Annotated in this window: 47 protein-coding genes and 1 pseudogene (1 of these 48 running past the window's edge); 23 read left to right on the top strand and 25 right to left on the bottom strand. The window is 61.4% G+C overall.

Translation table 11 applies throughout. The features are described 5' to 3' along the window. The 16 genes and pseudogenes from IPK09_15175 to IPK09_15100 all read right to left on the bottom strand — a co-directional run. A protein-coding gene (locus tag IPK09_15175; protein ID MBK7984940.1) for a molybdopterin molybdotransferase MoeA crosses the window boundary here: on the bottom strand, window positions 1-323 show its 5' portion. 940 nt of this gene lie to the left of the window's left edge; 323 of the gene's 1,263 nt are visible here — the first part of the coding sequence; it begins with the start codon at window positions 321-323; its stop codon lies off the left edge, out of view. A gap of 26 nt (window positions 324-349) precedes the next feature. Next, on the bottom strand, window positions 350-865 hold the full coding sequence (gene mobB, locus IPK09_15170; GenBank protein MBK7984939.1) for a molybdopterin-guanine dinucleotide biosynthesis protein B: 516 nt from the start codon (window positions 863-865) through the stop codon (window positions 350-352). Continuing rightward, window positions 862-1,203, bottom strand: coding sequence for a hypothetical protein (locus IPK09_15165; GenBank protein MBK7984938.1), 342 nt, complete (start codon window positions 1,201-1,203; stop codon window positions 862-864). The genes mobB and IPK09_15165 overlap by 4 nt, the downstream gene beginning before the upstream one ends. A 184-nt stretch (window positions 1,204-1,387) precedes the next feature. After that, a complete protein-coding gene (locus IPK09_15160; GenBank protein ID MBK7984937.1) occupies window positions 1,388-2,257 on the bottom strand; it encodes an alpha/beta hydrolase in 870 nt (289 codons plus the stop codon). A 193-nt stretch (window positions 2,258-2,450) separates the two neighbouring features. After that, window positions 2,451-2,771 (bottom strand): annotated as a pseudogene (locus IPK09_15155) (DUF5615 family PIN-like protein). Next, window positions 2,768-2,980, bottom strand: a complete 213-nt coding sequence (locus IPK09_15150) for a DUF433 domain-containing protein (GenBank protein MBK7984936.1) — start codon at window positions 2,978-2,980, stop codon at window positions 2,768-2,770. The pseudogene IPK09_15155 and the gene IPK09_15150 overlap by 4 nt, the downstream one beginning before the upstream one ends. A gap of 210 nt (window positions 2,981-3,190) precedes the next feature. Next, on the bottom strand, window positions 3,191-3,871 hold the full coding sequence (gene narI / locus IPK09_15145) for a respiratory nitrate reductase subunit gamma (GenBank protein MBK7984935.1): 681 nt from the start codon (window positions 3,869-3,871) through the stop codon (window positions 3,191-3,193). 18 nt (window positions 3,872-3,889) lie between these two features. Continuing rightward, a complete protein-coding gene (narJ, locus tag IPK09_15140; protein MBK7984934.1) occupies window positions 3,890-4,603 on the bottom strand; it encodes a nitrate reductase molybdenum cofactor assembly chaperone in 714 nt (237 codons plus the stop codon). Continuing rightward, window positions 4,600-6,150, bottom strand: coding sequence for a nitrate reductase subunit beta (gene narH, locus IPK09_15135; protein ID MBK7984933.1), 1,551 nt, complete (start codon window positions 6,148-6,150; stop codon window positions 4,600-4,602). Before narH ends, narJ begins: the two co-directional genes overlap by 4 nt. A 2-nt stretch (window positions 6,151-6,152) precedes the next feature. Next, window positions 6,153-9,914, bottom strand: a complete 3,762-nt coding sequence (locus IPK09_15130; protein MBK7984932.1) for a nitrate reductase subunit alpha — start codon at window positions 9,912-9,914, stop codon at window positions 6,153-6,155. A 21-nt stretch (window positions 9,915-9,935) separates the two neighbouring features. Then, entirely contained in the window at window positions 9,936-11,324 is a 1,389-nt protein-coding gene (locus IPK09_15125) for a NarK/NasA family nitrate transporter (protein ID MBK7984931.1), read from the bottom strand. A 45-nt stretch (window positions 11,325-11,369) separates the two neighbouring features. Beyond that, complete coding sequence (locus IPK09_15120; protein ID MBK7984930.1) at window positions 11,370-14,060, bottom strand: MFS transporter; 2,691 nt, start codon at window positions 14,058-14,060, stop codon at window positions 11,370-11,372. A gap of 154 nt (window positions 14,061-14,214) precedes the next feature. After that, complete coding sequence (locus tag IPK09_15115) at window positions 14,215-14,430, bottom strand: hypothetical protein (protein ID MBK7984929.1); 216 nt, start codon at window positions 14,428-14,430, stop codon at window positions 14,215-14,217. Between the two features lie 164 nt (window positions 14,431-14,594). Next, entirely contained in the window at window positions 14,595-14,768 is a 174-nt protein-coding gene (locus IPK09_15110; protein MBK7984928.1) for a hypothetical protein, read from the bottom strand. Between the two features lie 11 nt (window positions 14,769-14,779). After that, window positions 14,780-15,067 (bottom strand): hypothetical protein, encoded by a 288-nt coding sequence (locus IPK09_15105; GenBank protein MBK7984927.1) that lies wholly within the window; start codon window positions 15,065-15,067, stop codon window positions 14,780-14,782. Between the two features lie 122 nt (window positions 15,068-15,189). After that, window positions 15,190-16,341, bottom strand: a complete 1,152-nt coding sequence (locus IPK09_15100) for an HPP family protein (protein ID MBK7984926.1) — start codon at window positions 16,339-16,341, stop codon at window positions 15,190-15,192. Between the two features lie 233 nt (window positions 16,342-16,574). Here IPK09_15100 and IPK09_15095 point away from each other — a divergent pair, with 233 nt between their 5' ends. Beyond that, window positions 16,575-17,630 (top strand): NAD(P)-dependent alcohol dehydrogenase, encoded by a 1,056-nt coding sequence (locus IPK09_15095; protein ID MBK7984925.1) that lies wholly within the window; start codon window positions 16,575-16,577, stop codon window positions 17,628-17,630. 22 nt (window positions 17,631-17,652) lie between these two features. Next, entirely contained in the window at window positions 17,653-18,648 is a 996-nt protein-coding gene (locus tag IPK09_15090) for an aldo/keto reductase (protein ID MBK7984924.1), read from the top strand. Window positions 18,649-18,924: 276 nt separating this feature from the next. Here the strand turns inward: IPK09_15090 and IPK09_15085 are convergent, their stop codons facing one another. Further along, the gene (locus tag IPK09_15085) at window positions 18,925-20,751 is read right to left on the bottom strand and encodes a hypothetical protein (protein MBK7984923.1); all 1,827 of its coding nucleotides are present in this window, start codon (window positions 20,749-20,751) and stop codon (window positions 18,925-18,927) included. A gap of 189 nt (window positions 20,752-20,940) precedes the next feature. On the opposite strand from IPK09_15085, the gene IPK09_15080 reads away from it, so the two are divergent. The 4 genes from IPK09_15080 (at window position 20,941) to IPK09_15065 (ending at window position 23,906) form a co-directional block, all read left to right on the top strand. Next, window positions 20,941-21,141 carry a hypothetical protein gene (locus tag IPK09_15080; protein ID MBK7984922.1) on the top strand — a complete coding sequence of 67 codons (201 nt, stop codon included), beginning with the start codon at window positions 20,941-20,943 and terminating at the stop codon, window positions 21,139-21,141. Continuing rightward, window positions 21,138-21,941 (top strand): response regulator transcription factor, encoded by an 804-nt coding sequence (locus tag IPK09_15075; protein ID MBK7984921.1) that lies wholly within the window; start codon window positions 21,138-21,140, stop codon window positions 21,939-21,941. The genes IPK09_15080 and IPK09_15075 overlap by 4 nt, the downstream gene beginning before the upstream one ends. Window positions 21,942-22,399: 458 nt before the next feature. Continuing rightward, a complete protein-coding gene (locus IPK09_15070; protein MBK7984920.1) occupies window positions 22,400-23,509 on the top strand; it encodes a hypothetical protein in 1,110 nt (369 codons plus the stop codon). Between the two features lie 145 nt (window positions 23,510-23,654). Continuing rightward, window positions 23,655-23,906: a GlsB/YeaQ/YmgE family stress response membrane protein gene (locus tag IPK09_15065; GenBank protein MBK7984919.1), complete on the top strand. Its 252-nt coding sequence runs from the start codon at window positions 23,655-23,657 to the stop codon at window positions 23,904-23,906. Window positions 23,907-24,095: 189 nt separating this feature from the next. Here IPK09_15065 and IPK09_15060 read toward each other — a convergent pair whose 3' ends face one another. The 6 genes from IPK09_15060 to IPK09_15035 form a co-directional block, all read right to left on the bottom strand. Further along, window positions 24,096-25,988 carry an AI-2E family transporter gene (locus tag IPK09_15060; protein MBK7984918.1) on the bottom strand — a complete coding sequence of 631 codons (1,893 nt, stop codon included), beginning with the start codon at window positions 25,986-25,988 and terminating at the stop codon, window positions 24,096-24,098. A gap of 63 nt (window positions 25,989-26,051) precedes the next feature. After that, window positions 26,052-26,420 carry a response regulator gene (locus IPK09_15055; GenBank protein MBK7984917.1) on the bottom strand — a complete coding sequence of 123 codons (369 nt, stop codon included), beginning with the start codon at window positions 26,418-26,420 and terminating at the stop codon, window positions 26,052-26,054. Window positions 26,421-26,444: 24 nt separating this feature from the next. Beyond that, on the bottom strand, window positions 26,445-29,009 hold the full coding sequence (locus tag IPK09_15050) for a response regulator (GenBank protein MBK7984916.1): 2,565 nt from the start codon (window positions 29,007-29,009) through the stop codon (window positions 26,445-26,447). A gap of 254 nt (window positions 29,010-29,263) precedes the next feature. Beyond that, on the bottom strand, window positions 29,264-29,683 hold the full coding sequence (locus tag IPK09_15045; GenBank protein MBK7984915.1) for a hypothetical protein: 420 nt from the start codon (window positions 29,681-29,683) through the stop codon (window positions 29,264-29,266). Further along, on the bottom strand, window positions 29,683-30,108 hold the full coding sequence (locus tag IPK09_15040) for a phage holin family protein (protein MBK7984914.1): 426 nt from the start codon (window positions 30,106-30,108) through the stop codon (window positions 29,683-29,685). Before IPK09_15040 ends, IPK09_15045 begins: the two co-directional genes overlap by 1 nt. A 30-nt stretch (window positions 30,109-30,138) precedes the next feature. Then, window positions 30,139-30,492, bottom strand: coding sequence for a hypothetical protein (locus IPK09_15035; protein ID MBK7984913.1), 354 nt, complete (start codon window positions 30,490-30,492; stop codon window positions 30,139-30,141). A gap of 289 nt (window positions 30,493-30,781) precedes the next feature. Between IPK09_15035 and IPK09_15030 the strand changes: the two genes are divergently transcribed. Further along, window positions 30,782-32,404: an NAD(P)-binding protein gene (locus tag IPK09_15030; protein ID MBK7984912.1), complete on the top strand. Its 1,623-nt coding sequence runs from the start codon at window positions 30,782-30,784 to the stop codon at window positions 32,402-32,404. Between the two features lie 191 nt (window positions 32,405-32,595). Here IPK09_15030 and paaI read toward each other — a convergent pair whose 3' ends face one another. Both paaI and IPK09_15020 read right to left on the bottom strand, forming a co-directional pair. Then, window positions 32,596-32,988, bottom strand: a complete 393-nt coding sequence (gene paaI / locus IPK09_15025; GenBank protein ID MBK7984911.1) for a hydroxyphenylacetyl-CoA thioesterase PaaI — start codon at window positions 32,986-32,988, stop codon at window positions 32,596-32,598. A gap of 15 nt (window positions 32,989-33,003) precedes the next feature. Continuing rightward, entirely contained in the window at window positions 33,004-34,017 is a 1,014-nt protein-coding gene (locus IPK09_15020; GenBank protein ID MBK7984910.1) for a LacI family DNA-binding transcriptional regulator, read from the bottom strand. A gap of 382 nt (window positions 34,018-34,399) precedes the next feature. On the opposite strand from IPK09_15020, the gene IPK09_15015 reads away from it, so the two are divergent. The 16 genes from IPK09_15015 to IPK09_14940 all read left to right on the top strand — a co-directional run. After that, complete coding sequence (locus tag IPK09_15015) at window positions 34,400-34,669, top strand: hypothetical protein (GenBank protein MBK7984909.1); 270 nt, start codon at window positions 34,400-34,402, stop codon at window positions 34,667-34,669. 48 nt (window positions 34,670-34,717) lie between these two features. Continuing rightward, complete coding sequence (locus tag IPK09_15010) at window positions 34,718-36,160, top strand: extracellular solute-binding protein (GenBank protein MBK7984908.1); 1,443 nt, start codon at window positions 34,718-34,720, stop codon at window positions 36,158-36,160. 1 nt (window position 36,161) lies between these two features. Beyond that, on the top strand, window positions 36,162-37,727 hold the full coding sequence (locus IPK09_15005; protein MBK7984907.1) for a sugar ABC transporter ATP-binding protein: 1,566 nt from the start codon (window positions 36,162-36,164) through the stop codon (window positions 37,725-37,727). After that, a complete protein-coding gene (locus IPK09_15000; GenBank protein MBK7984906.1) occupies window positions 37,724-38,710 on the top strand; it encodes a ribose ABC transporter permease in 987 nt (328 codons plus the stop codon). Before IPK09_15005 ends, IPK09_15000 begins: the two co-directional genes overlap by 4 nt. Window positions 38,711-38,779: 69 nt before the next feature. Next, a complete protein-coding gene (locus IPK09_14995; protein ID MBK7984905.1) occupies window positions 38,780-39,718 on the top strand; it encodes an ABC transporter substrate-binding protein in 939 nt (312 codons plus the stop codon). Window positions 39,719-39,844: 126 nt separating this feature from the next. Then, window positions 39,845-40,894 (top strand): substrate-binding domain-containing protein, encoded by a 1,050-nt coding sequence (locus IPK09_14990; protein ID MBK7984904.1) that lies wholly within the window; start codon window positions 39,845-39,847, stop codon window positions 40,892-40,894. Between the two features lie 123 nt (window positions 40,895-41,017). Beyond that, entirely contained in the window at window positions 41,018-42,550 is a 1,533-nt protein-coding gene (locus IPK09_14985; protein ID MBK7984903.1) for a sugar ABC transporter ATP-binding protein, read from the top strand. A gap of 70 nt (window positions 42,551-42,620) precedes the next feature. Next, window positions 42,621-43,739: an inner-membrane translocator gene (locus IPK09_14980; protein ID MBK7984902.1), complete on the top strand. Its 1,119-nt coding sequence runs from the start codon at window positions 42,621-42,623 to the stop codon at window positions 43,737-43,739. Window positions 43,740-43,814: 75 nt separating this feature from the next. Beyond that, window positions 43,815-44,927 carry a substrate-binding domain-containing protein gene (locus IPK09_14975; protein MBK7984901.1) on the top strand — a complete coding sequence of 371 codons (1,113 nt, stop codon included), beginning with the start codon at window positions 43,815-43,817 and terminating at the stop codon, window positions 44,925-44,927. 460 nt (window positions 44,928-45,387) lie between these two features. Next, window positions 45,388-47,886, top strand: coding sequence for a phosphoenolpyruvate--protein phosphotransferase (gene ptsP, locus IPK09_14970; protein MBK7984900.1), 2,499 nt, complete (start codon window positions 45,388-45,390; stop codon window positions 47,884-47,886). After that, the gene (pfkB, locus tag IPK09_14965) at window positions 47,883-48,881 is read left to right on the top strand and encodes a 1-phosphofructokinase (GenBank protein MBK7984899.1); all 999 of its coding nucleotides are present in this window, start codon (window positions 47,883-47,885) and stop codon (window positions 48,879-48,881) included. Before ptsP (IPK09_14970) ends, pfkB begins: the two co-directional genes overlap by 4 nt. A gap of 12 nt (window positions 48,882-48,893) precedes the next feature. Continuing rightward, complete coding sequence (locus tag IPK09_14960) at window positions 48,894-50,669, top strand: PTS fructose-like transporter subunit IIB (GenBank protein MBK7984898.1); 1,776 nt, start codon at window positions 48,894-48,896, stop codon at window positions 50,667-50,669. A 177-nt stretch (window positions 50,670-50,846) separates the two neighbouring features. Continuing rightward, the gene (locus IPK09_14955; GenBank protein ID MBK7984897.1) at window positions 50,847-52,271 is read left to right on the top strand and encodes a glycoside hydrolase family 1 protein; all 1,425 of its coding nucleotides are present in this window, start codon (window positions 50,847-50,849) and stop codon (window positions 52,269-52,271) included. A 134-nt stretch (window positions 52,272-52,405) separates the two neighbouring features. After that, complete coding sequence (gene ptsP / locus IPK09_14950; GenBank protein MBK7984896.1) at window positions 52,406-54,952, top strand: phosphoenolpyruvate--protein phosphotransferase; 2,547 nt, start codon at window positions 52,406-52,408, stop codon at window positions 54,950-54,952. 21 nt (window positions 54,953-54,973) lie between these two features. After that, entirely contained in the window at window positions 54,974-56,752 is a 1,779-nt protein-coding gene (ptsG, locus tag IPK09_14945; protein MBK7984895.1) for a PTS glucose transporter subunit IIBC, read from the top strand. An 84-nt stretch (window positions 56,753-56,836) separates the two neighbouring features. Then, the coding region (locus IPK09_14940; GenBank protein ID MBK7984894.1) for a 2-hydroxyacid dehydrogenase at window positions 56,837-57,671 on the top strand (835 nt) is incomplete at its 3' end.

The raw sequence follows: 57,671 nt of genomic DNA, 5'->3' as shown, positions 1-57,671 counted from the left end.
ACGCCGCCCGTGGTGATGCGCACCGCCGCGCCGCGCGGGACCGCGCCCGCATACCGATGTCCCGCCAGCGCTTGGCCGATTACCGGCAGGCGGGTGATTCGATCGGATTTCAAATCCGCTTGATACAACGCGAAACCGTCCATGGCGGAATTATCGTGCGGCGGTACATCCAATCGGGCCGGAAAATCGGCGGCCAAAATCCGGCCGTACGACTCAAGCAGCGGTACCGTTTCCGTTTCTCGCACGGACTGAACGACCTCCAAAATCCGGGCAACCGCTTCGGATAGCGTCATCAACCGATCTTCGGCGCAGCAGTCGGGCATGGCGGACCTCATGATTAAAACACAGTTTAATTATGACCGACAGACCGCGCCACGAAATCGGCGATCCGGTCTACATCGCTCAAGGGTAGAACCGGCAACGCGGGCCGACCGTAGCGGATTGGATCGACCAGCGGCTCGCCAGCGACGGCGATGATGGTGGGATCATCGGGGAAACGCGGCGGTCGGTCGCCGACGCCGGAGCGCCAGACCTCGAGCTTGGGATGGACGCCGGTTTTCCAACCTTCCACCAGCACCAAATCCACCGGTCGCAAGTGCGTCAGCAGCTCGGTCAGATCCGGTTCGGCCTCCTCGCGCAATTCGTGCAGCAACGCCCAACGCCGGCCTGTCGCCAGCATCACTTCGCAAGCGCCGGCCTCGCGATGGCGAAACGTATCCTTGCCCGGAACGTCCAAATCGACATCGTGGTGGGCGTGCTTGAGGGTGGAGACGGTGAGGCCGAGCGCCCGCAAGCGCGGAATCAAGGCGACGATCAGCGTCGTTTTTCCGGAGCCGCTCCAGCCGGTGACGCCGAGAACCTTCATCCGCGCTCGCGCGCCAGCGGCGGTTGCGCGCCTGATAAATCGACGCCGCCGATGGTGGCGCGGCCGAGCAGTTTCGCCAGATATTGACTGACGGCTTTCGGTTGGCCGGGTTTGTCCTCGGCGTTTCCAACCTCGCGTTGGAGAAGCGCCGCGATCCGTTCCTCTCCGTCGCCGCCGGCGATTTCGAGTCGGTTTGCTTCCTGCAACAGCAATTCCTGGGCGACCAGGGACAATTTTGCGGCGTATTCGGCGATTTCCCGAGACGGCGCGGGATGGTGTTGCATCTCGGCTTGGATGGCGGCGTCGGTGATTTCGACGCCGTTGACGGTGATGGGCATTAGAAAGTTCTCTCGAATGAAAACAGATCAATAACTTGCTAAATAGCGTATCGGCCTTGGTACCAGCAAACCCCCTAATAAGGCTAACCCCATAAGGATAAAGGGCATCGCCGCCATAATTTTGGCTTCACGATAAAAATGCACGGAGATTCCTTTCGATTTAAACTTATGATTTAAATTCATTTTAATTCAAACCATGCAAGTGTTTTGCTAAAAAACCAGAGATTCTTGATCTATAAATTTCTGGCGAGAAGGCGTAAAGGTCAACATGCGCGGCACCTTCAACGATCCATAATTCCTTTGGGTCTTTGGCGGAATCAAAGAGGCTTTTTGTCTCGGTGATCGTAGTATGTAGATCGCGATCCCCAGAGGCGATCATGACCGGCGCGTGGAGAGAGGCTACCGCCGTCAATGGCTCAAGCTCACTTGGCCAAATACCCAGTCGCATCGGAAGTTGCCATGTGAGCAGAGGCGTGAAAACCCTAGCTACTCGACCGACAGCTAGCTCAAGCCGATTAGCCACCGCGTCCGTAATGGTAGAGTACATCGATTCCAGGACGATGGCGTCCAGAGGTTGCTCAGGCTTTGCCAGCACCAGAGAGGCAGCGCCCAGCGAAACGCCGATGACCGCTATTTTTTCCTGCGGACCGAGCTGGTTTAGCAGAAAACTTAAGGCTACTCGTACTGCTTCACCCTCATGCGCGCCAAACGTGATGCGCTCGCCGCTGCTTTCACCATGCGCCGGCAAATCAATGAGCAGGACCGAATAACCTTCTTTATGGAGAAATATCGCCCGATCCAACATCTGACGGCGATCGGCCCCAACGCCGTGGAGGAGGAGCACACCGCCGAATCCCGGATTACCGCGCCAAAACCAACCTACGAGGCATTCACTGGAGTTGGTGGGAATTCTCACGGTTTGGGCTTGCAGATCGGGCGGCGGCAGACCAATTGAGCGTAAGGCTGGACTGCTTAGCCTGTCACCAACGACATACGATGCTGAAAGGACGAGTACGATTCCAGTGATAGCGACTGTGATGAACGCGCGGCGCATTGATTAGAACCTAATCTGTAAGTACTTGATCGAAAGCTCAGACAACTTTAAAGTTTATAACTATTTGAAATTATTGAATCAAAATGCCGGATAACTTTAGATTACCTACTTATCTCAACTCTCCAAAGCATCGCGGGCTGTTGGGTGTGGCGAGCCTATTTAAGAAGGCTTTGGCCTAACAGTCTGCACCTCGTTAGATTCCCACTGTTGTAACTTCGCCTTTCGGCGCGAGCGGTACCATTTCGCAGAGTCTCGGAACCAGAGGCATCAAATCCACGAGGCGATTCGTACGGGCAACTAACACGATGACAGCAAGTGAAAAGTTTGGAATGGTCTGTTGAAAAGCGAGATTCCGATCGACGGTTATGAAAATATCGAAGTCACGCTCCGCCAGCTTCAAAAGCACACCATTTTTGATCGTCGCCCATCCCATTTCAGGCACCGTCTACACGACAAATTGCTGCAAATGTTTGGACAGGCGACGATCCACGCATTCGTCCAGCAGAATCCTCATACAGATTCGGCCATCGCTAACGATGCGGCGCGTTCTAGGAAATCCAATACTTGTTGGCGGGTAACCGTTGGAAAACCTTCTAGAAAGTCGTTAATGGACTCACCGCCTTCAAGATAGTCAAGCAATGTCTGGACAGGCACCCGCGTTCCCAAAAAACAGGGCGTACCCCCCATAATATCTGGCGAACAGGACACCACTTGATGATTCATTATCAACACCTTAGCAATGAGTTTGAGCAAGCCGTGGACGTCGAAACAGCGACTTCGGCCACCGTTGTTTCGGGTATTGGACACTGGCTTTCAATATCTTGTTCGCATACAGCTTCAAAAGCTACGGGTCCATACCTTACAAACGAAAAAGCGCGAGGGTAAAGCGGAAAACCCGCTGCCTCGCGCCTTCTTACGGCCCTGACTTTGCGATCAGCGCTGCCGCACCACCTGATACGCCCGCATGGGATACGTCACCGGCGCGCTCCAGATATGCACCAAACGGCTGAACGGGAACACCAGGAACACGGTGATGCCGAGGAAGATATGCAGCTTAAACAGCAACCCGACCTGGGAAATGAAAGTGACCGCTTCGGCCGGGTCGAAGCTGACGATGTTCCGGCCCCAGCCCATCAGATTCAGCATGTTATGGCCGTCCAGGTGCATCAGCGATACCGGGATGGTGATCAGGCCCAGAATCAACTGGGCGTAAAGCAGCAGCAGGATGAAGATGTCCATCCGGGTGCTGGTGGCGCGCACTCGCGGCTCGGTCAGCCGCCGTTTCAGCAGCATCGTCAGGCCGATAAAACACATGATGCCGGCGATGCTGCCCGCGACGATGGCGAGCATCTGCTTGGCTCCGGCGGAAACACCGAAAGCGTGGAACACTTCGGGTGGGGTCAGCAAACCGATGAAATGCCCGGCAAACAGCATCAAAATGCCAATATGAAATAGGTTGCTCGCCAGCCGCATGTTTTGTTTGCTGAGCATCTGGCTGGAATGGGCTTTCCAAGTAAATTGATCGCGGTCGAAGCGTACCAGACTGCCGAGCAGAAACACCGCCCCGGCCAGATACGGATAGACTCCAAACAGCAGAGTGTCCACGTAATTCATGATCGTTGCCTCTTTCGGTTACAGGGAACGGGCGGTCTGCGGGGCAGCGTTAGGTCGGGGCAGCCACTGCACCGGTTGCGTCGCGCTCGAATTGGCCCGGCCCGCGCCGCAATTTTCCTGATTGTCCAGGAAGGTGACCGCCTCCTCTTCCCAAATCTTGTCCATGTTGACGATGGCCTGATCCGGCCCCTCGGTCGCGGCCTGATGGCGGATTTCGGCGCTGTCATCCGGTTCGCCGACCAGCGCGGTCAGCGCGTCGAACACCGCGTGATAGTCGTTGCCGCGCTCGGCCAGCCGTGCGCCCAGCAGGGTGAGGACATGGGCGGTTTCAGCCAGCAAATCCAAGGCTTCCTCCACCGGCCGCTGCGCCAGATATTCCAGAAACAGCGGGATGTAGTCGGGCAACTCGCGGGCGTTCAGTTCAAAACCGTGTTTGCGATAGACCTCCAGCAGATTGACCATCGCCTGACCGCGATCCCGCGATTCACCGTGGATATGCTCGAACAGATGCAGCGACAGCGCCCGGCCTCGGTCGAAGGTCGCCACGTACTGTTCCTGCAATGCCATCAGTTCAGCGCGTGACAGCCGTTGGATCAGCGCCTGCAACACCGCGCGTTCGGCTTCCGGCAGCATTGCTTCTTGTTCCAGAGCCTCGGCCATCTCCGGCAGCGCCGCCTGGATGTCGCTTTGCGGGTAGGCCAGCAGCGCCGATAACACTTTCAGGGTTTTCATTTGCCGGTCGGCTCCACCTTGATCGGAATGGCGCGGCGGGTGGTGACTTTCTTGCCGCCGAACAGATTGGTCTTATCGGTACCCGGCGAGCAGCCGTTGCCGAAGCTAAAGCCGCAGCCGCCACGCTCGCCCAAAGCGTCATCGATGGCGCTGGCGTATTCGCGGTGGCTGGTGGGAATCACGAAGCGGTCTTCGTAATTGGCAATCGCCAGATAGCGATACATCGACTCCACCTGATCGATTCGCAGGTTGACCGCCTTCAGCACATCCTCGCGGATGTCGCCGTCCACGGTCTTGGCCCGCATGTAGGCGCGCATCGCCAACATTCGCTCCAACGCTCGCTTGACTGGGGCTTCATCGCCCGCCGTCAATAGATTCGCCAGATATTTCAACGGAATCCGCAACGAGCCGACATCGGGGATGATGCCGTTCATGCCGATTTGTCCCGACTCGGCGCGAGCCTGAATCGGCGATAGCGCGGGCACGTACCAGACCATCGGCAGGGTGCGGTATTCAGGATGCAGCGGGAAGGCGATCTTCCAATCAATCGCCATCTTGTAAATCGGCGATTGCTGCGCCGCCTCTAGCCACGCCTCGGGAATGCCGACCTTGCGGGCTTCGGCTTGCACCAGCGGATTGAACGGATCGAGGAAGACATCCAGTTGCGCTTGATACAGGCTCTTTTCGTCCAGCACGCTGGCGGCCTGTTCGATCTTGTCGGCGTCATACAACAGCACGCCCAGATAGCGAATGCGACCGACGCAGGTTTCCGAGCACACCGTCGGCTGGCCGACTTCGATGCGCGGATAGCACAGGATGCACTTCTCGGATTTGCCGGTGTTCCAGTTGTAATAAATTTTCTTGTAGGGACAGCCGGAGACGCACATCCGCCAGCCCCGGCATTTATCCTGATCGATCAAGACGATGCCGTCTTCCTCGCGCTTGTAGATCGCGCCGCTGGGGCACGAGGCGACGCAGGCCGGATTGAGGCAGTGCTCGCACAGGCGCGGCAGATACATCATGAAGGTGTTTTCAAATTCGCCGTAAATCTCCTTCTGCACGTTCTCGAAGTTGGTGTCCTTGGAACGCTTGGCGAATTCGGTGCCGAGGATTTCCTCCCAATTCGGCCCCCAGTGGATTTTCTGCATCCGCTCGCCGCTGATCGCCGAACGCGGCCGGGCGGTGGGCATCGCCTTGGACTCCGGCGCATTTTGCAGATTGGCGTAGTCGTAGTCCCACGGCTCGTAATAGTCGTCGATGGCGGGCAGGTCGGGGTTGGCGAAGATATTGGACAGAATCTTGAGTTTGCCGCCCTGTTTGGGAACGATTTTGCCATCCTTGACCCGTTTCCAACCGCCGTTCCACTGCTCTTGATCTTCCCAGTTTTTCGGATAGCCGATGCCGGGCTTGGTTTCGACGTTGTTGAACCAGGCGTATTCCATGCCGTCGCGGGAAGTCCAAACGTTCTTACAAGTCACCGAACAGGTGTGGCAGCCGATGCACTTGTCCAGGTTCAAAACCATGGCGATTTGCGCGCGTACTTTCATGATTAATGCGCCTCTGCGGTTGGGGCTTCGGCTGGGGTTTCATCGTCCAGCCAGTCGATCTTCGCCATCTTGCGGACGATGATGAATTCGTCGCGGTTGCTACCCACGGTGCCGTAATAGTTGAAGCCGTAGCTCTGCTGGGCGTAACTGCCGATCATGTGGGTCGGCTTGAGCACCGTGCGGGTCACGGAGTTGTGAATGCCGCCACGGGTGCCGGTAATTTCCGAGCCGGGCGTGTTGACGATTTTTTCCTGGGCGTGGTACATCATCGACATGCCTTCCGGCACCCGCTGGCTGACCACCGCCCGCGCCGCGATCGCGCCGTTGACGTTGTAGGCTTCGATCCAGTCGTTGTCCTCGATGCCCGCCTTTTTGGCGTCGATTTCCGACATCCAGATGATCGGGCCGCCACGTGACAGCGTGAGCATCAACAGGTTGTCGGTGTAGGTGCTGTGGATGCCCCATTTCTGGTGCGGGGTGATGAAATTCAGCACGATTTCCGGGTTGCCGTTGGGCTTCTGGCCGATGATCGGCTCGACCGTTTTCATATCCACCGGCGGCCGGTAAGCGCACAGCGCCTCGCCAAAACCGAGCATCCAAGCGTGATCCTGATAGAACTGCTGGCGGCCGGTGACGGTGCGCCACGGAATCAGTTCGTGGACGTTGGTGTAACCGGCGTTGTAGCTGACCTTTTCGTCTTCCAGACCCGACCAGGTGGGCGAGGAAATGATTTTGCGCGGCTGGGCCACGATGTCGCGGAAGCGGATTTTCTCGTGTTCCTTGGGCAGCGCCAAATGGCTGTGATCGCGGCCGGTGATCTTGCTCAAAGCCGCCCACGCTTTCACCGCAACGTGGCCGTTGGTCTCCGGGGCCAGCATCATGATCATCTCAGCGGCGTCGATGTCGCTGTTGATGCGCGGCCGCCCCTTGGCGACGCCTTCTTCCTGCACCGTGTAATTGAGCGAGGCCAGCGCCGCAACCTCGTGCTCGGTATTCCAACTGATGCCCTTGCCACCGTTGCCAAGCTTGTCGAGCAGCGGCCCGCAGGAGGTGAATTTCTGATAGGTCGCCGGATAGTCACGCTCGACCACCACCAGACTGGGCGCGGTCTTGCCGGGGATGAGATCGCACTCGCCCCGCTTCCAGTCCTTCACATCTGGCATCGCCAGTTCGTTGGGGGTGTCGTGCAAGGTCGGCACCGCCACGATGTCCTTTTCGACGCCGAGATGGCCGGGACAGGTCTCCGAAAACGCCTTGGCGATGCCTTTGAAGATGTCCCAGTCGGTGCGCGATTCCCAAGCCGGATCAACCGCCGCGCTCAACGGGTGAATGAACGGGTGCATGTCGCTGGTGTTGAGGTCGTTTTTCTCATACCAGGTCGCGGTCGGCAGCACGATGTCCGAATATAGGCAGGTGGTGGACATGCGGAAATCCAGCGTCACCAGCAAATCGAGCTTGCCTTGGGCCGCGTCGCGCCATTGCACTTCCAGCGGTTTCTCACCGCCTTCCTCGCCCAAATCCTTGCCCTGCACCCCGTGAGTGGTGCCGAGCAGATATTTCAGAAAATACTCGTGACCTTTGCCGGAAGAGCCGAGCAGGTTGGAGCGCCACACGAACAGATTGCGCGGGAAGTTGACCGGATTATCCGGGTCTTCAAAAGCGAAACCGAGCTTGCCGGATTTCAGATTTTTCACCACGTAAGCGGCTGGATCGTCGCCCGCCGTCGCGGCCGCCTTGCTCACCGCCAGCGGATTTTGATTGAGCTGCGGCGCGGTCGGCAGCCAGCCCATCCGCGCGGCGCGGACGTTGTAGTCGATCTGTGAACCCTGCCACTGCTGGGGATCGGCCAGCGGCGACAGGATTTCCCGCATGGTCAGTTTTTCGTGCCGCCACTGGCTGGTATGGATGTACCAGTAAGAAGTCGAATTCATGTGCCGGGGCGGGCGGTGCCAGTCCAGCGCGAAGGCCAACGCCGTCCAGCCGGTTTGCGGGCGTAGTTTTTCCTGACCGACGTAATGCGACCAGCCGCCACCGCTCTGGCCGACGCAGCCGCACATCATCAGCATATTGATGACGCCCCGGTAGTTCATATCCATGTGATACCAGTGGTTCATCGCCGCGCCGATGATCACCATCGATTTACCGTGAGTCTTGTCGGCATTCTCGGCGAACTGGCGGGCGACGGTGATGATTTGCGCACGCGGTACGCCGGTGATCTTCTCTTGCCAGGCCGGGGTGTAGGGCACGTCATCGTCGTAAGTCTTGGCGACATTGCCGCCGCCCAAGCCGCGATCCAGGCCGTATTGCGCCAAGGTCAGATCGTAGACGGTGGCGACCAACGCCTCGGAACCGTCCGCCAGCTTGATTTTCTTGGCTGGGACGTTGCGGACTTGAATCGCATCGTGAGAAGTGCAGGCAAAATGCGGATGTTGGGTCGAACCGAAATAGGGAAAGGCGACCGGCGCTACCTCGTCCTTGATGTCGATGACCGATAAGCGCAACTGGGTTTCGGCCCCAGTCAGCGATTCTTTCGCTTCCAGATTCCACTTGCCGACCATGCCGTCCTTTTCGCCCCAGCGGAAACCGATGGAGCCGTTCGGCACGATTAGATGGCCGCTCTTTTCGTCGAAGGCCAGCGTTTTCCAGTCGGGGTTGTTGGCCTGACCGGCGCTGTCGGCGAGATCGGACGCCCGCAGGAAGCGGCCGTTGACATAGTTCCCGTCGGCCCGCTGATCGAGGCGCACCAGCATCGGGAAATCGGTCTTGGTGCGGACGTAATCGGTGAAATACTCGGATTTGCCGTCGAGATAAAACTCGCGCAGGATGACGTGGCCCATCGCCATCGCCACGGCGGCGTCGGTGCCCTGCTTGGGGTGCAACCAGAGGTCGGCGAACTTGGACGCCTCGGAATAATCCGGGCAGACCACCACGATCTTCGTCCCCTTGTAGCGCACCTCGGTCATGAAGTGAGCGTCCGGGGTGCGGGTCTGCGGCACGTTGGAACCCCACATCATTAAGAACGTGGAGTTGTACCAGTCGGCGGATTCCGGCACGTCGGTCTGCTCGCCCCACACCATCGGGCTGGCGGGCGGCAGGTCGCAGTACCAGTCATAGAACGAACCGCAAGCCCCGCCGATCAGCGACAGATAGCGCGAACCGGCGGCATAGGACACCATCGACATCGCCGGAATTGGCGAAAAGCCGTAAATTCGATCCGGGCCGTATTTCTTGGCGGTGTAGACGTTGGCGGCGGCGATCAGCGGGTTGACTTCTTCCCAGGTCGCCCGTACGAAACCGCCCAGACCGCGCTTGGATTTGTATTCAGTCGCCTTGGCCGGATTCTCGACGATGGACTCCCAAGCGTCCACCGGGTCTTGCTTCTCGGCCAGCGCCTCGCGCCACAGCTTGAGCAAGCGGCCGCGCACCAGCGGATATTTCACCCGATTGGCGCTGTACAGATACCAGCTATAGGACGCGCCACGCGGGCAGCCGCGCGGTTCGTGGTTGGGCAGATCGTCGCGGGTGCGCGGGTAGTCGGTCTGCTGGGTTTCCCAGGTCACCAGCCCGTTCTTGACGTAAATCTTCCAGCTACAGGAGCCGGTGCAGTTGACGCCGTGGGTCGAGCGCACGATTTTGTCGTGCTGCCAGCGGGCGCGGTAGGCGTCTTCCCAGCCGCGATCCTCGTTGGTGACGACGCCGTGATCGCCGGAGAAGGTGTTGGTGACTTTCTTGAGGAAATTCAGCCGGTCGAGAAAATGACTCATCGCATTAAACCTCTTTAGAAATCAGCACGGCTTCTCCGCCCCTTTACGGGCGTAGTACCACCAGTTGATGCCGATGTTGAACAGATAGAACAGCGCCGCGCCGTAGAAGAAGGCGTTGGGCGAACCGGTGGCGGCGAACGACCAGCCGATCAACATGCCGAAGATGAACGGGCCGAACGAGGCCATCGCCGCCGTCCAACCGATGATGCCGCCCGCCTGGCGTGGCTCAAAGATCATCGGCATCTGCTTGAAGGTGCTGGCGTTGCCGACGCCGCTGAAGAAGAACACCCCCAGCATCATGCCGACGAAAAGCGGGAATTGCGTCATGCCGGTCGCCGCGTCGGGATGGGTGTAGAAGGTCACGGCAATGGTGCAGATCAACAAGCCGATGCCCGACCAATGGGTGACGATGGCCCCGCCCAATTTGTCGGACATCGGCCCGGCCAGCACCCGCGCCGCCGCGCCGACCAGCGGGCCGAGAAAGGCGTATTTCAAGGGATCAGGGCCGCCTGGCAACACCGTGTACATCTGCTTGATCATCAGTGGGAAGGTGGCAGCGAAGCCGGAAAACGAACCGAAGGTCATCATGTACAGCGAGGTCATCCAGAACCCGTGCAGGTTGCTGAAGCGGAAAATATCCAGTTGCTCACGGAAATTGGCCCGCACCGGCACCGACTTCAGCATGAACCACGCGGCGATGGCGAACACCACAATAAACGGCACATAGATCAGCACCGCGTTTTGCAGCCACATCGGTTTGGTGGCTGCACCGGGGATGCTGGGTACAAAGGTTTGTGATTCCCCGGCCAGGGTGCCAAACAGCGCAAAACCGATAATCCAGGGGGTGAGAAACTGCACTACGCTGACCCCGAAATTGCCGATACCGGCCTGAATCGCCAACGCCGTGCCTTGCAAGCGTTTGGGAAAAAACAGGCTAGTCGAGGGCATGAACGAGGAGAAATTACCGCCGCCCAAACCGGCCAGAAACGACAGCAGTAACAACACCCAATACGGCGTGGTCGGGTCTTGAATGGCGAAAAACCAGCCCAACAGCGGAATCAGCAGCGACAGCGTGGAAAAGGCGACGACGTGGCGGGTGCCGTACAGCGGCACCAGAAACGTGTGGATGGCGCGCAGGATGCCGGCGGCCAGCCCCGGCATCGCCGCCAACCAAAAGGTTTGGTTCGCTGTCAGCTTGAAGCCGATATTCGGTAGGCGCACCACCAGCGCCGATACCACGAACCAGACGATAAAGGCCATCATCAGATTGAGGGTGGTGATCACCAGCGTCTTCCACGCCAGCGGCTTGGCGGTTGTATCCCAGAACGCCGGATCTTCCGGCGTCCAGCTACTCAACCAGGTACGGGACGAGGGTTGCGCGCCGACGTCTGTCGTTATGGTTGTGGACATCGTGAATGACTCCTCAATAGGAACTTCCCAGGGATCGAATCGAATTCAGCACGGCGCTTCCACATCCTTGCCGGCATACCAGCGCCAGGTAATGAACAAGCAACTCAAATAGAACAGCGCGAACACCATCAGCGCCGCCTGATAGCCGCCGGTCAGGTCGATGGACGCGCCGTAGGCGATGGGGATAAAGAAGCCGCCGAAGGCCGCCACCGCCGAACTGAAACCCAGGGTGGCCGCCGCTTCGGTCGCGGCGAGGCGTGACGCCTCTTCCAAACCCGCGCGGTCCTTGCCATGCACCTGACGCTGGCGCAGGGCACGGAAAACGATCGGGATCATGCGGAAGACGGAGCCGTTGCCGACCCCGGCGCTGAAGAACAACACCAGATACATAAAGATGAAGCCGATCATGTTGCCGCTGTCGTTCCGCCCCGGCAGGAACAGCAGCGCGCCCAACGACGCCGCCGTCATGGCGATGAAGACCCAACAGGTGATGATCGCGCCGCCGATCCGATCCGACAGCCAGCCGCCGAGCGGGCGAATCAACGCCGCCAGCAGCGGGCCGAGGAAAGCGAATTTGAAGGCGTTGGCGTTCGGAAACTGGGTGTTGACCAGCATCGGGAAGGTCACCGCCAGCCCGATGAAGGAACCGAAGGTACCGGTGTAGAGCCAGCTCATCAGCCATTGGTGCTTGTGGCGGAAAATGGCGACCTGCTCGGCGAAACTGGCCTTGACGGTGGCGATGTTGTCCATGCCGAACCACGCGGCGACCGAGGCGGCGACGATGAACGGCACCCAGATAAAACCGGCGTTTTGCAGCCAGATCGAGGTGACGATCCCCTCATCGAAACGGTTTTGGGCATTGCCGCCGAGAATCCACAGCGCGCCGCCGTAGATGGTGATAGGCACGATCAACTGGGCGATGCCGACGCCGAGATTGCCGACACCGCCGTTCAACCCCAGCGCGGTGCCTTGCAGCCGCTGCGGGAAGAAGAAGCTGATATTGGCCATGCTGGACGAGAAATTGCCCGCGCCCAGCCCACATAGCAGAGCGATGGCAACGAATACCGCGTAATGGGTATTCGGGTCTTGCACCGCCACCCCGACCCACAGCGTCGGCAACAGCAGCAGCGCGGTGCTAAACACCGTCCAGTTGCGGCCGCCAAAGATCGGCACCACGAAGGAATACAGCGCCCGGAAGAACGGGCCGGACAAGCCCGGTAGCGCCGCCAGCCAGAACAATTGATTTTGGGTGAATTTGAAGCCGACCCGTGGCAGTTCGACCACGATCACGCTCCACACCACCCACACCGCAAAGGCCAGCAGCAGTGCCGGCATCGACAGCCACAGATTGCGATTGGCAATCCGCCGCCCGGCCGATTGCCAGAATTGCTCGTCGTCCGGCCGCCAATCGGCTAGCAGATGACGACGGCGGTAGATGCGGTCCACCAGATTCGCGCCCACCAGTTCCGCCCGTGCCTCGGCGTGGCGCTCCAAAATTTCCTCGCGCTCGTGCTTCTCGGCCAGCCACATCCACAACATGTTGACCACCACCAACAGGAACATCAGCATGAAGCAACTGCTGCGCACACCGATGGCATCCGCCGCCACGCCGAACATGATCGGCAGCACGAAACCGCCCAGGCCGCCGATCAAACCGACGATGCCGCCGACCACGCCCATCTGGGTCGGATAGTGGTCGGCCAAACTGCGGTAAACGCTGGCCTTGCCGAAACCCTGCGCCAGCCCGACCATAAACACCAAAATCGTGAACAGCACGATGCCGATGCCGAGGTTGACCGAGACATCGCCCTTGATGCCGTGAATGGTCATGGTGGTCGGCGGATAGCTGAGGATAAACAGGCAGATCAGGCTGACCCACAGCACCCACCAGGTGACGGTGTTGCCGCCCCACTTATCCGAAGCCCAACCGCCCAACGCCCGAATCGCCCCGGACGGCAGATCGAAGAAGATGGTCAAAAACGCAGCGGTCGCCAGCGGCAGGCCGTATTCACCGACATAATATTTCGGCAGCCACAAGGCCATCGCCACGAACGCGCCGAACACGAAGGCATACGCCAGACCGAAGCGCCAGACCCGTGGATCAGCCAGCGGCGTCAATTGCTGGCCGAGGCTGGGCCGGGCGCGGTTTTGCTCCGCGCCTTTCTCGTGCAGCGGATCGGTGTAGGTGAAGAACCAGAACAGCACCGCCATCACCACCAGGGCGACGGCATACACTTTCGGCACCATCTGCCACGCGCCGAAGCTGGCAATGATCATCGGCGCGACGAACTTGGTCAGCGACGATCCGGCGTTGCCCGCGCCGAAGATGCCCATCGCCGTTCCTTGCCGCTCCTTGCTGAACCAGGTCGAGGTATAAGCGATGCCGACCGCGAACGAACCGCCCGCCAGCCCGACGAACAACCCCAGCACCAGATACTGCCAATACTGGGTGGCGTAAGAGACCAGCCAAGTCGGAACCGCCACCAGCAGCATTTGGATAAAAAAGATGATCCGCCCGCCGTAGCGGTCGGTCAGGATGCCCAGCGGCAACCGCACCAGCGAGCCGGTCAGAATCGGCGTGGCGACCAGCAAGCCGAATTCCGTTTCGTTTAAATTCAGTTCGGCCTTGATCTTGATGCCGATGACCGAAAACATGACCCAGACGGCGAAGTTCACCGCGAAGGCCATCGTGTTCATAGTGAGAACGGAGATTTGTTGTTTTTTTAGCGTCGCCATTGCAGTTCTCGCGCAGAATGCTGCAAGCGCAATATTACGAGGGGCGCTAAGGGGATTCCTTGATTGAGATCAAGGTTTTTAGGTTTGTCGGGTGGGGTTGTGCGGCGTGATCGGCTCAGAAATTCGGGGTTTCCAATAAAAACGTTGCTTTACGTCAGGAGCGTCCCTCCCAGGCCAGGTGATTCAAATACGCCAAGCGGGCCGCTTCATCCGGCAGCGCCTCACGCAAGAGGTCCGCGAAACATGAATCGCTTTCCAGATCGTGCAGCAGCAACCGGGCTTGCGCCGCGCGCGGGATTCTGGTGATGCAGCCTGTCAGCGCAGGAGGATCAGTGGGTTGATGGCGTTCGATGGACGGCGTGTTGTTCATGGCGTTGCACCTCTTGTTTCGCTTCAAGGGCGACCGGTAACCTATTGCCGCTCACCCTTTTCTGATTCTGATGCACGGCATTGTGCTTAAGGGCAACGGACTGACGTTGCTGTGGTCACACATCTGGCCGATTGTGTTGCTCATGACTGGGTTGATTATCAATTTCAGGTTTTTTCTGGATTGAAGCGCTTCATCGGTCGGATTGCCAAGCCTTTCTCGATAGCCTTGACATGCTTGAGGGCGGTGGCTTCATCCGCCGCCGCGAACAATCCGTCGGAGGCATACGTCGTGCGTTTGGAGGTGTTGGCGACGCCTTGAGCATAAGATGCAGCGCCCATGCTGCATCCGACTAGAATAATAGCCGGTGATGAAAGTCGGCTTGCAGTTCATCCCACCGCTGAGCTTCGCCGCCACGCGGATGGTGATGGGCGCGATCATCCTGTTCGCGGTGGCCGCCGCGTTGGGCGAGTTGCGCTTTCCCGACCGGCGGGACATGACGGTCCAACTTGCCCGCGCCGGTCAGCGGCAAGCCGGCGGCCGAGCGAATTTCCCTCGGAACCTTATAACCGGCTAAGTGCTCGCGGCAGAAGGTTTTCAAGTCATCCTCCGCCACGGTTTGACCCGCGTGAAACACCACCGGCGCTTGCCCCCACTTCGGATCGGCGGGCGGATCGCTTCGCTTCTGTCCTGAGCTTAGAAGACGCCTCTTGCGCTGTCGATGCCGCCGCCCTTCTCGCCGTCCTCACCGGCGGCCATCCTCTATGCCCGCTCCATCGCGCCTCGGGTCAATTCCCAGTGCAAGCCGGCGATCAGATCCGATTGGGTAATCATCCCGACCAAGCGGCCCCCGGCATCGACCACCGGCAGATGGTGCAAACCCGCATCGGCGAGCAGCGGCACCAATTCCAGCAACGATTGATCGTTTCGGACGGTTTGCACCGAAGGGGTCATCACCTCCTCGACCAGCGGCTCCCTTCCCGAGCGCCCCGCCAGCCAAGCCGCCAAGGTGTGAGCCTCTTGTTGCAAGCCCTCCAGCGGAATGCGCTTGAGAAAATCGACCAAGGCGATCATGCCCACCAGTTGACCGGTCGGATCGAGCACCGGTAGCGTTCGCAACTTATGCTGGCGCAACAACCGCCACGCTTCACCTGCCCATTGCTGGGAGGAAACCGTCACCACGTCGCGCGACATCACGGCGGCGCAATCCAGTCCGCCGAACACTCGATGGATGGCGGTATCCTCCGCCCGCGCCATCAAACGCCGCAGTTCCGCCGCGCCGATATCCGGCATCACCGGCTCTTCCGCCAGCACCGTCAGCACGTCATCTTCCCGGACGCCGGCGCGCGCGCTCGGCAACGGATCGCCGGTACCGTGCGGGTTGGGCGACGAGAGCGGACGCTGTGGGTAGGGGCGACCGAGCAAGCGATTAAAGCCCCACGCCACCAGCAACAAGACAAAAATGTTGACCGCCGCCGGCACGAGCAAGTAGCTATAACTCAAGTGCTGCGCTTCGGGGTGGGCTAAAATAGGGATCAGCGCGGCGGCGCCGCCCGGCGGGTGCAGGCAATGCAGACGCAGCATGACAAAAGCAGTCAACAGCACGGCCAAGCCACAAGCCAACAGCGGCCATTGAATCCAGCGCGCCATGCTGATGCCGATGACAAAACTAATGAGCTGGCCACCGACCAACGGCCAGGGCTGGGCCAGCGGACTCGTGGGCAAAGCGAGCAAAATAATCGCTGAAGCGCCCATCGACGCCACCAATACCGGCGCCAAGGCCCTCGGCGCCAGCAAACTGGAAAGAATACCCGTCAGCACTATCGCCATACCGATAGCCGCCGAAGTCCGCGCCGCTTCCCGAAGCGGAGGCAGCGGAGTATCGGGCAGATAACGCTGGAATAAAGCGAGCATCTGGTTGCTTAATCCTTGAAAGCCGACTGTTCAATACCAATTGTAGCCACTGTAGGCCGACTTGTTTCAGCCCTTTAGGCCACATAGGGTTCAAGCCAATCCGGTCGGAACCTCCCATAAGCTTCCAGCCAAAAACTGACTAGGCAATTGATCGCCGGCCGAACGAAACGATCAGGGTCGAGGTCCACTGTTCGACGGTGAGATTCAGAGGTCATTCACCCTGGAGAAAAGCGATGACGATGCAGGTACTGGGTTACGCAACACACTCCCCCACGGACCCCCTGGCGCCCTATCGTTTCGAGCGCCGCGAGCCGCGCCCGAACGATGTGACGATCGAGATTCTTTACTGCGGCGTCTGTCACTCCGATTTGCATACCGCCCGTAACGATTGGAAGAACACGACCTACCCCGTGGTGCCCGGTCATGAAATCATCGGCCGGGTGGTCAGCGTCGGCGCGGATGTCACCCGTTTCAAAGCGGGCGATACGGTCGGTGTCGGCTGCATGGTCGATTCCTGCCAGCACTGTCCCGCATGTGAACAGGGCTTGGAGCAGTATTGCGAGGCGTTCCCGATCCTGACCTATAACGCCGTCGATTCGCACGACCAGATGCCCACCTTCGGCGGTTACTCCCAAAAGATTGTCGTCACCGATAAATTCGTGCTGAAAGTCCCCGACGGGCTGGATCTGGCCGGAGCCGCGCCGCTGTTGTGCGCCGGCATTACCACTTGGTCGCCGCTACGCCACTGGAAAGTCGGCAAGGGTAGCAAAGTGGCGGTCGTGGGCCTGGGCGGATTGGGCCACATGGCGCTCAAACTCGCCAAAGCCTTACAGGCGGAGGTCACGCTGTTCACCCGCTCGCCAGGCAAGGAGCAGGATGCGCGCCGTCTGGGCGCGGACCGCATCGTGCTCTCCACCGACGCCGAGCAAATGGAGGCGGCCAGGAATCGCTTCGATCTCATCATCGATACCGTGCCGTATGTCCACGACCTCAATCCTTATCTGCCCACCCTGGCGCTGAACGGCACGCTGGTGCTGGTCGGCTATCTCGGCGATCTCGATCCGCTATTGAACACCATCCCGTTGATCATGGGGCGTAAATCGGTGGCTGGTTCCATCATCGGCGGCATCGCCGAAACCCAGGAGATGCTCGATTTTTGCGGCCAGCACGGCATCACCTCCGACATCGAAACGATCGAGATGCAAGACATCAACGCCGCCTATGCGCGGATGCTCAAAAGCGATGTGAAGTACCGCTTCGTGATCGACATGGCCTCGCTGAAGGGCTGATCGCGACATTAGGAGCCGCATGATGAGTCTGGAAAAACGCAAGCTTGGTCAACAAGGGCTGGAAGTCTCGGCGCTCGGTCTCGGCTGCATGGGGATGAGCCAATTCTATGGCCCAGCCAACGAGACCGAATCCATCGCCACCATTCACCGCGCCATCGAACTGGGCTGCACTTTCCTCGACACGGCCGAGGTCTACGGCCCTTACACCAACGAGGAACTGCTGGGTCGGGCGCTGAAGGGACGGCGCGACCAGGTCATTCTGGCCACCAAATTCGGTTTTCGCATCGAGAACGGCAAACAGATGGGCATTGAGCGCGACAGCCGACCGGCGCACATCCGCCAAGCGGTCGAGGGCTCCCTGCGGCGGCTTCAGACCGACCGCATCGACTTGCTCTACCAGCATCGCGTCGATCCGGTGGTGCCGATGGAAGAGGTGGCGGGCGTGGTGGGCGAGCTGGTCGCCGCTGGCAAGGTGCGCTTTTTTGGCCTGTCCGAAGCGGGCGTCGCCAATATCCGGCGCGCTCACGCCGTCCATCCCGTTTCCGCGTTGCAGAGCGAATATTCGCTGTGGGAGCGGAATCTGGAGGCGGATATTATCCCGGTGCTGCGGGAGCTCGGCATCGGTCTGGTGCCGTTTTCGCCCTTGGGTCGCGGCTTCCTGACCGGTGAGGTCAAGCGAGCGGAGGAGTACCCTCAAGGCGATTTCCGCCGTAACGATCCCCGTTATCAGGGCGAGAACTTCGACGCCAATGTGCGAGCGGCGGAGGCGGTACGAGAGATAGCTCGGTCGCTCGGCGTCAAGTCGGGACAGGTCGCCATCGCCTGGCTGCTGCACCAGGGAACCGACATCGTGCCGATCCCCGGCACCAAGCGCGTCAAATACCTGGAGGAGAATGTCGCCGCCGCGTCGATCTCGCTCGATGCGGCCCAGATGGGCGCGCTCGACGAGGCACTCGCGCCGGGGAAGGTGTCCGGGCCGCGCTACAACCCGACCGTCATGTCGATGGTGGATCGCTAAACCGCTTGTCGCTTTTCAAGTCGATATCGCCAGCGGGAGCTTACAAAGATGCGCCATAACATCGCGGGATAAATGGTGGCCATCACCGGAGCGAGCAGCGAGCTGGGCGAGGCGACCCCGCCCGGCATCTGGCGGCCACGCCGGCGATGGTGTTCGCGATGGCGAGGCGAACACAGCCTGCCGCTGGCTACGTTGGGTTTGCATCTGGGGCCGATGTTGCTGTTTTGGCCGCTCGGCGGCTTGGCGGCGGCGGTTTACTGTGGCGTGGTCCGTCGTTTAGGCATCGAACTCCAAAACGATCCGGGTACCGGCGTCAAACTGACTGTGGAGTTCGAAGCGCGCCTTAATCAACTCCGCCTGCTCGCGGATGCCGCGCAGGCCGTAGTGTCCCGGACACGGTTGCGCCGGATCGAAACCCACCCCATCGTCGGCGATCTCAATGCGCACGCGCGCCAGATCGTCATAGTTCCAGTCCGACGGTGCGGTGGAAGGTGATTCGATCCACCGTAAGCTGAGGTGCACCGTTTGAGCGCTGGCGTGCCGCCCGACGTTGTTCAGCGCCTCTTCGATGATGCGGAACACCGTTTCCGCCCGTTCGTCGGCCAAGCCGGCGGCTTGGAGATCGGCGTGCCACACGGTTTCCACGCCGGAGCGCTCCCGGAAACGGCCCAGCAATCGCTGCAAGGCCGCACCGAGACCTTCATCGCGCACGCTGTTGTGGCGCATTTGAGTGATCGCGGCCCGCGCGCCGGTCAAGCCGCTGGCGGCCACCTCCTCGGCCCGCGCCAGCTCCGCTTCCAGCTCGGCGGGAGCGAGGCGCTCGTGCAGCTTGCGAATCAGGCGAATCTGCGTCAACAACGCCATCAGCGAATGCGCCAGCGTGTCGTGCAGTTCGCGCGCTAGCCGCAGCCGTTCGCGCGTGATCGCGGCGTGGCGCGCTTCGTCGGCCAGCCGTTCGATACGGACGGTCCGTTCGGCCACGCGGGCGTCCAATTCGGCGTTCAAGTTCGCCAGCGCGCGCTTTTCTTGCTGGAGATGGCCCACCAATGCGGTGAGCGTTGTCCCGATGCGGCCGATTTCGTCGGTCCCGGTCGGTACTGACAGGGTTTCCTGCACGCCCTGGCGGACCGCTTCGGCTTGCGCGGCCAGCACGCCCAGGCGCAGCGTGAGCGCGCGCGTTACCAGAACGGCCACGATCGCGGAGACCAAACCCGCCAACAGCACGACCCAAAATACCGTGCGGCGCGCCAGCTTGGCGCGCGCCAAGGCGATATCGGCATCCTGGCGCAGGATCACCACCCACCCGAAACCCTTCTGTTGTTCCGGGGGCACGATGTTATGGCACACCACATAGCGGCCGGCCTCGCTGAGATCGGAGTCGGCGGTCAGCGTGCGGCCGAGCCAGCGTTGCGGGCCTAGCACCACCATCTTGTCGGCGGTGGCCAGCAGGACATCGAGCGGGCGGCGCGTCTCCAACTGGCTCAGCAGATTACTTTCCTGACGCTCGATCCACTCCCACGACAATCGCGCTCCAAGGACGCCGACTCGCTCGCCCGAAGGCCGCACGATCGGCACGGCCACCACGAAGCCCGGCATCCAATCCTTCAGGGCCAAAGAGGGTAAATCCTCATCGAGCAAGGGAACATCGCGGGCGCTGCCGAGAAACGGACCCTGACGGCCTTTTTGAAACCAGAAACGCGCGGCGACATTCTCATCCTGTATGCTCTTGCCGACGGTCGTCACGACCTGGCCCCGCTCGTCCGCCACCCCGAGCCAGACGAATTCTGGAAATTGCGCCCGCACCGCCTCCAGATGGCGGCGGTGTAAATCATCCGGCCCATTATCGTAATCGGCGACGATCTGGGCGGCGGTTACCCGAAGGATCGACTGACGGTTTTCCAGGCTCGTGTCGAGGGCGTGACGGATTTGGGTGGCGAACTGGGCCAGCAGGCGTTCGGCGTCGGCGCGCGCGCGCTCTGAGGCTTCCCTGGCGGCTAAATTCGCACCCAGCAGCGCCGCTGCTAAAATGATGGCGAACACGGCCCAGCCGATGGCGGCGGCCAAATACCGGTGCGGGTTGAAATGCTGGATGAGGAGGTTCATGAATCGACCCGTCACCCGCAAGCTGGGCGGAAAGCGAAAAGAGTGACCTTCGTCATATCAAATCGCCACCATGACATGCCTTTTGCCACTGTACTGGCCGAACGGGTGTCTTCAAGCTAATAATCACCATCACTATGCATTTTGACTTGGCCTTCAAAAACCAGCGCTTTGATCAAAACAGGTGCGACCATGATAGATGAATTGACCCAGGAGGTGGCTCGCACAGCCAAGTTGCCGCCTGCGCAAGCGGCCTTGGCGGTCAAGGCCGTGCTGCGTTTTTTCACCGCTCGCTTGCCTTCCCGCTTGGTGGGTGAAATGCACGCGTGTTTGAAAAAATCGGTTTTGCCCCAGCAATCCGCCGTTTTACCGCCCTCCGAGCAAGCCGAATGATGGCAACCTCCGGTGCTGGAGCTCCCGATTCCTGCCTCCTGCGGCTGTTGATCGTCGACGACCAACCGCTGATCCGGCGCGGGCTGGGGATGATGCTGGCGGCCGAACCCGATATCGAGGTCGTGGGCCAAGCGGCCGATGGCCTGGAAGCTATCGAAAAAGCCTTGGCCACCCAACCGGATATCGTGGTGATGGATTTGCAGATGCCGCGCGCCAGCGGGATCGTCGCCACCCGCGAAATCACCGCCAAGCTGCCCGCGACCCGAGTGGTGGTGCTGACGACTTACGACTACGACGATTTGGTGTTCGAGGCGATTTGCGCGGGCGCGCAAGCATACTTGCTGAAAGATGCATCCGAGGCGGAGGTGCTGGAGACGCTGTGGGCGGTCCGACGCGGCGAGTCGCGCCTGTCGCCGACCATCGCCCGCAAGGTGATGGATCAGTTTCGCAGCTTTGCCGGCCAACCCGCGAAAACGGGCGCCGCGCCGGCAAATGGCGCGGGCTTCTCGAAGGCCGCCAGCGTCACCCCTCCATCGCAAGCCGCTCCGCTGACAGCGCCTGCGTCGAAAGCCACCGTCGCGCCATCGGGAACCACGCCGCTGGCTGAGGTTGATCCGCTGACGGACAAAGAAGAACGCATTCTCGATCTGCTCGCCGAAGGTAAGAGCAACAAGCAAATCGCCGCCGAAATTTTCTTGGCGGAAGGCACCGTCAAGAATTACGTAAGCCGAATTATGGACAAGCTGCACGCCCGCAGCCGCACCGAGCTAGCGCTGCACGCCACCAAACGGCGCGGTTGACGCCTGCCAGCTTGAGTCATTGCGAGCTGGGGCCTTTTACAGGTTCCTTGCGTCCGCGCCGATTTCGACTGTTCCCGCTCGCCGCGATGGACGGTGGCCGTTCAAGCCTCCTCCGTAGGGGCTTCCACCTCCGCAAAACGCCGGCCGATACTGGCCGCACTGCGTCCTCTCCCCTGGTTTCAAGCGCCGTTCGTGGCGAACGCGCCACCCTCCACCTCAGCAGTATGGACGTAGCTCCAAAGCCCCCGACTACCGTCCTGAAAGAATCCACCGAGTGACCTTCGTCACAGGATGAAGTCGTGACCATGACATGCCTTTCGACACTGGGATGGCTGACCGGCCATCCCTACCATTTGCCCCATCAACATCGTCAAGGCCGCTCGAAACCCAGGCCGAGACGCGTGGAAGAAGGGTTGGATTTCTCATATCACTCACTGTTCTCACTTTAGGAGGTTCTCATGATCGACAATAACCCTCGTAACGAAGACCCGATCAGCGGCGAAGCCGGGGCCCATCCGGTAGGCACGGGCGTCGGGGCCGCGGGCGGCGCGGTGGCGGGAGCGACCGTCGGTTCGGTGGCCGGTCCCATCGGCACCGCCATCGGCGCGGTGGTCGGCGCGGTGGTCGGCGGACTGGCCGGCAAGGGCGCCGCCGAGGCGGTCAACCCGACTATCGATGACGAAGAGACCTACTGGCGCGGTGCTTATGCGACCCGTCCCGGCTACCAGACCGGCTATAGCTATGAAGATGACTACGCCCCCGCCTACCGTCTCGGCTACGAAGGACGCGGCCGGTATCAAGGCGCGTTCGACGCCAGCGAGCGTGAACTCGCCGCCGAGTGGGAGCGCGTCAAGGGGAAATCCCGTCTGACCTGGGAACAAGCCAAGCTCGCCGCGCGCGATGCGTGGGATCGCTTCGCGGACGCGGTGGACGAAACCGTTGGCGAGCATCCGGTCGCCACGGGCGCCGGGGCGACCGGCGGTGCGTTAGCCGGCGCGGCCGTCGGCTCGGTAGCCGGTCCGGTCGGCGCGGCGGTGGGCGCGGCCATCGGCGCGGCGGCCGGCGGTCTGGCCGGTAAGGGCGCGGGCGAAGTCGTCAATCCCAAGGCGGCCGACGATCGTAGCGATCACAACCTCGCCACCGGCGTCGGAGCCGGCGCGGGCGCGGCCGCGGGCGCGGCGCTGGGCGCGGTCGGCGGTCCGGTCGGCATGGCGGTGGGCGCGGCCGTCGGTGTGGCGGCCGGCGGTCTGGCCGGCAAGGGCGCGGGCCAACTGGTCAATCCCGCCGCCGAAGATGCGTATTGGCGCGGCGCTTATGCAAACCGTCCCGACTACGTGCGCGGCTACACCTATGACGACGACTACGCACCCGCCTATCGGTTGGGTTACGACGCGCGCAACCGGTTGAAAGGCGCGTTCGACGCCAGCGAGCGCGAACTCGCGGTCGAGTGGGAGCGCATCAAGGGTAAGTCGCGCTTGACCTGGGAACAGGCCAAAACCGCCGCGCGCGACGCTTGGCATCACATCGAACACGCCCTGCCGGGCGATGCCGACGGCGACGGCCGCTAACTGCTGACGCTGAATTCGTCACGCTGTCAACCCGCCGTACAGCGCGCGGGCGACAGCGTGACGACCCGTGAATACAGGGGAAAGCTTCAAGTTTGAGAGCGTTCTCGTTGCAACCCGTTTTACAGCCCTATCGAGGATTTTAACCATGGAAATTACGAGCTTGCTCATTTTTCTGTTGATTGGCGCGGTCGCTGGCTGGTTGGCGGGCCAGATCATCAAAGGCGGTGGTTTTGGTCTGGTGGGCAACATCATCGTCGGTATTGTCGGTGCGATGGTGGGCGGTTTCCTTTTTGGCCTGTTAGGGCTCAATTCGTACGGAATAATCGGATCGATTATCACAGCCACAGTCGGCGCGGTCGTGTTGCTGTTCTTGATCGGCTTGATCAAAAGAGCTTGATTTCTCTTCAAGCCACCGCGTTTCTTGGAAATTTTTCCCGAGCTGTTGCTATCTAAGGAGCCCCTGACGGTTTTTTAGGCCTTTATTCACGTTGAAGCAACACGCTAGGGGCTGCTGGCGCAGCCTCTAGCGCTTTTTATCCGCCGATGAATCTTGGGTTCGCTCGGGCTTTTTTGCCAGAGTTCCCACTCAGTGACTGGCCTTGTCATGCGGCGCGGTCGCCATACCGGCCGCCGCATCAAGCGCATCGGCGGTGGTGGTCACCAAACGGTCCACCCGCAGCTTGCGACGCCAGTCCTTGACCAACGCGGCGTCGGTCTTTTGCCAGATGCACAGCATCACCTGAGCCCGCGGCGCGCGGCGCTTGACCTGCCGCGAGAAAGCGCGCAGATGCAACGTGCTCAGCGGCTCGATGAAGGACAAGCAGACCAGCGCCACCCCCTCGGCTTGCCCCGCCGTCGCCTCAGCGGCCTGCGCCAGCGACAAACTCCGCGCCGCAAGCCCGTGCTTCGTGAACACTTGCTGCAACATCTTCGCCGCCGCGCCATCCAAGGGGTGATTGCCGTACAGAATGGCGATGGGCTGCTCGCTCCGCCAGCCCTCGGCGAGATCGTCCCGCGCGAACACCACTTTTTCGATCTCGCGGTCGGGCCGCACCGTATCCAACGCCGCTTCCGCTTCCGCGGTCAACGTGCGGCTGCTGCGGCCGCGCGCCAGCGGCTGCACGTCATCGAGTGAATCGACCAGCGCTTCCGTCGATGAGGCGAGCACCGCCAACCGGTCGCCGGTCACGGAGCTGCGCACGATGTCCAGATGGGCGCGGCGGATGGCCTCTAGGGCGATCTCGTCATAATAAGTCGAAAGGCCGCGGCCTTTGAGAAACTCCCGCGCTTGCGTTTCGGCTTCGCGCGGGTCGCCCGCCAGCATTCGTTGATAGAAGATTTCTTGCGGTTCCAGCGCCGGCCGGTCGCCGAGCAGAATATCCAGGAACTGCAAGCGCGGGATATGGCGGCCGACCACCACCAGGCAGATGGTCAGCGGGGTCGATAGCACCAGACCGATCGGACCCCAGACAAACGCCCACACCATCGCCGCGATGACGATGCTCACCGGCGACAGGCCGGAGGTGCGCCCGTAGAGCATCGGCTCGACGATATTGGTGCTCACCGGCTCGATGATTGCGAACAGCCCGGCCGTCCATAGGAAACTTCCCCAGCCGGGGTCGGTGGCAAAAGCCACAAACAGCGGCGGCACCAGCCCGACCAGGCCGATATACGGCACGAAATTCAACAACCCGTAAATGATGCCCCACAGGAACGGGCTGGGCAGACCGATCAGCCACAGCCCCGTACCCATGATCAACCCCAGGCTCATGTTGAGAGCGAGCTGGGTCAACAGCTGGCGGCCCACGCGGAACCCCGCATCGTCGAACGCCGCCGTGGTCTGCTGAATATCCTCGGCGCCGGCCAGACGGATCAACCGGTTGCGCAGGTCTTCACGCTGGGCCAGCATGAAAGCCGACATCAGCATCACCACCAACAGTGAAACCAACGGTTGCAGCGCCGGTAGAAGATATTGATAAACAGCCTGGAAGCCATGATCCTGATCGTCGACGCGCACGGTCTGCACGCTCGATGCGACGGCGCTACCGCCCTCACCCCCTATTTTCTGGAGGTCGGCCAGCACTCGCCCCAGCGAATCGGCGGCGTTGCTCCACACGCCGCTTCCGGCCATCTGCTGCGACAGCCCTGAGATCTTCTGGCGAATGATCGGCTCGTAGGAGGGAAGATCTCCGACCAGCGCGATCACCTGCCGATAGGCGACATAGGCGATCCCGACGATGATGGTCAAGGCCAGCAGAATGGCGCACAGCACCGCCAGACCGCGCCCCAACCGGACCCGCTCCAGCGACGTGACGATGGGGGTCAGGGCAAAACTCAACAGGACGGCCAGCGCCAGGGGCGCGATGATGCTCTGGCCGAACATCAGGATGGTGGCGATGCCGATCACCAGCACCACGCCGGCCATGACATTGAACAGCGGCACGGCTTGCCGCAGCAGCCGGTTGGTGATGATGTCCAACAAAATCTCCCTTAAGAGCGGCCCCGCAAAGCGGGCCTTAGGCTGAGCGCCGGCGAGTTAAGCTCATGCCGGCTTGAGCAAGGCGTCGATCTGTTCGAGCAGCTTGGCGAAATCGATCGGTTTGGGATGATAGTCGTTGCAACCGGCCTGGATCGTCTTTTCCCGGTCGCCGGCCATGGCGTGCGCGGTCAGGGCGATGATCGGGGTTTTCTGGGTTTGCGGGTCGGCCTTGATGGCGCGGGCCGCCGTCCAGCCGTCCATCACGGGCAGGTTCATATCGAGCAGGATGATGTCGGGAGCTGACGCCTTGGCGCTGTTGACGCCCTGTTCGCCGTCGTGGGCCAGCACCACGGTGTGGCCACGCCGCTCCAGGCGCCGCGATAGGAAGTCCCAGATTTGTTCGCTGTCTTCGACCAGAAGGATTTTCGCCATTGTCAGGTTCCGTCAATCGATGAGTCAGTTAGTCTTGGCCTGATCCGCAAAGCGACGCAGATCGGCTACGAGATCGGCAAGCGGCATCGAACCCTTCTGGACGATTCCGGCGGTTTCACCACTGAGCTTGCGAACTTTGTCGGATCGTACATCTTCCGCCGTCATCACCACCAGCGGAAGGTCGTCGTACTCGGGATTTTTGCGCGTCTCTCGGATAAAAGCATAGCCGTCCATTTCCGGCATGATCAGATCGATCAGCACCAAATCCGGTTTGTGTTCGGCGAGCGCCTTCATGGCCTCGACGCCGTTCAGCGCCATCCGGCAATTCCAGCCGTCGCGGTGCAGCATCGTCATCAACCGTTCGTTGGCGGCTTCGTCATCGTCGACGATCAGCACCTCATGACCGGCCGTGTTGATGGTGAGCGCTTGCAGGGCTTCCGCCAGGGCATTGCGGTGCACCGGCTTCTTGAGATAGCTGCTGGCCCCCAGCGCGTAAGCGAAATTTCGCTCGTCCAGCACCGTTTGCATGATCACCGGAATGTCCTTGGTCTCCGAGTTTTCGCGGATGGCTCGCAGCACATGCCAGCCATCGAGTCCCGGCATCATGACATCGAGCAGCACGGCGAGCGGCTTGCTGCCTTTGATCATTGCCAGCGCCTCCGTGCCGCTAGATGCGGTGGTGACCGCAAAGCCCTCGCGCTCCAGATTGCGGCTGAGCAGCTCGCGCGCCGAGGGATCGTCGTCGACCACCAGCACGCTCGGCACCTTGCGTTTCGGCGCATCGCCCGACTCGGGTTGCTCCTCGGGCGCGATTTCCTGACCCGTTTCAGCGTTCACCACTTTCTTCTCGTAACGGGTGGGAACGGTCACGGTAAAGGTCGTCCCTTCGCCCTCGGCGCTTTCCACATCGATCCGACCGCCGAGCATGGTGGACAGCGCCCGCGTCAGGGCCAGGCCCAGGCCGGTGCCGCCGTATTTGCGGGTCGTGGTCGCATCGGCTTGGGCAAAACGCTGAAACAAATTGGCCAGTTGCTCTTGCGACATGCCGATGCCGGTGTCCTTGACGGTGAAACGGATGTGCGGCGCGCCGTCTTGCTCGATCTGCGCGGCATGAACGCTGATCTGGCCGTCGGTCGTGAATTTGGCGGCGTTGCCGATCAGGTTGAGCAAAATCTGTTTGACCTTCAGATCGTCGGTCATCAGCACGGTGTCCGGCGCATCGGCGCTCAGCGATAGCGTGTTGTTGTTTTTGGCGATCAGGCTGCCGGTCGCTGCTTCAAGCTCCGCCAGCAGGGTGCCGAGGGTGAATTCGATGGCGTGTACGTCCATCTTCTGCGCTTCGATCTTGGAGAGATCGAGCACGTCATTGATCAGCCCCAACAGATGCCGGGCGTTGGAATTGATTTTGTTGAGGTCGGCCAGTATCGCCTCCTGCCCGAGGTCGCGCAGATCTTCCTCGATCAACTCGCAATAGCCGAGCACCGCGGTCAGCGGCGTTCGCAACTCGTGACTCATGTTGGCGATGAAGGTCGATTTGGCTCGATTGGCGGATTCGGCGGCGTCCCGAGCGATTTCAAGTTCGCGCTCCGAGGCTCGCTGGCGCGTCACGTCGTTGAGCACGACCCCGACGCCGGGGCTTTGAGCGCCTTCGTCGCCGATCAGCGTCACCGGAAACACGTCGGCCTTTAAATAGCTCGCTTTGTCGTCAAACGCCAAATCGAGCGTTTGCTCCGCGCCTTCGTCCTTGAAGCGGAAGCGTTCGGTAACGGCCCTTTGAATGCGCGGGCGCAGATAGCCTTCGATCTGGGGCGCCGCCGTCACCAGCGCTTGGCCGGCTTTCATCGAGCCGTTTTCGGTCACCATCTTGGCAAAGGCCTTGTTGGCCTGACTGATATGAAGATCTTTGTCGAGCAGCGCCAAGCCGACCGGCGCGCGCTCGATGACATCGGCCATCAGCGAACGGGCGTGAATCGTGGCCCGCTTCGCCCTAGCCGCGAAGTACACGAACAGCCAGATGGTCAGCGCCAGGGCTAACAGCGAGGCAATGATGATTGGAACCTGGACGCGGCGGTTCTGTTCGCGGATGAGATCGCTCATTCGCTGCGTCCAAACCTGCACGAGGAGCAGATCCTGGCGCACCTTGTCCATGGCGTTCTTGCCGATGCGGGTTTCCACCAAGGCTTGAGCCTCGGCAAAGGAACGCTTGCGGGCGGCGATGGTCGTTTCGGCGAATTTAAGAACGGTTTGCCCTTGGACGATCATGCGGGACGGAATTTCCTCGGACATGCCGGCATTGGCCGCAGCTTCCGTCAGCGCGGTGGTATAACCGTCCAATGTGGCTTTGGCCTGATAGTACGGAGCCATAAAATCTTCGTTGCCGACGATGGTGTAGCCGCGCTGCCCGGTCTCCACATCTTTTAACGCTGAGGTATAGCGCTCGGCGGTCACTTGCAGCGTGGTCTGCCAGGAGATCCGCGTTTGATTGGCCAGCACCGTATAGAGGCTCCAGGCGATGCCGGCCAGAGACAGCGCGGTTAGCGTCAGCAGAAAATAGCGGATCGCCGGCGAGGCGGCGGCGCGGTTTATCATGTCATGCCGTCTTGCAATACGTTCGTTTTCATTCTCAAAACCTCATAGGCGTTCCGCATGAACTGAGATTGCTCCCTGGCGGCGTCTTTCCAAGTGGCGTCGGTGTGGAGATCGAGCTCAGCCCCGACCAGCGCGCGCTGACGGCCGCACGCGCCAACCGGCCTGTCCCGCTCCGAGCACTCTCCATCGCTCGGAGCGGGACAGGCGGTATCCTGCCTCCCTCAGCCATAAGGCCGACGAGAGCCAGAATACCGTCAGGCGTTCTCGGAATGATCGGCAGGCTTGTTGAAAAGTCGGGCCAATTGATCGGCGACTTGGATGGACGCTCCCGAGGAGAACGCCTGCATGATCTTGCCAACTTCAGCAAGGAAAATGGGGCGCACCAACTCCACGATGTTACCAACCACCTGTAGCAATGGCGAGGCCATCGGCGTGGCTTTTTGGTCCGAAGATGCTTGCTGCTTGCTCCGCGTCAGCTCGCCCACGATAAAGCCGACGCCACCCGCCAACAACAATATCGCGGGAGAGGTCACTTGCTCGCGGACGCGCTGGGCCACGAATGTCCGGCGCGCCACCAGCAAGCGCCGCCGCTCCAAGATGCGGTTTTCAGTATCGGCGATTTTTTCGGCCAGCGACCGGCGGTCTTCATAGGCCAGCGGTTCTTTGTTTGCCATCACGCATCCTCCGCATTGGGCGGGTCTGAAAGCAGGCTTTTAAGGCTGCGCGCTGTCGCGGGAAATTTCAGCCGGCCGAGCTGGCGGTAGATGAGGATCAAAAGGATCAAGGCAATAACTAGATTGACGCCGACCGCCAACCCCAGGGCTGTGCTGCCCGCCAGCAGACCCCGTTCGACCACGAACAGCACGACGGTCCCCATCAAGCCCAGCCACGCGCTCAGCAGTAAAATCGCCGCGAGCGCGCCGAGGACGAGCATGGTGGCCACGCTGACGCCCGCCTGCTTGGCTTCCAGACTGGCGAGCCGGACATGATCGTAGGCGATCCCGCGGAACTGATCGACGAATGACCGCACCTCCGCCAACATCCCCGAGTACGTTTCCGAGGCGATGGCGGAGGCGCGCGATCCGATAGATTCACTCACGGTAGTAAACCGGTCCACAGTTGAGCGCGATCAGTGAGATCGCAGCAGCCGGCTCAGCACAAAGCCCCCAACGGCGGCGATGGCCAAGGCCTTGACCGGATTTTGATGGACATAGACCCGAACCGTCTCGGTCAGGTCTTCTTGCACGTCTTTAAGTTCTTTCTTTTTCTCACTGACGGTTTCCGCGACTTGGGCGGCCACCTCGGACGCCTTCTCCGCCGTCCTGGAGGCTACATCGGACGCCTTCTCCGCCGCCTGCTGGGCCATATCGACGGCTCTGCCCGCCACCTGCGCGGCCACGCCCGCCGCCTTGTCAACGGCTTCATGAGCTCCGGACGCGACACGATCAACCTTTTCATTGACATCGTATCTGGTTACTTCCATTGCACTCTCCTGGTTGAGATTGAGCCACTTTTGGATTCTAGGCATTAGGAAATACAAATCAGAAAAAGTTGGCTCTGTGGCATTAATATTTTAGCTTACTTCATCTAGTGTGCTCAGCAAATGATAACCCCCATCACTGGTGGTTAAAAAGCTAAATCGCAGGATCGAGCAAACGCTTCCAACGCGGTCGCGCTCGATCGACCGACCGCGGCGACCGTGAGACCGAAGGGTTAAGTGCGGGGCCGTTCCGTCGCGTATCATGGCGCACCTTGCCCGTTCTTGGAGAACCATGAACCGTCGCGACTTTCTTGGATCGCTGGCCGGCGTCGCCCTGGCGGCCGGTAGCGCGGATACCTGGCGGCGGTCGACTGCGTTTAAAACGCCGCCCTTACCCGAAGGCGGGATTGTCGGCGCGGCGGACGGTTTCGGCCACCGCCTTCGCACCGGCGCTTTCCCGGCGCCGACCGAGACGCTGAAAGCCTCGGCGATCATCGTCGGCGGCGGCATCGCCGGACTGTCCGCCGGTTGGAAGCTGCTCAAAAGCGGTTGCAGCGATTTTCTCATTTTGGAGCTGGAACCCGCGGTCGGCGGCAACGCTCGCTGGGGCCAAAACGCGATCAGCGCCTATCCGTGGGGCGCGCATTATCTACCCTTCCCCACCGAGGAATCCCGCGCCGCGCGCGAATTGCTGGCCGATTTCGGGGTGCTGCTCGGCGATCCGTTCGCGCCTGCCCCAAGTTACGACGAGCGTTATATCAATTTCGCGCCGCAAGAGCGGCTGTATGCGCACGGCGTCTGGCACGAGAGCTTGTGGCCGCAGATCGGCGTCCGGCGGCGCGATCTCGACCAGTATCACCGCTTTCAGGACTTGATGGCGGATTATCGAACCCGACGCGGCGCGGACGGTCGTAAAGCCTTTGCCATCCCCATCGACTTCAGCGCCCGCGACGCCGCTTTGTTAGCGCTGGATCGGCTCTCCATGCGCGATTTCCTGTTGCGGCAAGGTTTGGATTCGGAACCCTTGCACTGGTATGTCAACTACGCCTGTCGCGATGATTACGGCTGCCGTTACGAGCAAACCTCGGCCTGGATGGGGATTCATTACTTCGCCAGCCGCGACGCGCTCGCCCAGGATGCCGACGGCGACGATGTCCTGACCTGGCCGGAAGGCAACGGCTGGCTGGTCGAGCGACTGCGGGAACGGCTGGCCGCTCACCTCGTCACCGATGCGCTGGTCTGGCGGATTGCGGAGTTGGATCGAGCGCTGGCGGTTGACGCTTGGCGCCCGCACGAGAACCGTTCGACCCGACATCTGGCGCGGGCGGCCATCTGGGCCGCGCCGGTGTTTCAAGCACCCACGGTTTTTCGGGAACTAGCGCCCGAATTGACGGCGGCGATTCGTGAATTTCAGTACGCGCCCTGGCTGGTCGCCAACCTCAGCCTGCGCGCTTTTCCTGAAGAACGCCGAGGCGCGCCGCTGTCGTGGGACAACGTGCTGTACGACAGCGGCGCGCTGGGCTATGTGGTCGCCACTCACCAGCATCTGACAGCGCACGCCGATCAGACCGTATTCACCTGGTATCAGGCATTGTGCGACGGCCCGCCGGCTCAGGAGCGGCAGCGGTTGCTGGCAACGCCGTGGGCGACATGGGCGGAGTACATCTTGAACGACCTCTCGCGCCCGCACCCCGACATTCGCCAGCTCGTCACCCGGTTGGACGCGATGCGCTGGGGTCATGCGATGGTCTGCCCCCGGCCGGGCTTCGTCTGGAGCGAAGCCCGACAACGGTTGGAGCGAATGGGAGATCGGATCGCGTTCGCGCACTCCGACTTGAGCGGCTATTCGGTCTTCGAGGAAGCCAACTATCGCGGGGTGCTGGCGGCGGAGCGGGTGTTGCGAATGCTCGATTGAAAACAATTTTTCGGCCGCCCGCACGGCGGTTGAAAAAGCCGGCTAGCAACCGGTTCCATCAGTTGAAAACAGCTTGAAATAACTTAAGGCCCGCTCTGAGCAGAGCTCTGCTGTTATCAAAAGAATCGTTCGTCAAACCCATTTAGAGGGTGCTTTTGCGCTGGAGCTGGGACGCTTTCAAGCGTCCTGCTTCAGCCTACTTTAGCCGAAAGCGAAGCCGGTTGACCGGTTTTCCGATAAACCGTGCCGGTAAACAGCGCCAACAATTTTGCCCCGCTGCACACCTCGACCCGATACACCGCCGTGCGCCGGCCCAAATGAACCTCGCACGCCCGCGCCTCCACCGTCGCGCCAACTTCACTCGCCCGCACGTATTCGATATGCGCGGCCAGCGCCACCGCCAGCGTTCCGTGCGAGTTGGAGGCCAAGGCGAACGCGGCGTCAGCGACGGAATACAGAAACCCGCCGTGCGCCGATCCCCAACTGTTGAGAAATTCCGGTCGGACCGTTCCCCACACTCGGGCCTGTCCCGGCGCAAGCACTTCGGCGTGCAGGCCGAGCGCGCTCATGAACGGGTCCAACACGCCGCGCCTACCCACTCACGAACAGGCCGCCAGCGGCGCGGGTCGAATCGGCTTGAGGCTGGAGCCGCGCACGATCAGCTCGCCGCGCAACACCACCCGCCGCACGGCCTGTTGGGGCTGGGCGATGCGCTGGAGCAGCAGTTCGATCGCGGCTCGTCCGATGTCGTAAACGGGCTGGGATACCACGGTGATGCCCGGTTCCACCAGCCGGGTCCAGGGTAGATCGTCGAAACCGGCCAGCGCGAGCGCGTCCGGAAAGCGTAGTTGCGCATCCCGCAGCGCCTCGGTCAGTCCGAGCAAAATCAAACCGCTGCTGGCGACCAGCGCATCGGGTAACGGCCGGCGGCGCAAGCGCTCCCGCGCGGCGGCGCGCGCGCGGTCCACGGTCGCCGGTAAGGCTTCGGCTTGCGCGTCCAGGCCGTGCGCCGCCATCGCCGCCGCATAACCCTCACGCCGCTGGCGCCCCGTGGCGCTGGTCGTGCCGTAGAAAAACACGTTGCGCCGATGGTTGTTTTCAATCAGATGCGCCGTCAGCCGGTAAGCCGCATCGATGTTGTCCAACACCACTGCGTCGGCGGCGGTATCCCGGTCGCAGCGATCGACCAGCACGATCGGGAACGGATAATCGCTCGCGCGAAAGCCGGCCAGCGTCGCCAGCGTCGGCGACAGGATCACGCCGCTGACGTTCTCATCCCGCATCAGGTCCAGATAAAGACCCTCCTTTTCCACATCTTCATCGGCGTTGCACAGGATCACCCGCAGGTGATGCTGGTAAGCCACATCTTCCACCGCGCGGCTCACCTCGGTGAAAAAGGGGTTGCGAATGTCCGACACGATCAGGCCGATGGTGTCGGTCTGGCGCGAACGCAAGCGCCGGGCCGCGAGATCCGGCCGGTAATCCAAGGCGCGTACCGCCGCCAGCACCTGTTGGCGGATCGCTTCGCTCACGCCCGGTCGTCCGGCCAACACCCGCGATACCGACGCCACCGACACACCCGCCTGCTTTGCCACATCCTTGATCTGCGCCATCCGCCTCTCCAAAATAAGTAAACGATTACAGTCATTGTGGCACACACCCATTGTTTTGTACATGGGGTTTATCCCATCCCAGTCCTGAACTTAGTTAATTTTCCCTATAAAATCAAAATGATTTTGCTTTAGCGCTCGAAGCTGAGACAAGCTCGCCATTTTCTGTTGCATCCTCATCATCCATTTTAAGCGTTCCACTTGACAATATAAATGTAATCGATTACTTTTTCTTTTAAAGAATTACCCAGAAAAACCGTCTTTCACGATGATAACGATTACGCAAGGCGGTGGCTAAGGTGCTTCGGACTCCAAAGCGAGCCTGAAAAAATCCACGCCAAATTTAGGTCTTTAACCTATTGACTCACAAACATTGAGTCCTTTAATGAAAGAAGAAAGTGGCACACGGTATCTCCAAAAAAACCGTAGGGTTCGCGATCTCGAACTTACCGATTTTCAGCAACTGGGCCGCGCCGATCCGGGGATTTCCACGCTGGCTGGAATCTGCCCGCGCTGCCAGCGACGGCTGAACAGTTACCGCCTCACCACCGATGGCGGGCTGCCCGTCGCCACTGACTACTGCATCCAGCACAGCGATGTCGTTCCCCCGCGCGACAGCCACGCGCGTAACGAACTTGCGCCGCCGACTCTCTAAAACCGACCTGTCGAGGAGCGAATTTCAGTGAAAACGGCATCCTCACCGATCCTCCGGGCCAGCTTGCTGAGCCTGACTCTGATCGCAACCGCGGCGTCCGCCGAGTGCGATCCGAACTACAGCGGCGTCACCCTGAACGTCGGCACCCGCACCGCGCCGTTCATCGCCGACGCCGTCAAGTTGGCCGCCGTGGGTTGGGAAAAGAAAACCTGCGGCAAGATCAATATCCTGGAATATCCGACCGACCAACTTTATCAAACGTATCTCACCGCTCTGGTCGCGGGCGAAGGCAAGTTCGATGTCATCACATATGGGCCGTTCTACACGCCGGATTTTGCGCCGTATCTGACGGACATGCCGGCCACGATGCGCGGCACCGCCGCCTGGAACGATATCTTGCCGATCTATCGCGAACGGTTGATGGTGTGGGGCGGGCGCTATCTGTCGCAGACCATCGATGGCGACCAGCACATCCTGTACTACCGGCTAGATTTATTCGGCAACCCGCGGGAACAGCAGCAGTTCAAGGAAAAGTACGGTTACGACCTAAAGCCGCCAGCCACCTGGGCGCAGTACTATCAAACCGCCGAATTCTTCAACCGTCCCACCGCCAACTTGTGGGGTACCGCCGAAGCGTACCGGCGCGGCGGCGAACAGTTCTGGTATTTCTTCACCCACGCCGCCGCCTATACCCACCATCCGCAGCTGCCGGGTTCGATGTTCTTCGATCCCGATACCATGGATGCCCAGCTCAACAATCCGGGTTGGGTCAAGGCGTTGGAGGATTACATCAACGGTCTCAACGTCGCCCCTCCGGGCGCGCTGGGATTCACTTCGGGCGACATCCACAACGTCTTCGCCGGCGGCTCGGTGGCGATGAATTTCGACTGGGGGGATACCGGCGTCAACGCCGCCGACCCCAAGACCAGCTTGATTCCCGGCAAGGTCGGTACCGCGCCGCTGCCCGGTTCCCAACAGGTCTGGAACTACAAGACCAAGCAATGGGATAGCTTCCCGGCGGTGGTGCGCGCGCCGTTTCTGGCCTTCGGCGGCTGGCAGGCGGCGGTGCCGGCCAACAGCAGCCATGTCGAGGCCGCTTGGCATTTCATCGAATGGCTATCCAGCCCCGAGGTCAGCGCCGAGGCGGTGGTCACTCCCCAAGCAGGGATCAATCCCTACCGGCGAAGCCATTTCAAGCCCGATCGCTGGCTCAAATTGTTCAGCCCCACGGAAGCCAAGCTGTATCTGGACGCCCAACTTGATGGCCTCAATTCGGCGAACGCCGCCCTGGATTTGCGGATTCCCGGCTACTTCGCCTATACCCAGGCGCTGGAAATCCAGTTGACGCGGGCGCTGAATTTCGAAATTTCGCCCCAGGACGCCCTGAACAACGTGGCTCAAGCCTGGAATGCCCTGACCGATCGCTTCGGGCGCGTCAAGCAGGGTGCTGCCTATCGCGCGTCGATGGGCCTCAACAGCGAGGTGAAGTGAGATGACGATCACCGCTGTCTCCTCGGCTCCAGCCTCCGCCCCGGACCGCGCCCCAGCCCTGGAAATGCGCGGCATCAGCAAGACCTTTCCCGGCGTCAAGGCGCTCGACAACGTGCAACTGCGCGCCTGGACCGGCGAAATTCATTCGCTGATGGGCGAAAACGGCGCGGGCAAGAGCACTCTGATGAAAATTCTGTCGGGCGCTTACACCGCCGACCCCGGCGGCGAAATTCGCATCGACGGCCGACTGACGCCGATCACCGGACCGAAGGCGGCCCGCGCGGCGGGCATCGCCATCATCTATCAGGAATTGAGCCTCGCCCCCAACCTGAGCGTGGCCGAAAACATCTATCTCGGCAACGAGCCCCGCCAGTACGGGATATTCGCGGATCGGGCCATCATGCGCCGGGAAACCGCCAAAGTGCTGGAGCGGCTCGGCGCGGACTTCGGCCCCGATACCGTCGTCGACACCCTGTCCATCGCCGAACGGCAGCAGGTGGAGATCGCCCGCGCCCTGCACCAGCAGAGCCACATCCTGATCATGGACGAGCCGACCACCGCGCTGTCCACCCGCGAAACCGACCGCCTGTTCGCGCTGATCAAGCGGCTGCGGGATGAGGGCATCGCCATCATCTACATCAGCCACCGGATGGCGGAAATCTACGAGCTGTCCGACCGGGTGAGCGTGCTGCGCGACGGCACCTACGCCGGCACCCTGGATCGCACCGAACTGTCCGCCGAACGGTTGGTGCAGATGATGGTCGGCCGGCCGCTTTCCAACCTGTTCGACAAGCGCAGCCACGCCACCGAGCGGGCCGTGCTGGACGTTAAAGGCTTGACCGACGGCGGCCGGCGGGTGAAACCGGCCAACTTCACGGTGCACGCCGGTGAGGTGCTGGGCTTGGCCGGTCTGGTCGGCGCGGGCCGCACCGAGCTGGCGCGGCTGATCTTCGGCGCGGACCGGATCGCGGGCGGCGAGGTCTGGCTGGAAGGCCAGCGCTTGAACTTGCGCAACCCGCTAGACGGCATCAACACCGGCATCGCCTATCTGACCGAGGATCGCAAGGCGCAGGGCTTGTTTCTCGACATGAGCGTGCGCGAGAACATCACCATCAGCGTGTTGGGCCGCGATGCGCTGGCCGGCGGTCTGCTCAACCGCGCCGCGATGGATCGGTTGACTTCCGGCTCGATACAGGATTTGCGCGTCCGGGTCGCCGGACCGTTCGTCACCGCGGGGTCATTGTCCGGTGGCAACCAGCAAAAGCTGCTGATCGCCCGCTGGATCGCCATCAATCCGAAAGTGTTGATTCTCGACGAACCCACCAAGGGCGTGGACATCGGCGCCAAGGCCGAAATCTATCGGATCATCAGCGAGCTGGCCGCCAAGGGGGTGGCGATCATCGTCATCTCCAGCGAGCTGCCAGAAGTCATCGGGATCAGCGACCGCATCCTGGTGATGCGGGAAGGCGTCATCGTCGGCGCAGTCGGCGGGACGAGCGGCACGGCGGCGACTCAGGAAAACATCATGGCCCTGGCCACAGGCACGACCGAAATGGTGCAATCATGACCGAACAAACCGTTACCCCCGAAAAAACCTCCGATAAGAAAGCGTGGGCGAATGTGATTCAGACCGCCGGCATCCTGCCGATCCTGATCGTGATCGCCATCATTTTTTCCTTCATCGCGCCCAACTTCCTCACCGAGAACAACCTGCTCAACATCGTCCGGCAGGCGTCGATCAACATCGTGCTGGCGACGGGCATGACGGTGGTCATTCTCACCGGCGGCATCGATCTGTCGGTCGGTTCGGTGCTGGCGGTGTCGGCGGTGACCGCGATGGCGGTGTCGCTGATGCCGGAACTGGGCTGGGCGGCGGTGCCGCTCGCGCTGCTCATCGGTCTGGTGCTGGGCGCGCTCAACGGCTGGCTGGTCGCCTATGCCGGCCTGCCGCCGTTCATCGTCACCTTGGGATCGATGACCACCTTGCGCGGCCTGGCCTACCTGTTGGCCGGCGGCACCACCCTCATCAACAGCAAGATCGGTTTCGCCTGGATCGGCAACGCCTACTTCGGCCCGCTGCCCTGGCTGGTGATCATCGCCTTCCTGGTGCTGCTGGCGACCTGGTTCATGCTGCGCCATACCGTGCTCGGCATCTACATTTACGGCGTGGGCGGCAACCCGCAAGCCGCCCGCCTGACCGGCATCAAGGTCAACCAGGTGCTGTTGTTCGTCTACGCCTTCAGCGGTCTGCTGGCGGGCTTGGGCGGGGTGATGACCACCAGCCGGCTGTACAGCGCCAACGGCGTGCTCGGCACCGGCTACGAGCTGGACGCCATCGCCGCGGTGATTCTCGGCGGCACCAGCTTCGTCGGCGGCATCGGCACCGTGGTCGGCACCCTGTTCGGCGCGCTGATCATCTCCACCCTCAATAATGGTCTAACCTTGATGAACGTGTCGTTCTTCTGGCAGTTGGTCGTCAAGGGTCTGGTCATCATCATCGCGGTCGCGCTCGATAAGTACCGGCATAAAGGCGCCGGCGCCCGCACCTGAGTTCCCTCCTCTCGTTCGCTTCGCGCGAGAGGCAAAAACCAACCCGTCAAACCCGTAGGAGAGAGCACCATGCAAAAAACCTTAATTTCAGTAGCTGTATTGGTGTTGACTTGCTCCACCGCCAGCCTCGCTGCTGACACTGGTCTAAAAGCGGTCGGCGTCACCCTGGGCAGCATGGGCAATCCGTTCTTTGCGACCCTGGCCAAGGGCGCGGAGGACAAAGCCAAGGAACTCGGCGGCGGCGGCGTCAAAGTCACCGTCGATTCCGCCGACTACGATCTCGGCAAGCAAACCAACCAGATCGACAACTTCATCGCCGCCAAGGTGGATGTCATCGTCATCAATCCGGTCCATCCCGAAGGCATCATGCCGGCGGTGATGCGCGCCAAGGAAGCGAACATTCCGGTGATCGCGGTGGATGCCGGAGCCGAAGGCGTCGATGCGATGATTACCAGCAATAACGTCCAAGCCGGTGAGAAAGCCTGCCAGTACATCGTGGACCGGCTCAAGGGCAAGGGCGATGTGGTCATCATCAACGGCCCGCCGGTCACCGCCGTGACCGACCGGGTGAAAGGCTGTAAGGATGTCTTTGCGAAAAACCCCGGCATCAAGATCCTCTCCGACAACCAAAACGGCCAAGGCAGCCGCGAGGGCGGGCTGGACGCGATGAGCAACCTGCTCACCGCCAACCCCAAGATCGACGCGGTGTTCGCGATCAACGATCCCACCGGCACCGGGGCCGATCTGGCGGCGCGGCAGGCCAAGCGCACTGAGTTCTTCATCGTCGGCGTCGACGGCGCGCCGGTGGCGGTCGAGGCGTTGAACGATAAGGACAGCCTGTTTGCCGCCACGGCGGCGCAAGACCCGCTGCGGATGGCGAAAGAAGGCGTCGAGACCGGCTATCAGATCAAGCAGGGTAAAGCGCCGAAGGACAAGACCATCCTGATCCCCGTCGACCTCATCACCCGCGATAACGTCAAGAGCTACAAGGGATGGGTCACCAAGTAAGCGATCCTCCGAACAACCAGAATCCCCCCGCTAAAATAAAGGAGCCGGCCCCGCCTTTGCCGGGGTCGGTCGAGCGGTCACATCGCAGCATAATCTCAATAATCGTTCACCCCTAAGGAGCATCCGATGAGCCGAAAAACTCTTAAAGTCCTGTTCGCCGCCTCCGCCGTTGCGTTGGCCCTGGGTAACACGGTGTTCGCCGCCGACAAGGTCAAGATTGGTTTCTTGCTGAAAACCATGCAGGAAGAACGCTATCAGCACGATAAAGCTGACTTCATCGCCAAAGCGGAAGCGATGGGCGCCGAAGTGGTGTTCGATTCGGCCAACAACGACGAACAGGCTCAGCTCGCCAAGTTTGAAAACATGCTGTCGAAAGGCTGCAAGGTCATCGTGCTGCAACCGGTGAACACCGGAACCGCCGGCAAGATGGTCAAAACCGCCAACGAAGAAAAAGTCAAAGTCGTGGGTTACGACTCGATGCTGGTCAACGGTCCGCTCGATCTGATGGTGATGCAGGATAGCTGGGCCGTGGGCAAGCTCCAGGGCGAAGCGATGCTGGACTGGTTCAAGAAACACCGCGACGGCAAGATCGAAGGCAGCGTCGCGCTGATCATGGGACAACCGGGCGATTCCAACGCGGTGGCCATGAGCAGCGGCGCGCTGGATCTCATCAAGAAAAACGCCGGTTTGAAACTGGTGGTGGAGCAATCGCACGAAGGCTGGTCCACCGACAAGGCGATGGCGACCACCGAAAACGTCTTGACCAAATATAAAAACAAAGTCGATGCCTTTATTTGCAACAACAGCGGCATGGCCAGAGGTGTGATCGCCGCCCTCGACGCCCAGGGACTGGCCAGCATCGACAAAGTGTTCGTCGCCGGTTCCGACGCCGATCTGACCAACATTCAATACGTGGCGCAAGGCAAGCAGACCGTCGAAATCTGGAAGAAGGTCAAGCCCCTGGCGGAAACCGCCGCCGAAGCGGCCGTCAAGCTGGCCCAGAACCCCGATAAAAAACCCGCCGAGGTCGTCAAGGTCGACAAAACCATCAACAACGGCGCCGTCGATGTGCCGACCATCGTGACCGAGATCGTCCCGGTGACCAAGGACAATCTGGATTCGACCATCATCGCGGGCGGGCTGTATACCAAAGAGCAGGTCTACGGCAAGAAATAACGCCCGCGCGGTTTGGCGCAGGCCCGGTTCGCGCGGGAACCGATCCCCTGTTGAAGCCCACTTTCCACCCGACGCTGAAGGTGGGCTTTTTTCCAACCCCAACAAAACAGGACGGTGAATTCAATGGGCGAAGTCGTATTGGAAATGAAAAATATCGTCAAGGACTTTCCTGGTGTACGCGCCCTAAACGATGTCAATTTTGAGGCGCGATCGGGCGAGTTGTTGGCGCTGATGGGCGAGAACGGAGCGGGCAAATCGACCTTGATGAAGGTCTTAAGCGGCGTTTGGCCCTACCCCAGTTATGAAGGCGACATTTATCTGCGGGGCGAGTTGAAACGGTTTTATAACACCAAGGAAGCGGAAGCCGCCGGCATCGCGATCATCTATCAAGAATTGAACCTGATTCCCGAATTGACGGTCGCCGAGAATATCTTTCTGGACCGCCAAATGACCAACGCCTTCGGCGCGATCCATTGGAGCAAGCTGTTCGCCGAAACCCAACGCCTGCTCGACGAGCTGAATATCACCGACTTCAAGCCGACCGATAAGGTGAAGGATTTAACGGTCGGCAAACAACAGATGGTGGAAATCGCCAAGGCGCTGTCGAAAAAAGCCGACATCCTGGTGTTCGACGAACCGACCTCCGCTCTCACCGACAAGGAAGTCGCGGCGCTGTTCGAGATCATTCGGAAACTGAAGCGCCAGGGCGTGTGCATGTCCTACATCTCGCACAAGATGGAAGAACTCCAGCAAATCGCCGACCGCGTGGTGGTGTTGCGCGACGGCAAAACCATCGGTGACGTGACCCCGATGGCCGACATGACGCTCGATCAACTGATCAGCCGCATGGTCGGGCGCGACGTTAAGGACATGTTTCCCAAGGGCCAGTTCCAGCGCGGCGAAAAGGTGCTGGAAGTCAAGAATTTCGAAATCGACAACCCCGATCTGCCGGGCCACAAGAAAGTCAAGAACGCTTCGTTTTGCGCCTACAAAGGCGAAATTCTGGGGATTTCCGGTTTGATGGGCTCGGGGCGCACCGAGTTGGTTTCGGGGATTTTCGGCGCGCCGCCCGGCCCGGCGCGCGGCGAAATCTACTTGAACAATCAGTCGGTCAAATTCCGCTCCCCGCACGCCGCCATCGAGCACGGCATCGGGCTGGTCACCGAAGACCGCAAGCGCATCGGGCTGATTCTGGGCCAAAGCATCACTCAGAACATGATGATCAGCTCGCTGGAAACCGTCACCAACCTCCTCGGCGTCATCAACGAGGCCAAGGAGCGCAACCTGGCGCAGGATTACGTCAAGCGGCTGGCCATCAAAACCCCCGGACTCGATGTCAAGATCGACACCCTGAGCGGCGGCAACCAGCAAAAGGTCATCCTGGCGAAATGGCTCAACATCAAACCGAAAGTCCTCATTCTCGACGAGCCGACCCGCGGCATCGACGTGGGCGCGAAAGTCGAGATTTACAACCTGCTGAACAAGCTGGTCGAGGACGGGGTGACGGTGATCATCATTTCCTCGGAACTCCCGGAAGTCATGGGCATCAGCGACCGCATTCTCGTAATGTGCGAGGGCGAAATCGTCGCCGAATTGACCCGCGAGCAAGCAACCAAAGAACTCATCATGGCTTACGCCACCGGCAGCCGGAAATAAGGGGGATTAGCACATGGCCAACAACGCACCGACTCAAGAACAGGCGGCGGGTTTCCTGCAAGGCGAAGGGATGCGCGCTTTTCTGAAGTTTTTGAAAGACAATGGCACCTTGGTCGCCCTGATCGTGCTGATGATCATTTTCAGCCTCTGGGACGAGGCGTTCTTCACGCCCCGCAATCTGACCAATCTGGCCCGGCAAACCACCATCGTCGGCATCATCGCGGTCGGCATGACCTTGGTCATCATCATCAACGGCATCGACCTTTCGGTCGGCTCGATTGTGGGTCTGGCGGCCATCACCGTGACCCTGTTGATGCAATCCGGCATCAATATCTGGGCGGCGATTCTCCTTACCTTGTTGCTGACCGGCGTTCTGATCGGGCTGTGGAATGCGTTCTGGATCGCCCATTACAACATTCCGCCGTTCATCATCACCCTGGGAATGATGACCATTGCCCGAGGCATCGCCCTGACCCTTTCCGACGGCGGTTCCGTACCGGTCACCAATCCAACGTTCGGCGAAATCGGCGGCGGGTTTTTTTCCGTGACGCTTTCCACGATCGTGGTATTGCTCATCCTGGCGTATCTGCTGTTTGCGCAATATCGGGATATCCAACAAAAGCGCCAATACGGCGTTACCGTCAAACCGCAAGATCTGATCACCACGGTGGTGGTGACTTTGCTGGCCGGCGCGATCGTACTCTATGCCTTCTCGTACCGCGGCTTGCCTTATCCGGTGGCGATTTTCGCGGTCATCGCCTTCATCGGCAGCTTCACGCTGCAACACACCAAGTTCGGCCGGCGGATTTACGCGATGGGCGGCAACGAGGAAGCGGCGCGGCTGTCGGGCATCAGCATCAACCGGATGAAGGTGGCGATTTACTGCATCATCACCACCCTGTCGGCGCTGGCCGGCATCATGCTGGCGTCGCGGCTGAACGGCGCCTCCCCCAATTTGGGCAACATGTTCGAACTGGACGCCATTTCCGCCGTCATCATCGGCGGCACCAGCTTTTCCGGCGGGGTCGGCACCATCATCGGCACGGTGATCGGCGCGTTTATCATCAGCGTGCTGAACAATGGCATGAGCCTGTTGGAAGTGCCGACCTTTTACCAATTGATCATCAAGGGCTGCATCATCATTCTGGCGGTCTGGTTTGACGTGTTGAGCAAAAAGAAGCGCGGGTAAACACCGATTCGAGGAGCGGGCGGCCCTGCTGCTCTCTCAATCAAATCAGCTCAACCCCTTTACCCGGAGGCTTTCATGAACACGTCGAGGCTATTTCTGAGAACGCGCGGCTTTTCGCCCTCAATCCGCACCGCCAGCCTGATCCTGTTAGCGGCCGCGGCGCTGATTTTTCAGCCCGCCGCGCGCGCCGAGGAACAGGGCGTCAAGGTCGGCTTCCTGCTCAAAACCATGCAGGAGGAGCGCTACCAGACCGACAAGGCCGAGTTCGTCGCTCGCGCGCAAGCGCTGGGCGCGCAAGTCCTGTTCGACGCCAGCGGCAACAGCGAGCTGACCCAGTTGCGGCAGTTCGAAAAGATGTTGGATGACGGGGCGCGGGTGATCGTGCTGCAACCGGTCAACACCGGGCTCGCCGGCGCGCTGGTGCGTCTGGCCAACAGCAAGGGCGTCAAAGTGGTCGGCTACGACGCCCTGGTGGTCAACGGCCCGCTGGATCTCATGGTGATGCAAGATAGCTGGGCGGTCGGTCAGTTGCAGGGAGAGGCCATGGTGAAATGGTTCCAGCAAAAGCGCGGCAAGGTCGAAGGCACCGTGGCGCTCATCATGGGGCAGCCCGGCGATTCCAACGCCGAAGCCATGAGTCAAGGCGTGTTGAACACCATCCAACAAAACCCCGGCTTGAAGCTGATCGCGCAAATCTCCCATGTCGATTGGTCGCCCGACCGCTCCGCCGAAACCGCCAGCAATTTGCTGGTGAAGTACAAAAATGCGGTGGATGCCTTTGTTTGCAACAACAGCGGGCTGGCTAGCGGAGCGATCGCGGCGTTGGATTTGGAAAAGCTGGCGGATGCGGAAAAAGTCTTCGTCGCCGGCGCGGATGCCGATTTGAAGAATATTCAGTACATCGTCCAGGGCAAGCAAGCGGTGGATGTCTGGAAACCGATCAAACCCCTGGCGCACAAGGCCGCCGAGATCGCGGTCGAGATCGCCCAAAACCCCGCTAAGTCGCTGGAGCGCATCGCGCGGGAAGCCGGCCAGGGCGGCTTGCGCTTCGCCATGACCGACAATGGTTTCGCCAAGATTCCAACCGTGATCACGCCGGTGATGCCGATCACTAAGGACAACATCGACAGCACGCTGATCGCCGCAAAAATCTTCAGTAAGGAACAAGTTTACGGCGGCAAGGAATAATTCTTATCCCTGACCGGCCTTTCGCCTTGGAAGCATTGAAAGCGCAACGCCTCTTCAGTGCTTCCAAGGCCGTCGCTGTTATTCTCGGCAATAGTCTTTGTGATGCTTCCCGGCGCGAAAAGCACCCACGCTGAATCCTTTGGAAAGGACGCGCGCCTCAATCCGCCCGTGGAACGAACTCCACAGCAAACCCGGCAGCGCGCGGGATGGCCGGGCCGGCCGCGCACGGCACCTCGCCCATCCCAAAACGCCAGGCCGAAGTGGCCTATCGGCCTCAAAACCGGCCTTCCGAACCCGCTTTTGAAAGCTTAATTTTTTCCCTGCGACCTTGCTTCAAGCAGAATCGCTGGCTTAGATCATTGTATGACTTTCTCTAAATGTCTTGGCTACCTTCAAAGATTTCTCTTGACTTTGAATTGTAATCGATTACATTGTCACTGACTTCATATTGCCGCCATTTATGGAGATAATTGTGAAAACGATTACTAAATCTTGCATTCAGCTCGACGCCAGAGCGGGCAACAAGGAAGACGCGATCCGGCAGGCCGGCAAGCTGCTGGCGGACGCCGGTTATATCCAACCCGCCTACATCGACAGCCTGCTCAAGCGCGAACAAGTCGCCAACACCTTCCTCGGCAGCGGCGTCGCCATCCCGCACGGCATGATCGATGACCGCCACCTGATCCAGCACACCGGCATCGCCATCCTGCAACTGCCGGAAGGCGTGGATTGGAACGAAGGCCAGAAAGCCTATCTGGTGGTCGCCATCGCCGCGCAATCGGACGAGCACATCAGTTTGCTGCGCCGGTTGACCCGCTTGATGCAACAACCCGACGCCATCGACGCCCTGGTGCACGCCGACAATCCGCTGGTGCTGATGGCCGCCCTCGGCGACGCCCCCGCGCCGTCCGCCGCGCCGGAACCTACCGCCGCGCCGCCGTGGCCGGCCGACGCCGAGGCGACCTGGACCGTGGACTATCCCAACGGCCTGCACGCGCGCCCGGCCAGCCAGTGGGTCGATACCGCGAAACGCTTCGCCAATGAAATACGGATTTACAAGGACGCCGAATTCGCCGACGCCAAAAACCTGACCGATCTGCTGGCCCTGGGAGTCACCCACGGCACGACTTTACGGCTCGCCGCGCGCGGTTCCGACGCGCAACGCGCCTTGAACGCGCTGCTAGAGACCGTGCGCGGGCTGTCCGCCGTGGAGCGGGCCGACGCCGAGCGCGCCCGTAAGAACGCCTTGGCCGCCCGCAAGACCGCACCCGAATGGACCCCGAGCGGCGGGCCGCGCGCCCTCTACGGACTCGGCGCAAGCCCTGGCCTCGCGGTCGGCAAGCTGGTGCGCCACGTCTCCCAAAAAATCGACGTTAGCGATCAGCCCGGCGATGTGGTGGCCGAGGGTGAAGCGTTGGAGCAGGCACTGCTGGCGGTGCGCGCCGAGCGCGAGGAATTGGAAGGCCGCACCCGCCAGCGCCTGAGCGCCGCCGAAGCCGCCATCTTCGCCGCCCAGCGCGAGCTGCTGGCCGATCCGGTGCTGACCCGCGATGCGCTGACCACCATCATGCAAGGCCACGGCGCGGCGTGGTCCTGGCAGCGGGCGCTGCAAGCGCGCATCGAAAAATTGCAAAAGATCGACGATCCGCTGCTGGCCGCCCGCGCGGTGGATTTGCGCGATGTCGGCGAACGGGTGTTGGCCCAACTGCTCGGGTTGGAGCGCAAGCAAATCCATCTGACCGAACCGTCGATCCTGGCGGCGGAGGATTTGACGCCGTCCGACACCCTGCACCTCGACACCCGCCATGTGGTCGGCCTGGCGACCAGCGCTGGCGGCCCGACTTCGCACACCGCCATCCTGGCCCGCACCTTGGGTTTTCCCGCCATCGTGGCGGCCGGCCCGGCCTTGCTGGCCGCTCCCGACGGCGGCACGGCGGTGCTCGACGGCGCGGCCGGTGTGCTGTACTTGGACGTGAGCGAGGCCGACCGGAAAAGCGTCGCCGAGGTGATCGCCCGGCAGGCCGCCGCCCGCGAGAGCTTGCGCGCGGCCCGCCATCTACCGGCGACCACCACCGACGGCCACACCGTCGAAATCGCCGCCAACGTCGCCAATCCAAAGCAGGCGGCGGCGGCGTTGGAGGCCGGAGCCGAAGGCATCGGCCTGATGCGCACCGAGTTTCTCTATCTGGAACGCGACACCGCCCCGAGCGAGGACGAGCAGTATCAGGTCTACCGGGAAATGGTCGAGATCATGGCCGGCAAGCGGCTGATCATCCGCGCGCTGGACATCGGCGGCGACAAGCAGGTGCCGTACCTCCATCTGCCGCGCGAGGAAAATCCGTTTCTCGGGGTGCGCGGCGCGCGGCTGCTGCTCCAGCGGCAGGATTTGCTCTACGGGCAGTTGCGGGCGCTGTACCGCGCCGCCCAGCACGGCCCGCTGTGGATCATGTTCCCGATGGTCACTCACGTCGGCGAGATCGAAGCCCTGCGCGGTCATTGCGAGCTGGCGCGCGAGCAGGTCAAGGGACCGGAGGTCAAGCTCGGCATCATGGTCGAAATCCCGGCGGTGGCGGTCATGGCCGACCGCTTCGCGCCGCTGGTCGATTTCTTCTCGGTGGGCACCAACGACCTGACCCAGTACGCGCTGGCGGTGGACCGCCAGCATCCCGAACTGGCCGCGCAAGCCGACAGCTTGCATCCGGCGGTGCTGGCGCTGATCGACGCCACCGTGCGCGGCGCGCGAGCCGGCGGCGGTTGGGTCGGCGTCTGCGGCGGGCTGGCGGGCGATCCGCTGGGCGCGCGCATTTTGACCGGTCTCGGCGTGGATGAGTTGAGCATGAGCGCTCAGGACATCGCCCCGGTGAAAGCCGCGTTGCGCGGCGAATCGCGCGCCGCGATGCAGGAACTGGCCCAGCGCGCGCTGCGCGTCCGCACCGCCGAGGAGGTCCGCGCCCTATGAACCCCTTAAACCCGTTTGCCGCATCGCCCCAGGTGGTCACGGTCGCCCTGAATCCCGCGCTCGATCAGACCATCGAAATCGCCGGCATCAAGCTCGGCGAGGTCAACCGCGCCTTGCGGATGCAGGTCGATGTCGGCGGCAAGGCGGTCAACGTCGCCTCTTGCCTGTCCGATTTCGGCGTGAGCGCCGCCGTGACCGGCCAGATCGGCCGCGATAACGCCGCGCTGTTCGAAGAGCTGTTCCAGCGCAAGAAGATCGCCAACCACTGCTGTTATCTGGACGGCCTGACCCGGATCAATTCCAAACTGGTCGACACCGTCAGCGGCGAGACCACCGACCTCAACATGCCCGGCCCGGAATTGACCCCGGCCGCCGCCAAGGACTTGCTCGATCAAGTGTTGCGCCGGCTCGATCAACTGGCCGGCCAAGTCAAATGGGTGGTGCTGTCGGGCAGCCTGCCGCCGGGGATGCCGGCGGACGCTTACGCCACCATCACCCAAAAGGCGCAAGCCGCCGGCGGTTCGGTGCTGCTGGACACCAGCGGCGCGCCGCTGCGGGCGGCGCTGGCGGTCGGCCCCAAGATCATCAAGCCCAACCGTCACGAGCTGGCCGAACTGGTCGGCCGGCCGCTCGAAACGCTGGAAGCGCTGATCGCCACCGGCCGGGAGCTGCTGGCGGCCTCGCCCGCTCCCGACTTGATCTCCATTTCATTGGGCGGCGACGGCGCGCTGTTCCTCGACCGCGACCAGGCGCTGCACGCGCTGCCGGCGCGGGTCGAGGTCAGCAGCACGGTAGGCGCGGGGGACGCGATGGTGGCCGGACTGGTCGCGGCGCAACTGGAAGGGCTGAACCTGACCGAAACCGCCCGACTGGCGACCGCCTTCGCCGCCGCCAAGCTGACCCGGCTCGGCCCGCATCTGCCGAGACCGGCCGAGGTGCGCGCCCTCGCCCAACAAATCAGCGTGCTGTCGCAAACGCCCATCACCGATTTATAAGGAGCATCAGCCATGGCAAAAATTGTTGCCGTCACTTCCTGTCCGACCGGCATCGCCCACACCATCATGGCGGCCGAAGGGTTGGAGCAAGCCGCTAAAAAGCTCGGCCACACGATCCAAGTCGAAACCCAAGGCTCGGTCGGCACCCGCAACACCCTCACCGACGAGGCCATCGCCGCCGCCGATGTGGTGATCGTCGCCGCCGACACCCGCGTCGATACCGTCCGCTTCATCGGCAAGCCGATTTATGAAAGCGCCACCGAACCGGCGATCCGTAACGGCGCGAGCGTGATCGAGGCGGCGCTCGCCAGCGCGGGAGCCGCTTCGGCCGCCGCGCCCGCCGCCAAGAAGCTAAAAATCGTCGGCATCACCTCTTGCCCGACCGGCATCGCCCACACCTTCATGGCCGCCGAGGGCCTGGAGCAAGGTGCGGCCAGCCTGGGCCACACCGCCAAAATCGAAACTCAAGGTTCGGTCGGCGCGAAGAACAACTTGACCGCCGACGATATCGCGGCGGCCGATCTGGTGATCATCGCCGCCGACACCCAGGTCGATAAAACCCGCTTTGCCGGCAAACGGCTGTATGAAACCAGCACCAAGGCGGCGATTCACGACGGCGCGGCGCTGGTGCGCAAGGCCATTGCCGAGGCCGCGGTGGCGGGCGCCGCGACGACGGCCAAGCTCACCCCCGAAGAGCAGGTGCAGCAGGCCAAGGCCCAACAAGCCGCCGCCCGCACCGGCGTTTACAAACACCTGATGACCGGCGTGTCGTACATGTTGCCGTTCGTGGTGGCCGGCGGCTTGCTGATCGCCATCAGCTTCGCGCTGGGCGGCATCAACGTCTACGACGACGCTCACAAAGGCACGCTGGGTTGGACGCTGTTCCAGATCGGGGCTAAGTCAGGTTTCGCGCTGATGGTGCCGATTTTGGCCGGGTTCATCGCCTATTCCATCGCCGACCGGCCGGGCATCGCGCCGGGCATGATCGGCGGCATGATCGCGGGGGCCATCGGCTCCGGCTTCCTCGGCGGCATCGCGGCGGGATTCCTCGCGGGCTATATCGTCAAATTCTTGAGCGACAACATCCCGCTGCCGCGCACCCTGGCCGGCCTCAAGCCGGTGCTGGTGCTGCCCTTGCTCGGCACCGTCATCGTCGGCTTGCTGATGTATTACGTGATCGGCGAGCCAGTCGCCGCCGCGCTCGCGGCGATCACCCAATGGCTGAAGGGGATGCAAGGCGCCAACGCGGCCTTTCTCGGATTGTTGCTGGGCGCGATGATGGCCTTCGACATGGGCGGGCCGGTCAACAAGTCAGCTTACGCCTTCGCCACCGGTTTGATCACCAGCCAGACCGACCCGATCTACGGGCCGATGGCGGCGGTGATGGCGGCGGGCATGACCCCGCCTCTGGGTTTGGCGCTGGCCGCCCTGCTGTTTAAGAACCGCTTTTCGCTGGACGAGCGGGAGGCCGCCGGCGCGACCGCCGCGCTCGGTATTTCCTTCATCACCGAAGGCGCGATCCCCTACGCCGCCAAGGACCCGCTGCGGGTGATTCCCGCGTTGATGCTCGGCTCGGCCCTGACCGGCGCGATTTCGATGGTGCTGGGCTGCCAGTTGAAGGTTCCCCACGGGGGCGTGTTCGTGCTGCCGATCCCGAATGCGGTGACCCAACTCGGCGGTTACATCGTCGCCATTCTGATCGGCACCGCGGTGACGACGGCGGCCTTGTTCTTCCTGAAACGACCCCTGGAAGCGAAAGCCGCGCTCAAACCCGCCGGCGCGCATTAACGCCCATTAAGTTGTGGTGGTTGGTGGCAACCCAGTGGAGCAAACACTCCACGCCTTTCCACGGGCGGTCGCAGACGCCGCCCGTGGTTTTTTCAAACCGCCAAGCCGCCGACTGACGCTCGGCCGGCTCGCCGACCGATCTCCATTATGGAGCCATTCGATTAGGACGCATTTCCGATGAACGGTTTCCCATACGACTTTTTATGGGGCGCGGCCACCGCCGCCTATCAAGTGGAAGGCGCTTACCGGGAAGACGGCAAGGGTTTGTCCATTTGGGATATTTATTCGCATCTGCCCGGAACCACCTATCAAGGCACCAACGGCGATCGAGCGGTCGATCACTACCATCGCTACCGGGAAGACGTGCGCTTGATGGCGGAAATGGGCCTCAAATCCTATCGTTTCTCGATTGCCTGGCCGCGCGTTTTTCCCGACGGCTCAGGTGAAATTAATGCAAAAGGCATCGCGTTTTATAGCGATCTGATCGACGAATTACTGAAATACAACATCACCCCGGTGGCGACTCTTTATCACTGGGATTTACCGCAAGCCTTGCAGGGTCAGGGCGGCTGGGAAAATCGGGCGACCGCCGAGCATTTCGCCCGCTATGCCAAAACCTGCTTCGAGCGGTTCGGCGACCGGGTGCGGCATTGGATCACCTTCAACGAAACCATCAATTTCATCATGCTGGGCTATCGGGACGGCGTGCACCCGCCGGGCGTCAGGGATGAAAAACGGGCGGTGGAAGTCTCCCACATCGTCAATCTGGCCCACGCTCGCGCCGTGCTGGAATACCGCAAGTTGGTCCGAGAGAAAAGCATTTCGGATGGGATGATCGGCATCGCGCATGTGCTGCTCACCGGTTTTCCGATCAGCGATGCCGAAGACGACGCGCGGGCTTGCGAGTGGTATGAGGAGATGGATTTCCACTGGTTCTACGACCCCAGCTTGCAGGGTCGCTACCCCGAACGGCTGTTGCGCTACTATCAAGAGCGCCACCGAGCGCCGACGATTTTGGACGGCGACATGGCGCTCATGCAAAGCGCGCCCCTCGATTTCATCGGCATCAACTATTATCAAAGCGCTTTCCTTGCCCACAACCCGGCGGATGGGGTGGGTTTCGCGGCGATCAACGTCAGCGGCGAACAAGGTTCGCAGCAAGAAAGCGGCATTCCCGGCCTATTCAAAAAAGTCCGTAATCCCAGGGTCGCGTATACGCCGTGGGATTGGTCGATCTATCCTGAAGGTCTGTACGAAGGCATGAAACGAATTCGGGAGCGCTACGGCCCACTTCCGATCATGATTACCGAAAACGGGCTGGGCGATAAGGATTCAATCAGCGCAACGGGCGAAATTCTGGATACACCGCGCATTGATTATTTGCGCGAGCATGTGCGGTGGTGCCAACGCGCGGTCGATGAAGACATACCATTGATCGGCTATTTCGTCTGGTCGTTTATCGATCTTCTAAGCTGGCTCAACGGCTATCAGAAGCAATACGGCTTCGTCTATGTCGATCACGCCCGCGACCTGCAAAGAGCGAAGAAACAGAGCTATTGCTGGTATCAGCGGGTCATTCAAACCAACGGTGCGATGCTGTGACGCCCGCCGCGCACTCCACGCGCCCACTGCTTTTTCCTCGCCTGAACCGACAGGAGGATTTTTCCGTCACCCACCGCTGCAACGCCGTGTTTGCGGTTTTGTGTTCGCAATAACAAAGGTCGAGCCATAACGCCATGAACCACCCAAACGCTATCACTCTCATCGCGCCGCTCTCCGGGCCGTTAGTGCCGCTGGAGCGAGTTCCCGATCCCGTGTTCGCCCAGAAGATGGTCGGCGACGGCATTTCCATCGACCCGCTCGATCAATGTCTGCGCGCGCCCTGCGACGGTAAAATCGTGCAACTGCATTCGGCCGGTCACGCCGTCACCGTCGCCGCCCCGCAAGGGATCGAAGTGCTGATGCACATCGGCCTCGATACCGTCAACCTCAAGGGCCAAGGCTTCACCGCTAAGGTCAAAATGGGCGATGCGGTCAAGACCGGCGATCCTCTGATCGAATTCGACGCCGATTACGTCGCCACCCACGCCAAAAGCCTGCTGACCCAGATCGTCATCACCAACAGCGACCGAGTGGCGGCGTTCGCGCCAAAATCCGGGACGGTGGCGGCTGGCAAGAGCGCGATTCTGGAATTGACCCTGACCGGCGGCGCGCAAGCCAGCGCCGAAGCCGAAGCCGGTAAAACCGTCACCTCGGAAGCGATCCTGATTCCCAATCCGACCGGCCTGCACGCCCGCCCGGCGGCGGTGCTGGCCAATCTCGCCAAGAAATTCAAGGCCGATATCCGCCTGCAAAAAGGCGAACAAACCGCCAACGCCAAAAGCGTGGTGTCGGTCATGGGTTTGGAAATCGGCCACGGCGACAAGGTGATCTTAAGCGCCAAGGGCGACGACGCCGACGCGGCCGTCGAGACCTTGACGCCGCTGCTGTGGGAAGGCTTGGGCGATGAAGGCTGTAAGCCCGCGCCCGCGCCGGCCAGCGTCGAACCTTCGCCCGCTAATGCTCCGGCCCCGCGCCCGCGCTCGGAAGACCCCAACTTGCTGATCGGCGTCGCTGCTTCGCCGGGTCTGGCGGTCGGCGAAGTGTTTCAAATCCGCCATCAAGAAATTCAAGTCAACGAAGCCGCCGCCGGCAACCCGCAACAGGAGCGCGACCGGCTGGACAACGCGGTCAATCAGGGCAAGGCGCAACTGGAAGCCCTGCAAGCCAGCCTGCACGGCCAGCGCGCCGCCGACAAGGCCGCGATCTTCGCCGCCCATCAGGAACTGCTGGAAGACCCCGATTTGCTGGACATCGCTCATTCAGCCCTAGCCAAGGGCAAAAGCGCCGAATTTGCCTGGCATCGGGCCTTCAGCACCCACGCCGACCGGCTGGCCAGTTTGCGCAATGAGTTACTGGCGGCGCGAGCCAACGATCTGCGCGATGTGGGTCGGCGGGTGCTGACGCTGTTGACCGGCGTCGAGCCGGAACGCCAGACCCCGCCCGCCAACGCCATTCTGGTGGCCGAGGAACTCAGCCCGTCCGACACCGCCAGCCTGGACCGTTCCAAAGTGCGCGGCTTCTGCACCACCCTGGGCGGCGCGACCTCGCACGTCGCCATCCTCGCCCGCTCGCTGGATATTCCGGCGGTGGCCGGCATCGAACCGCGCGCGCTGGAACTGCCCAACGGTACGCCGGTGGTGCTCGACGGCGGCAAGGGCATCGTCCGGCTGAACCCCAGCCCGGAGGAAATCACCCGCATCCGCGAAACGCAAGAGCGGATGGCGGCGCGGCGCAAGGCGGAACTGGAAGTCGCCCACGAACCGGCCATCACCCTGGACGGCCACCGCATGGAAGTGGTCGGCAACATCGGCGGTTTGGCCGAGGCCGAGCAAATCGCCGGGTTGGGCGGTGAAGGCGTCGGCCTGCTGCGTTCGGAATTCGTGTTTCTGGAGCGCAGTTCCGCGCCCAGCGAGGACGAGCAGTTCGAGATTTACAAAGCCATCGTCGAGGCGCTCGGCCCGGAACGGCCGCTGATCATCCGCACCCTCGATGTGGGCGGCGACAAACCGCTGGTCTATCTGCCGATTCCCAAGGAAGAAAATCCGTTTTTGGGCGAACGCGGTCTGCGCATCGGTCTGGATCGGCCGGAAATTCTGCGGCTGCAACTGCGGGCGATCTTACGCGCCGCCGCCTACGGCAAGATTCGGGTGATGTTCCCGATGGTCGGCCTGCTGTCGGAACTGCGCGACGCCAAGGCGATGCTGGAGGAAGAACGGCAGCGGCTCGGCGCGGCTCCCATCGAAACCGGCATCATGGTGGAAATTCCGGCGGCGGCGATCATGGCTGCCCAATTCGCCCGCGAGGTCGATTTCTTCTCGGTCGGCACCAACGATCTGACCCAATACACGCTGGCGATGGATCGCGGCCACCCCAAACTGGCCCCGAAGGTGGACGGCCTCAACCCCAGCGTTTTGCGCTTGATCGCCTGGACGGTGAAGGCGGCCCACGACGAGGGCAAATGGGTCGGGGTGTGCGGTGGCATCGCCAGCGACCCGCAGGCCATCCCGCTGCTGATCGGGCTGGGGGTGGACGAGTTGAGCGTCAGCCTGCCGACCATTCCCAGCATCAAGGCCCAGGTGCGCACTCTGTGGCTGCACGAATGCCAGGATTTGGCGACACGGGCGCTGGCCCTGGAAACCGCCGCCGAAGTGCGGATGGCGACTTCGGCCTCCGCGCCCTAACCGATTTTGGAGATGACTGTCATGTGGCAACACGCATTCGCATTTCTGCAAAAAATCGGTAAGGCGTTGATGCTGCCGGTTTCGGTGCTTCCGGTCGCCGGTATTCTGCTCGGCATCGGCAGCGCCCATTTCGCCATTTTCCCGGATTTGGTCTCCAACGTGATGGCCCAGTCCGGCGGCGCGATTTTCGGAATCATGGCGATCATGTTCGCCATCGGCGTGGCGCTGGGCCTGACCAATAACGACGGCGTGTCGGCGCTGGCGGCGGTGGTCGGCTACGTCGTCTTATTGGCGACCTTGGGCGTCATGGCCAAGGTGCTCGGCGTCGAAACCAAGGACGTGATGGGCATGGCTTCGGTCGATACCGGCGTCTTCGGCGGCATCGTGATCGGCGGCATCGCGGCGGCGCTGTTCAACCGCTACTATCGGATCAGCCTGCCGCCGTATCTCGGTTTCTTTTCCGGCAAGCGCTTCGTGCCCATCGTCACCGCTTTCGCCGCCATCGGCCTGGGGATTTTGCTGAGCTTCATCTGGCCGCCCATCGGCGCGGGGATCAAGGGCTTTTCCAAGTGGGCGGCGGAGAGCAATCCGGCGCTGGCGTTCAGCATTTACGGCGTGATCGAGCGCTTGCTGATTCCCTTCGGTTTGCACCACATCTGGAACGTGCCGTTCTTCTTTGAAGTCGGCAGTTACATGGACCCGACCACTGGCAAGGCCATCACCGGCGAAATCCAGCGCTACATTGCCGGCGACCCCACCGCCGGCAACATGGCGGGCGGTTATCTGTTCAAGATGTGGGGCCTGCCGGCGGCGGCGATTGCGATCTGGCATTCGGCCCGGCCGGAAAACCGCGTTAAAGTGGGCGGCATGATGATCTCGGCGGCGCTGACCGCGTGGTTGACCGGCATCACCGAACCGATTGAATTCACCTTCATGTTCGTCGCCCCGGTGCTGTACGCCATCCACGCCTTGCTGGCGGGCGTGGCCTACTTCCTCTGCATCGAATTGGGGGTCAAGCACGGCATGACCTTTTCGCACGGAGCCATCGACTTTGCGGTGCTGTACGCCAAATCCACCAACGGTTGGTGGTTGATTCCGATGGGCTTGGCATGGGCGGCGATGTACTACAGCATTTTCCGCTTCGTCATCGCCAAGTTCGACCTGAAGACGCCCGGCCGCGAGGTCGAGGAAGCGGTCACGTCGAGCGAAGCGACCGCCGACATCGCCCACGGCTTCACCAAGCAACTGGTGCTGGCCTTCGGCGGCAAGAGCAATATCAAGTCGCTGGACGCCTGCATCACCCGGCTGCGGGTGGAGTTGAACGACATGAGCAAGGCCAATCCCGACAAGCTTAAGGCGCTGGGCGCGGCGGGGGTCGTGGTGGTCGGCAAGGGGATGCAAGCGATTTTCGGCACCCGTTCCGAGAATCTGAAAACCGACATGGAGGAGTATTTAAAAACCGCCGGGCCGGAAGCCGACGCCATCGAGGAACCGTCGCCGGTGACGGCTCCCGCCCCCGCCGGTATCGTCTCCAAGCTACGCGATCCCGAAGCGGCGGACAAGGCCAGAAAGCTGATCGCCGCGCTCGGCGGGTCGGGCAACATCCAGCGGGTGGACGCCTGCGCCGAAACCCGGTTGCGGCTGGTGGTCAACAATGAGGGCGCGGTGGACGAACGGGCCTTGCAGGCGGCGGGCGCGAGCGGCGTGATGCGGCTGGCCAATCAAACCGTGCATCTGATCGTCGGTTTGAACGCCGATCAGTATGCGGCGGAGATGCGGGGGCAGATGGCTCCGGCGTAGCGCCGCGCAAAAATTTCCCTCACCTTGACCCTCTCCCCAAGGGAGAGGGCATTTCCACATCATGACGGCCAGGGATTTTTTTCAATGAAAATCGCCATCTTCAGCAGCAAATCCTACGACCGCCACTCGCTGGAACGCTACAACGCGCCGTTCGGTCACGAGTTGACCTTTCTGGAGCCGCGCTTGTCGCCGGAAACGGTGGCCTTGGGGCGCGGTTTTCCGGGCGTCTGCATCTTCGTCAACGACAATTGCAACGCCGAGGTCATCGCCGATTTGGCCGCGCACGGCACCAAACTGATCGCCACCCGCAGCGCGGGTTACAACCAAATCGATCTAGCGGCGGCGAAGCAGCACGGCGTCCTGGTGGCCCGCGTACCCGCCTACTCGCCCAACGCGGTGTCGGAATTCACCGTGGCGCTGATGCTCACGCTGGGCCGCAAGCTGCATAAGGCCTATAACCGCACCCGCGAATTCAATTTCGAAATCGCGGGCTTGGAAGGCTTCGAATTGCGCGACAAGACGGTCGGCGTATTCGGCACCGGCAAAATCGGCCAAACGGTGATCAAGAACCTCAGCGGTTTTGGCTGCCGGATTATCGCCTACGACAAGTATCCCAACGAAACCGTCAAACAGTGGGCGACCTACGTGGACGGCCCCACTTTCGCCCGCGAATCGGACATCATCACCCTGCACTGTCCGCTGACGCCGGAAACCCAGCACATCCTCAATCAGGAAACCATGCCGTATCTCAAGGACGGTGTGTTTATCGTCAACACCAGTCGGGGTGCGCTGCTCGATACCAACACCGTGATCAAGTTCCTGAAAAACGGCAAGATTGGGATGCTCGCCATCGATGTCTACGAAGAAGAAGCCGATTACTTCTACCGCGATCTGTCCGATAAAGTGCCGACTAACGATG

The organism is Candidatus Competibacteraceae bacterium, from assembly GCA_016713505.1.
GTDB lineage: Bacteria > Pseudomonadota > Gammaproteobacteria > Competibacterales > Competibacteraceae > Competibacter_A.
The sequence above is the reverse complement of the archived record's forward strand: the minus strand, read 5'-3'. Positions and strand labels throughout refer to the sequence as shown.

Coding starts and splice junctions, on each gene's coding strand:
- mobB (MBK7984939.1), bottom strand. CDS start 865: ATGAAGGTTCTCGGCGTCACCGGCTGGAGCGGCTCCGGAAAAACGACG.
- IPK09_15165 (MBK7984938.1), bottom strand. CDS start 1,203: ATGCCCATCACCGTCAACGGCGTCGAAATCACCGACGCCGCCATCCAA.
- IPK09_15160 (MBK7984937.1), bottom strand. CDS start 2,257: ATGCGCCGCGCGTTCATCACAGTCGCTATCACTGGAATCGTACTCGTC.
- IPK09_15150 (MBK7984936.1), bottom strand. CDS start 2,980: ATGAATCATCAAGTGGTGTCCTGTTCGCCAGATATTATGGGGGGTACG.
- narI (MBK7984935.1), bottom strand. CDS start 3,871: ATGAATTACGTGGACACTCTGCTGTTTGGAGTCTATCCGTATCTGGCC.
- narJ (MBK7984934.1), bottom strand. CDS start 4,603: ATGAAAACCCTGAAAGTGTTATCGGCGCTGCTGGCCTACCCGCAAAGC.
- narH (MBK7984933.1), bottom strand. CDS start 6,150: ATGAAAGTACGCGCGCAAATCGCCATGGTTTTGAACCTGGACAAGTGC.
- IPK09_15130 (MBK7984932.1), bottom strand. CDS start 9,914: ATGAGTCATTTTCTCGACCGGCTGAATTTCCTCAAGAAAGTCACCAAC.
- IPK09_15125 (MBK7984931.1), bottom strand. CDS start 11,324: ATGTCCACAACCATAACGACAGACGTCGGCGCGCAACCCTCGTCCCGT.
- IPK09_15120 (MBK7984930.1), bottom strand. CDS start 14,060: ATGGCGACGCTAAAAAAACAACAAATCTCCGTTCTCACTATGAACACG.
- IPK09_15115 (MBK7984929.1), bottom strand. CDS start 14,430: ATGAACAACACGCCGTCCATCGAACGCCATCAACCCACTGATCCTCCT.
- IPK09_15110 (MBK7984928.1), bottom strand. CDS start 14,768: ATGGGCGCTGCATCTTATGCTCAAGGCGTCGCCAACACCTCCAAACGC.
- IPK09_15100 (MBK7984926.1), bottom strand. CDS start 16,341: ATGCTCGCTTTATTCCAGCGTTATCTGCCCGATACTCCGCTGCCTCCG.
- IPK09_15095 (MBK7984925.1), top strand. CDS start 16,575: ATGACGATGCAGGTACTGGGTTACGCAACACACTCCCCCACGGACCCC.
- IPK09_15090 (MBK7984924.1), top strand. CDS start 17,653: ATGAGTCTGGAAAAACGCAAGCTTGGTCAACAAGGGCTGGAAGTCTCG.
- IPK09_15085 (MBK7984923.1), bottom strand. CDS start 20,751: ATGAACCTCCTCATCCAGCATTTCAACCCGCACCGGTATTTGGCCGCC.
- IPK09_15080 (MBK7984922.1), top strand. CDS start 20,941: ATGATAGATGAATTGACCCAGGAGGTGGCTCGCACAGCCAAGTTGCCG.
- IPK09_15075 (MBK7984921.1), top strand. CDS start 21,138: ATGATGGCAACCTCCGGTGCTGGAGCTCCCGATTCCTGCCTCCTGCGG.
- IPK09_15070 (MBK7984920.1), top strand. CDS start 22,400: ATGATCGACAATAACCCTCGTAACGAAGACCCGATCAGCGGCGAAGCC.
- IPK09_15065 (MBK7984919.1), top strand. CDS start 23,655: ATGGAAATTACGAGCTTGCTCATTTTTCTGTTGATTGGCGCGGTCGCT.
- IPK09_15055 (MBK7984917.1), bottom strand. CDS start 26,420: ATGGCGAAAATCCTTCTGGTCGAAGACAGCGAACAAATCTGGGACTTC.
- IPK09_15050 (MBK7984916.1), bottom strand. CDS start 29,009: ATGATAAACCGCGCCGCCGCCTCGCCGGCGATCCGCTATTTTCTGCTG.
- IPK09_15045 (MBK7984915.1), bottom strand. CDS start 29,683: ATGGCAAACAAAGAACCGCTGGCCTATGAAGACCGCCGGTCGCTGGCC.
- IPK09_15035 (MBK7984913.1), bottom strand. CDS start 30,492: ATGGAAGTAACCAGATACGATGTCAATGAAAAGGTTGATCGTGTCGCG.
- IPK09_15030 (MBK7984912.1), top strand. CDS start 30,782: ATGAACCGTCGCGACTTTCTTGGATCGCTGGCCGGCGTCGCCCTGGCG.
- IPK09_15020 (MBK7984910.1), bottom strand. CDS start 34,017: ATGGCGCAGATCAAGGATGTGGCAAAGCAGGCGGGTGTGTCGGTGGCG.
- IPK09_15015 (MBK7984909.1), top strand. CDS start 34,400: ATGAAAGAAGAAAGTGGCACACGGTATCTCCAAAAAAACCGTAGGGTT.
- IPK09_15005 (MBK7984907.1), top strand. CDS start 36,162: ATGACGATCACCGCTGTCTCCTCGGCTCCAGCCTCCGCCCCGGACCGC.
- IPK09_15000 (MBK7984906.1), top strand. CDS start 37,724: ATGACCGAACAAACCGTTACCCCCGAAAAAACCTCCGATAAGAAAGCG.
- IPK09_14995 (MBK7984905.1), top strand. CDS start 38,780: ATGCAAAAAACCTTAATTTCAGTAGCTGTATTGGTGTTGACTTGCTCC.
- IPK09_14990 (MBK7984904.1), top strand. CDS start 39,845: ATGAGCCGAAAAACTCTTAAAGTCCTGTTCGCCGCCTCCGCCGTTGCG.
- IPK09_14985 (MBK7984903.1), top strand. CDS start 41,018: ATGGGCGAAGTCGTATTGGAAATGAAAAATATCGTCAAGGACTTTCCT.
- IPK09_14980 (MBK7984902.1), top strand. CDS start 42,621: ATGCGCGCTTTTCTGAAGTTTTTGAAAGACAATGGCACCTTGGTCGCC.
- IPK09_14975 (MBK7984901.1), top strand. CDS start 43,815: ATGAACACGTCGAGGCTATTTCTGAGAACGCGCGGCTTTTCGCCCTCA.
- ptsP (MBK7984900.1), top strand. CDS start 45,388: ATGGAGATAATTGTGAAAACGATTACTAAATCTTGCATTCAGCTCGAC.
- pfkB (MBK7984899.1), top strand. CDS start 47,883: ATGAACCCCTTAAACCCGTTTGCCGCATCGCCCCAGGTGGTCACGGTC.
- IPK09_14960 (MBK7984898.1), top strand. CDS start 48,894: ATGGCAAAAATTGTTGCCGTCACTTCCTGTCCGACCGGCATCGCCCAC.
- IPK09_14955 (MBK7984897.1), top strand. CDS start 50,847: ATGAACGGTTTCCCATACGACTTTTTATGGGGCGCGGCCACCGCCGCC.
- ptsP (MBK7984896.1), top strand. CDS start 52,406: ATGAACCACCCAAACGCTATCACTCTCATCGCGCCGCTCTCCGGGCCG.
- ptsG (MBK7984895.1), top strand. CDS start 54,974: ATGTGGCAACACGCATTCGCATTTCTGCAAAAAATCGGTAAGGCGTTG.